Source organism: Stutzerimonas stutzeri (assembly GCF_024448955.1).
In the GTDB taxonomy this organism is placed as follows: Bacteria; Pseudomonadota; Gammaproteobacteria; order Pseudomonadales; family Pseudomonadaceae; genus Stutzerimonas; species Stutzerimonas stutzeri_AQ.
In genome coordinates this window covers 1-42,675 of sequence record NZ_JAMOIH010000024.1, presented here as the reverse complement: position 1 = coordinate 42,675, position 42,675 = coordinate 1, and the positions used below count along the sequence as shown (strand labels likewise).

Annotated in this window: 41 protein-coding genes; 19 read left to right on the top strand and 22 right to left on the bottom strand. The window is 59.5% G+C overall.

The genetic code is table 11. The features are described 5' to 3' along the window. Positions 1 to 78 precede the first annotated feature (78 nt). Both dnaG and rpsU read right to left on the bottom strand, forming a co-directional pair. Positions 79 to 2,001, bottom strand: coding sequence for a DNA primase (gene dnaG, locus NA645_RS19780; protein ID WP_256050371.1), 1,923 nt, complete (start codon positions 1,999 to 2,001; stop codon positions 79 to 81). A 138-nt stretch (positions 2,002 to 2,139) separates the two neighbouring features. Beyond that, complete coding sequence (rpsU, locus tag NA645_RS19775) at positions 2,140 to 2,355, bottom strand: 30S ribosomal protein S21 (protein ID WP_003283508.1); 216 nt, start codon at positions 2,353 to 2,355, stop codon at positions 2,140 to 2,142. Positions 2,356 to 2,551: 196 nt separating this feature from the next. Here rpsU and tsaD point away from each other — a divergent pair, with 196 nt between their 5' ends. Continuing rightward, positions 2,552 to 3,577 (top strand): tRNA (adenosine(37)-N6)-threonylcarbamoyltransferase complex transferase subunit TsaD, encoded by a 1,026-nt coding sequence (gene tsaD / locus NA645_RS19770; protein ID WP_256050370.1) that lies wholly within the window; start codon positions 2,552 to 2,554, stop codon positions 3,575 to 3,577. Positions 3,578 to 3,590: 13 nt separating this feature from the next. On the opposite strand, the gene plsY is transcribed toward tsaD, so the two are convergent. Next, a complete protein-coding gene (plsY, locus tag NA645_RS19765; protein ID WP_256050369.1) occupies positions 3,591 to 4,160 on the bottom strand; it encodes a glycerol-3-phosphate 1-O-acyltransferase PlsY in 570 nt (189 codons plus the stop codon). Positions 4,161 to 4,235: 75 nt separating this feature from the next. On the opposite strand from plsY, the gene folB reads away from it, so the two are divergent. Both folB and folK read left to right on the top strand, forming a co-directional pair. After that, positions 4,236 to 4,589, top strand: a complete 354-nt coding sequence (gene folB, locus NA645_RS19760) for a dihydroneopterin aldolase (RefSeq protein WP_256050368.1) — start codon at positions 4,236 to 4,238, stop codon at positions 4,587 to 4,589. After that, positions 4,580 to 5,104, top strand: a complete 525-nt coding sequence (folK, locus tag NA645_RS19755; RefSeq protein ID WP_256050367.1) for a 2-amino-4-hydroxy-6-hydroxymethyldihydropteridine diphosphokinase — start codon at positions 4,580 to 4,582, stop codon at positions 5,102 to 5,104. The genes folB and folK overlap by 10 nt, the downstream gene beginning before the upstream one ends. 63 nt (positions 5,105 to 5,167) lie before the next feature. Here folK and NA645_RS19750 read toward each other — a convergent pair whose 3' ends face one another. The 11 genes from NA645_RS19750 to NA645_RS19700 all read right to left on the bottom strand — a co-directional run bounded on the left by NA645_RS19750 (position 5,168) and on the right by NA645_RS19700 (position 19,583). Next, positions 5,168 to 6,391, bottom strand: coding sequence for a multifunctional CCA addition/repair protein (locus NA645_RS19750; protein ID WP_256050366.1), 1,224 nt, complete (start codon positions 6,389 to 6,391; stop codon positions 5,168 to 5,170). Between the two features lie 116 nt (positions 6,392 to 6,507). Beyond that, the gene (locus tag NA645_RS19745) at positions 6,508 to 8,043 is read right to left on the bottom strand and encodes a SpoVR family protein (protein WP_256050365.1); all 1,536 of its coding nucleotides are present in this window, start codon (positions 8,041 to 8,043) and stop codon (positions 6,508 to 6,510) included. A gap of 10 nt (positions 8,044 to 8,053) precedes the next feature. Next, positions 8,054 to 9,325 (bottom strand): YeaH/YhbH family protein, encoded by a 1,272-nt coding sequence (locus NA645_RS19740; protein WP_131651827.1) that lies wholly within the window; start codon positions 9,323 to 9,325, stop codon positions 8,054 to 8,056. Between the two features lie 84 nt (positions 9,326 to 9,409). Next, positions 9,410 to 11,332: a PrkA family serine protein kinase gene (locus tag NA645_RS19735; RefSeq protein ID WP_256050364.1), complete on the bottom strand. Its 1,923-nt coding sequence runs from the start codon at positions 11,330 to 11,332 to the stop codon at positions 9,410 to 9,412. A gap of 270 nt (positions 11,333 to 11,602) precedes the next feature. Next, a complete protein-coding gene (glpE, locus tag NA645_RS19730) occupies positions 11,603 to 11,932 on the bottom strand; it encodes a thiosulfate sulfurtransferase GlpE (RefSeq protein ID WP_256050363.1) in 330 nt (109 codons plus the stop codon). After that, complete coding sequence (locus tag NA645_RS19725; RefSeq protein ID WP_256050362.1) at positions 11,929 to 12,750, bottom strand: symmetrical bis(5'-nucleosyl)-tetraphosphatase; 822 nt, start codon at positions 12,748 to 12,750, stop codon at positions 11,929 to 11,931. Before NA645_RS19725 ends, glpE begins: the two co-directional genes overlap by 4 nt. Continuing rightward, positions 12,747 to 13,130: a Co2+/Mg2+ efflux protein ApaG gene (gene apaG, locus NA645_RS19720; protein WP_256050361.1), complete on the bottom strand. Its 384-nt coding sequence runs from the start codon at positions 13,128 to 13,130 to the stop codon at positions 12,747 to 12,749. The genes NA645_RS19725 and apaG overlap by 4 nt, the downstream gene beginning before the upstream one ends. A 27-nt stretch (positions 13,131 to 13,157) precedes the next feature. Then, positions 13,158 to 13,952, bottom strand: coding sequence for a 16S rRNA (adenine(1518)-N(6)/adenine(1519)-N(6))-dimethyltransferase RsmA (rsmA, locus tag NA645_RS19715; protein WP_256050360.1), 795 nt, complete (start codon positions 13,950 to 13,952; stop codon positions 13,158 to 13,160). A 296-nt stretch (positions 13,953 to 14,248) separates the two neighbouring features. After that, positions 14,249 to 15,232: a 4-hydroxythreonine-4-phosphate dehydrogenase PdxA gene (pdxA, locus tag NA645_RS19710; protein ID WP_256050359.1), complete on the bottom strand. Its 984-nt coding sequence runs from the start codon at positions 15,230 to 15,232 to the stop codon at positions 14,249 to 14,251. Positions 15,233 to 15,535: 303 nt separating this feature from the next. Beyond that, positions 15,536 to 16,843: a peptidylprolyl isomerase gene (locus NA645_RS19705; protein ID WP_256050374.1), complete on the bottom strand. Its 1,308-nt coding sequence runs from the start codon at positions 16,841 to 16,843 to the stop codon at positions 15,536 to 15,538. Then, entirely contained in the window at positions 16,824 to 19,583 is a 2,760-nt protein-coding gene (locus tag NA645_RS19700) for an LPS-assembly protein LptD (protein ID WP_256050358.1), read from the bottom strand. The genes NA645_RS19705 and NA645_RS19700 overlap by 20 nt, the downstream gene beginning before the upstream one ends. Before the next feature lie 130 nt (positions 19,584 to 19,713). On the opposite strand from NA645_RS19700, the gene NA645_RS19695 reads away from it, so the two are divergent. From NA645_RS19695 to NA645_RS19685, 3 genes are read left to right on the top strand one after another with little or no spacing between them, the layout of a single operon-like run. Beyond that, positions 19,714 to 20,736 carry an aminoglycoside phosphotransferase family protein gene (locus tag NA645_RS19695; RefSeq protein WP_272892150.1) on the top strand — a complete coding sequence of 341 codons (1,023 nt, stop codon included), beginning with the start codon at positions 19,714 to 19,716 and terminating at the stop codon, positions 20,734 to 20,736. After that, positions 20,733 to 21,401, top strand: a complete 669-nt coding sequence (murU, locus tag NA645_RS19690; protein WP_256050357.1) for an N-acetylmuramate alpha-1-phosphate uridylyltransferase MurU — start codon at positions 20,733 to 20,735, stop codon at positions 21,399 to 21,401. The genes NA645_RS19695 and murU overlap by 4 nt, the downstream gene beginning before the upstream one ends. Next, positions 21,402 to 22,172 (top strand): DnaJ domain-containing protein, encoded by a 771-nt coding sequence (locus NA645_RS19685; protein ID WP_256050356.1) that lies wholly within the window; start codon positions 21,402 to 21,404, stop codon positions 22,170 to 22,172. 9 nt (positions 22,173 to 22,181) lie between these two features. Here the strand turns inward: NA645_RS19685 and NA645_RS19680 are convergent, their stop codons facing one another. Further along, complete coding sequence (locus NA645_RS19680) at positions 22,182 to 23,192, bottom strand: alpha/beta hydrolase family protein (protein WP_256050355.1); 1,011 nt, start codon at positions 23,190 to 23,192, stop codon at positions 22,182 to 22,184. 248 nt (positions 23,193 to 23,440) lie between these two features. Between NA645_RS19680 and gabT the strand changes: the two genes are divergently transcribed. The 7 genes from gabT (at position 23,441) to trpC (ending at position 30,346) form a co-directional block, all read left to right on the top strand. Beyond that, positions 23,441 to 24,721 carry a 4-aminobutyrate--2-oxoglutarate transaminase gene (gene gabT, locus NA645_RS19675; protein ID WP_256050354.1) on the top strand — a complete coding sequence of 427 codons (1,281 nt, stop codon included), beginning with the start codon at positions 23,441 to 23,443 and terminating at the stop codon, positions 24,719 to 24,721. Positions 24,722 to 24,825: 104 nt separating this feature from the next. Continuing rightward, positions 24,826 to 25,500: a ribulose-phosphate 3-epimerase gene (rpe, locus tag NA645_RS19670; protein WP_256050353.1), complete on the top strand. Its 675-nt coding sequence runs from the start codon at positions 24,826 to 24,828 to the stop codon at positions 25,498 to 25,500. Continuing rightward, the gene (locus NA645_RS19665) at positions 25,497 to 26,198 is read left to right on the top strand and encodes a phosphoglycolate phosphatase (protein WP_256050352.1); all 702 of its coding nucleotides are present in this window, start codon (positions 25,497 to 25,499) and stop codon (positions 26,196 to 26,198) included. The genes rpe and NA645_RS19665 overlap by 4 nt, the downstream gene beginning before the upstream one ends. Positions 26,199 to 26,386: 188 nt before the next feature. Further along, a complete protein-coding gene (trpE, locus tag NA645_RS19660; protein ID WP_256050351.1) occupies positions 26,387 to 27,871 on the top strand; it encodes an anthranilate synthase component I in 1,485 nt (494 codons plus the stop codon). A 2-nt stretch (positions 27,872 to 27,873) separates the two neighbouring features. Then, complete coding sequence (locus NA645_RS19655) at positions 27,874 to 28,467, top strand: aminodeoxychorismate/anthranilate synthase component II (protein ID WP_256050350.1); 594 nt, start codon at positions 27,874 to 27,876, stop codon at positions 28,465 to 28,467. Then, entirely contained in the window at positions 28,467 to 29,513 is a 1,047-nt protein-coding gene (gene trpD, locus NA645_RS19650) for an anthranilate phosphoribosyltransferase (RefSeq protein WP_256050349.1), read from the top strand. Before NA645_RS19655 ends, trpD begins: the two co-directional genes overlap by 1 nt. Then, a complete protein-coding gene (gene trpC / locus NA645_RS19645) occupies positions 29,510 to 30,346 on the top strand; it encodes an indole-3-glycerol phosphate synthase TrpC (protein WP_256050348.1) in 837 nt (278 codons plus the stop codon). The genes trpD and trpC overlap by 4 nt, the downstream gene beginning before the upstream one ends. 53 nt (positions 30,347 to 30,399) lie before the next feature. Here the strand turns inward: trpC and crp are convergent, their stop codons facing one another. Then, a complete protein-coding gene (gene crp, locus NA645_RS19640; protein ID WP_045430655.1) occupies positions 30,400 to 31,044 on the bottom strand; it encodes a cAMP-activated global transcriptional regulator CRP in 645 nt (214 codons plus the stop codon). Between the two features lie 216 nt (positions 31,045 to 31,260). On the opposite strand from crp, the gene NA645_RS19635 reads away from it, so the two are divergent. After that, on the top strand, positions 31,261 to 31,683 hold the full coding sequence (locus NA645_RS19635) for an OsmC family protein (RefSeq protein WP_256050347.1): 423 nt from the start codon (positions 31,261 to 31,263) through the stop codon (positions 31,681 to 31,683). Between the two features lie 233 nt (positions 31,684 to 31,916). Next, complete coding sequence (gene speD / locus NA645_RS19630; protein WP_256050372.1) at positions 31,917 to 32,711, top strand: adenosylmethionine decarboxylase; 795 nt, start codon at positions 31,917 to 31,919, stop codon at positions 32,709 to 32,711. Positions 32,712 to 32,829: 118 nt separating this feature from the next. Here the strand turns inward: speD and coq7 are convergent, their stop codons facing one another. Both coq7 and NA645_RS19620 read right to left on the bottom strand, forming a co-directional pair. After that, complete coding sequence (coq7, locus tag NA645_RS19625) at positions 32,830 to 33,477, bottom strand: 2-polyprenyl-3-methyl-6-methoxy-1,4-benzoquinone monooxygenase (RefSeq protein WP_256050346.1); 648 nt, start codon at positions 33,475 to 33,477, stop codon at positions 32,830 to 32,832. 63 nt (positions 33,478 to 33,540) lie between these two features. Next, positions 33,541 to 33,882 (bottom strand): histidine triad nucleotide-binding protein, encoded by a 342-nt coding sequence (locus tag NA645_RS19620; RefSeq protein ID WP_256050345.1) that lies wholly within the window; start codon positions 33,880 to 33,882, stop codon positions 33,541 to 33,543. An 80-nt stretch (positions 33,883 to 33,962) separates the two neighbouring features. Between NA645_RS19620 and NA645_RS19615 the strand changes: the two genes are divergently transcribed. Beyond that, positions 33,963 to 35,438: an AAA family ATPase gene (locus NA645_RS19615; protein ID WP_256050344.1), complete on the top strand. Its 1,476-nt coding sequence runs from the start codon at positions 33,963 to 33,965 to the stop codon at positions 35,436 to 35,438. Between the two features lie 182 nt (positions 35,439 to 35,620). Here NA645_RS19615 and NA645_RS19610 read toward each other — a convergent pair whose 3' ends face one another. Beyond that, positions 35,621 to 36,589, bottom strand: coding sequence for an NAD(P)H-dependent flavin oxidoreductase (locus NA645_RS19610; RefSeq protein WP_256050343.1), 969 nt, complete (start codon positions 36,587 to 36,589; stop codon positions 35,621 to 35,623). Positions 36,590 to 36,606: 17 nt separating this feature from the next. Beyond that, positions 36,607 to 37,035 carry a protoporphyrinogen oxidase HemJ gene (hemJ, locus tag NA645_RS19605; RefSeq protein WP_256050342.1) on the bottom strand — a complete coding sequence of 143 codons (429 nt, stop codon included), beginning with the start codon at positions 37,033 to 37,035 and terminating at the stop codon, positions 36,607 to 36,609. 133 nt (positions 37,036 to 37,168) lie between these two features. On the opposite strand from hemJ, the gene argC reads away from it, so the two are divergent. Then, positions 37,169 to 38,203 carry an N-acetyl-gamma-glutamyl-phosphate reductase gene (gene argC / locus NA645_RS19600; protein ID WP_256050341.1) on the top strand — a complete coding sequence of 345 codons (1,035 nt, stop codon included), beginning with the start codon at positions 37,169 to 37,171 and terminating at the stop codon, positions 38,201 to 38,203. Positions 38,204 to 38,340: 137 nt separating this feature from the next. Beyond that, positions 38,341 to 38,691 (top strand): iron-sulfur cluster insertion protein ErpA, encoded by a 351-nt coding sequence (gene erpA, locus NA645_RS19595; RefSeq protein ID WP_122166900.1) that lies wholly within the window; start codon positions 38,341 to 38,343, stop codon positions 38,689 to 38,691. Between the two features lie 80 nt (positions 38,692 to 38,771). Here erpA and NA645_RS19590 read toward each other — a convergent pair whose 3' ends face one another. Beyond that, complete coding sequence (locus NA645_RS19590; protein ID WP_256050340.1) at positions 38,772 to 39,863, bottom strand: anhydro-N-acetylmuramic acid kinase; 1,092 nt, start codon at positions 39,861 to 39,863, stop codon at positions 38,772 to 38,774. Then, a complete protein-coding gene (locus tag NA645_RS19585) occupies positions 39,863 to 41,260 on the bottom strand; it encodes a peptidoglycan DD-metalloendopeptidase family protein (protein WP_256050339.1) in 1,398 nt (465 codons plus the stop codon). The genes NA645_RS19590 and NA645_RS19585 overlap by 1 nt, the downstream gene beginning before the upstream one ends. A 182-nt stretch (positions 41,261 to 41,442) precedes the next feature. On the opposite strand from NA645_RS19585, the gene tyrS reads away from it, so the two are divergent. Continuing rightward, positions 41,443 to 42,642, top strand: a complete 1,200-nt coding sequence (gene tyrS / locus NA645_RS19580; protein WP_256050338.1) for a tyrosine--tRNA ligase — start codon at positions 41,443 to 41,445, stop codon at positions 42,640 to 42,642. Positions 42,643 to 42,675: the final 33 nt, after the last annotated feature.

Below are 42,675 nucleotides of genomic sequence, written 5' to 3'. Positions count from 1 at the left end.
TCGGACTGCTCATTTAGACCACTAAATTCCGCGTCCTCGCCTGTTTTCAACGCAGTACTGCCTGCCTCGCCTACGTTTTTAGATGTGCCCTATAGCGGGTGCTGAGTTGCGATTTAGCAGGTTGCGCAGTTGATCTTTCTCCTCTGCGCTGAGTTCACCCTGGCGAGCTTTGCGGAGCAGCGATTCAAGGCTGCGTTCACGTTGTCTGGCGGCCAGAGTCTTAATGGTGTCGAAAAACTGTTGTTCAAGGTTATCGGCCGAGATCAGCCATTCTTTCTCCGCAAGTGCGCGTAAAAGGCGCCCTTGGTCGGTTCCATGCCAGCGAGCAATCAATTGCAGGCTGCGTAGCCTGGGATTCTTCTGCAGCGTGCCGAGAAGCGCGACGAGCAGTTGAGCGTAGGTGTCGTCTTCTGCGGCGAAATGACTCACATCTTCGACTTTCTGGGCAAGCTCCGGATGATGCAGCAGCGTGCGCAGTGTAGTCAGAGCCGGCGGCTCCACGGTGGCTGGTTTTCTTGGCACTCGGGCTTTAAAGTCTGGCTGCTGGCCGGGTTTTTTCCAGTCTTTCTTCCACTCTTTCTTGCCATTGCGTTTCGGCTGAGCCGGTTCGGACGGTACGTAATAGTCACCTTCGTCTTGCCCGGAGCCGGTGTCGTAATAGGCGCTGTCGTCGTATTCAGGGGTTGCGCCCGGTGATGCGGCACTCATCTGCTGAAGTGCGTCGCTATGCAATCCGGTGATCTCGCCGAGGCGCTGGCGCATCAGAGCGCGCAAGTTGGCGCCCGGTATTTTTTCGATGAGTGGCGCCGCCAGTGTGGCCAGGTGGGCCTTACCTTCCAGCGAGCGTGGGTCAGCTTCTTCGCTGAGTTGCTGGAAAAAGTAGTCGGCCAGTGGTTGGGCTTGTTGCTGTATTCGAGCCATGAAGGCATCGGTGCCTTCGCGGCGCACCAGGGTATCCGGATCGTCGCCTTCTGGCAGGAACAGAAAGCGTGCACGCCGGCCGTCCTGCAGATTCGGTAGCGCCGATTCCAGCGCTCGCCAGGCGGCCTTGCGGCCCGCTGCGTCGCCGTCGAAGCAGAAAAGCACGCTTGGCACGACGCGAAACAGTCGCTTGAGATGTTCGTCGCTGGTGGCGGTACCGAGTGTGGCGACGGCGTTGCGCAGCCCTTGTTGGGCCAGTGCGATCACGTCCATGTAGCCCTCAACGACCATGATCTCGTCCAGGTCGCGGTTGGCTTTGCGCGCTTCGTAAAGGCCATAGAGTTCCTGGCCCTTGTGGAAGACGGGTGTTTCCGGTGAGTTCAAATACTTAGGCTTATCGTCCCCTAGCACTCGGCCGCCGAAAGCAATGATGCGTCCTCGACTGTCGCGGATGGGAAACATCACGCGGTCGCGGAAGCGGTCGTAGCTTCTTCCGGTTTCAGCGTTCTCGATCAGCAGGCCGGCATCGATCATCGCCTTTTGCTGCAGGGCGTCGCCGCCCAGGTGCTTCATCAGGTTGTCCCAGCCGGGCGGCGCGAAACCGAGGCCGAAATCCCGGGCAATGGCGCCGGACAGGCCGCGGCCCTTGAGGTATTCCACCGCGGCCTTGCGGGCCGGGTGCCCCTTGAGCGCCTGACGGTAATACTCGGCGGCGGCATCCAGTAGCGGGTAGAGCGGCGAGTCCACCGGCTGACGCGGTTTGCGTCCGGGGCCGCTTTCTTCGCGGGGCACTTCCATGCCGGCGCGCTTGGCCAGTTCCTCGACGGCCTGGGGGAATTCCAGGCTGTCGTGATCCATGACGAAGCCGAGGGCGTTGCCGCCGGCGCCGCAGCCGAAGCAGTAATAGAACTGCTTGTCGGGGCTGACGCTGAACGACGGGGTCTTTTCCTTATGAAACGGGCAGCAGGCGGTGTAGTTCTTGCCGGTTTTTTTCAGCTGGATACGCGAACTCACCACTTCGACGATGTCGGAGCGGTTCAAGAGGTCATCGATGAACGATTGCGGTATCAGGCCGGCCATAGGGGTATGAGAATACGCTCGCAGTGTTCGGGCCGGAATGAAAAAAAACTCCGACCATTCGCCGGCTGGCGAAGCGGAGTCTCCTTCAATGCAAAGCCCGGCATAGGCCGGGCTTGATGCAGCTTCAGCTGTACTGGATCAGTACAGGCGAACGCTGCGGCGCTGTTCGCGCTGCACTTTCTTGGCGTGACGCTTGACTGCGGCAGCAGCTTTACGCTTGCGCTCGGCAGTGGGCTTCTCGTAGAACTCACGGCTGCGGACTTCGGCCAGCACGCCGGCTTTTTCGCAAGAACGCTTGAAGCGACGCAGAGCTACGTCGAATGGTTCGTTCTCTTTAACTTTAACGTTGGGCATCCAGGACGTACCTTCACTTGTTTACCGGTTACAACGCGCTTCGGCAAATGTTCGCGAGCACGCTGGTTTTAAGGGTTGCGGATGTTAACGCCTTGTCACGTGGAATGCAAAGCCCGCCGAGCGAAAAGCGCTGGTCGGTCGAAGGTCGCGGCGATTAATATGCGCGGCTTCATTCGCTTCTCTGAAGGTTGTGCCCATGCTGGTGCTGGGGCTGGAAACATCATGCGACGAGACCGGCGTCGCGCTGTACGACAGCGAACACGGCCTGCTGGCCGACGCCTTGTTCAGCCAGATCGACCTGCATCGCGTCTATGGCGGCGTGGTGCCGGAGCTGGCCTCGCGTGATCACGTCAAACGCATGTTACCGCTGATCCGTCAGGTACTCGACGAAGCCGGACGCGATTCGAGCCAGATCGATGCGGTTGCTTACACGGCTGGTCCCGGCCTTGTCGGGGCGTTGCTGGTGGGTGCGTCCTGTGCGCAGGCGATGGCCTTTGCCTGGGGCATTCCGGCAGTCGGGGTGCATCATATGGAAGGGCATCTGTTGGCGCCGATGCTCGAAGAGCATCCACCGGCGTTCCCCTTCGTCGCGTTGCTGGTATCCGGTGGCCATACGCAGCTGGTTCGTGTCGACGGTATCGGTCGTTATGAACTGCTGGGCGAGTCGGTGGACGACGCCGCCGGCGAGGCGTTCGACAAGACGGCCAAGCTCATGGGCTTGCGCTATCCAGGTGGCCCGGAAATCGCTGCGCTTGCCGAGCGCGGGACGCCGGGTCGATTCACCTTCCCGCGGCCGATGACCGATCGCCCGGGGCTGGATTTCAGCTTCAGCGGCCTCAAAACCTCGACCCTGACTACTTGGCAGCACTGCCGTAACGCCGGTGACGACGGCGAGCAGACTCGTTGCGATATCGCGCTGGCCTTTCAGCAGGCCGTCGTCGAGACGCTGACCATCAAGTGCCAGCGTGCCTTGAAGCAGACGGGCCTCAAGAGTCTGGTGATCGCCGGCGGCGTGAGTGCCAATCTGGCGCTGCGTAAGAGTCTCGAAGCCATGCTCGGTGAGTTGAACGGAAAGGTGTTCTATGCGCGGCCACGTTTCTGTACCGATAACGGCGCTATGATCGCGTACGCCGGTTGTCAGCGATTACTGGCTGGTCAGCAGGATGGCCCGGAAATCTCGGTTCAGGCGCGCTGGCCGATGGAGACGTTGCCAGCTGTATGACGTAGCAAACCGTCTAGAAATGCCGCTCCGTGCCTGCGAACAGGTCGCGCAAATTGATCCGGTGACGCCAGACGATAAGCGCGGCCAGCACGATCATGGGCAAGAGCGCGCCAGGCTGTTGCCAGGCCAGAAAGGGCAGGCAGAGCGGTAATGCAACAAGTGCGGCCAGCGAGCTGGTGCGAGTCGCTTTGAGCACCAGCAGCCAGATGATCAGCGCGAGCAGTGCGGTCGGTGGGTGAAGTCCGAGCAGGGCGCCGGCGGCGGTAGCCACGCCCTTGCCACCATGAAAGCGAAAGTACAGTGGATACAGATGACCGAGCACCGCTGCGAGCGCGATCCAGGCTTGCTGCTGGATAGAAAGGCCCAAAGCCGCAGCGAGCAAAACCGGCAGCAGGCCCTTGAGCAGATCGCCGATCAGGGTGGTGATTGCCAGACGTTTACCGGCAAGCCGCAGCATGTTGGTGGCGCCGGGATTGCCGGAGCCGCCGGCACGCGGATCGGGAGCACCCGCCAGGCGACTGAGTAGAATGGCGAATGATAGCGAGCCGGTCAGATAGGCGAGCAGTGTCAGTTGCCAGAACATGACATCCATCCGGGGCAGGGAGCTCCTGAGTCTAACGGCGCGTACTGGAATTGTCGTGCTGTGGGAGAGAGTTGCGTGGATACAGTTTTCATCGAGGGGCTGGAAGTGGACACGCTGATCGGCGCCTACGATTGGGAGCGCGGCATTCGGCAGTGCTTGCGTCTGGATCTGACGCTCGGCTGGGACATTCGCCCTGCCGCAGAGAATGACGAGCTGGACAAGGCGCTGGATTACGCCGAAGTGACCGCGACCATTGATCGCTTCGCACAGGCTTCTCGCTTCGAGCTGGTCGAAACCTTCGCCGAGCGGTTGGCTGCCAGTCTGATGAGCCAGTTCGGCATTCCTTGGCTGAGGCTGCGGGTCACCAAACCGGGCGTCAATACTCGCGCTTCGGCGTTGGGTGTGGAGATCGAACGCGGATGCCGCTGACTCGCGTACTGCTCGGGCTGGGCAGCAACAACAGGCGTGAACATAACCTGACCGCCGGTCTCGATGCGCTGGAGCAATTGCTCGGCGACATGCGCTGTTCGCCTGTCTTCGAAAGCTTGGCGGTGGGTTACAAGGGCGACAATTTCTACAACCTGGTCGTTTCCGGAATCACCGAATTGCCGCTGATGGAGCTGGATCGTCGGCTCAAGTTCATCGAGGCGGACAACGGTCGCTACGCGCCGGATCGCAAAGGCCTGCCGCTGGATATCGACGTGCTGATGTACGGCAATCTGGTGGGCAATTTTCATGGGCTGGAACTGCCGCGCCCTGAGACGCTGAAGAATGCCTTCGTGCTCTGGCCGTTGGCGCTGCTGGCGCCGGACGTACAGCATCCGATCGCGGGTTGCAATTTTGCCGAGCTTTGGCGGGATTCGGCGATCGAGCAAAAGCTCTGGCCTGTGGCTTTTCAATGGAAAGGAGCGGAGCTGACGCCGCTCGCCCTGTTGCACGACTGACGGCCACGCCAGCCACCATTTACGCCGCTGATCAATCGTGCCGTGTGGCGTTGGGGGCATGAGTCAGTCGGAGTGTGCTTTGTCGCAATACTGCCGAACCGCTTCCAGACGTTCGAGTTTGAGCGCCTCGCCCAGCTCCGCGCCCTTATAACCTCGCTCAATTAACGGCTTCACCTGTACCGATCGAGCGGACTCAGCGGCGCCACGTAGGTAATCGGCTTGGGGATAGCCGCCGATCACAAAATCAACACGGGCCCGCGCGTCCATTTCGCAGGCGGCAAGGAACAGTTCGAAGCGCTCCGGGCGGCGGTAGATGTCGAAGTGTTGTAGTACCTCGAACAGCATGAGCGCCGATAACCTCATTGCGTCATGACTGAACGCGAGAAACTCACCAGCCAGCATGGCCAGTTCCTGGCAATCTCGCGGAACCTTGTAACGGCGGTTGACGGCTTCGATTTGCTGCAGTTCCCGTTTGTGTGGCTCTGACGCCGAGTCACCCGGTGTAGCCGGCTGTCCCAGAGGCAGCAACAAACAAGTCCAGCGCACCGGCAGTGGTTGCTGATGCGCCGCGCATTCACGCATCACCCTGAGCAAATGCTCGGCGGCAGTAGTTTCGCAACCTTGCACGTCCGATTGCGGGGCGTTGAACAGCCGCTCGATTTCCGGAAACAGCTCCTTCAGCGCGCCGCAATCGTGCAATACCTGTACGAACACGTCAGGGCGAGGCTCCATCAGCGCGCGTGAAATTTCCTTCCAACTGCGTTCCGGTGTCAGCGCCTGGAGCTCACCTGATTCGGCAAGCTGGCGCATCAATGCCTGCGTTTCAGCGGCAACGCTGAAGCCGAGATCGGCATAACGCGCGGCAAAGCGGGCCACACGCAGTACCCTCAACGGATCTTCAGCGAAAGCGGAGGATACGTGGCGAAGTAGACGTGCCGACAGATCGGATTGGCCGCCGTAGGGGTCGATTAGTTGGCCATGCTCGTCCTCGGCCATGGCGTTGATGGTCAGGTCCCGCCGGTTCAGATCCTCTCCCAGCGTGACGTCGGGGCTCGTATAGAAGATGAAACCACCGTAGCCCCGGCCACTCTTGCGTTCGGTGCGGGCCAGCGCATATTCCTCGCCAGTAGCCGGATGCAGGAAAACCGGGAAATCCGCGCCCACCGGGCGAAAGCCCTTGGCCTGCATTTCTTCGGCGCTTGAGCCGACCACCACCCAATCCACCTCGGTTACCGGGCGCCCCAGTAAACGATCACGCACCGCACCACCGACTTTGTAGATCTGCATGTAGTCCTCCTGTGAGCGGAGGATAAAGGATAACGGCGGTGAGGCCGGAAAAAGTGCTGGAGGCTGATCCAAGCTTCAAGCTCGGTGCTCGTTCGGTCAGCCTCCGGGTCTTACTGTCAGTTCATGCCAGGAAATCTGCTTTCGCCCTCCGGTTCGACCCGGGGCGGCATGTGGTGCGTGGTGACGAGCTTGTCGTCCTGCATCGAGTGCAGATGAACGTCGAACCCCCAAAGCCGATGTAGGTGCTTGAGTATCTCGTCGGTGGAGCCGCCCAGTGGTTTGCGGTCGTGTTGCTGATGGCGCAGGGTCAGTGAGCGATCCCCGCGACGATCGACGCTCCATACCTGCACGTTGGGCTCGCGATTGCCAAGGTTGTACTGCGCTGCCAACAATTCGCGAATGGCGTGGTAGCCGTTTTCGTCATGAATGGCAGGGACCAGTAGTTCGTCTTTCTGATCGTCGTCGAGGATGCTGAACAACTTGAGATCGCGGATCACCTTCGGTGAGAGAAATTGCAGGATGAAGCTCTCATCCTTGAAGTTGTTCATCGCGAACTTCACCGTGGTCAGCCAGTCGCTGCCGGCAATGTCAGGGAACCAGCGCTTGTCTTCCTCGGTGGGGTTCTCGCAGATCCGGCGGATGTCCTGATACATGGCGAACCCAAGCGTGTAGGGGTTGATGCCGCTGTAATACGGACTGTCGAAGCCGGGTTGATAGATCACGCTAGTGTGCGACTGCAGAAATTCCATCATGAAACCGTCGGTCACCAAGCCCTCATCGTACAGATCGTTGAGCAGCGTGTAGTGCCAGAACGTCGCCCAACCCTCGTTCATCACCTGGGTCTGGCGCTGCGGATAGAAGTACTGCGCGATCTTGCGCACGATACGCACCACCTCGCGCTGCCACGGCTCCAGCAGAGGAGCGTGCTTCTCGATGAAATAGAGAATGTTCTCTTGCGGCTCGGCCGGGAAGCGCTGGTCACGTTGGCGCTCGTCGTCCTTTTCACCGAACTTGGGAATGGTCCGCCAGAGGTCGTTGATCTGCTTCTGCAGATGCTCCTCGCGGTCCTTCTGGCGACGCCGCTCCTCTTCGGCGGAAATGGGATAGGGGCGCTTGTAACGGTCGACGCCGTAATTCATCAGGGCATGGCAGGAATCGAGCAAGTCTTCCACCGCATCGATGCCGTGGCGTTCCTCGCACTGGGTGATGTACTGCTTGGCGAACACGAGGTAGTCGATGATCGAACTGGCATCGGTCCAGGTGCGGAACAAGTAGTTGCCCTTGAAGAAACTGTTGTGGCCGTAGCTGGCATGGGCGATTACCAACGCCTGCATGGTGATGGTGTTTTCTTCCATCAGATAGGCGATGCAGGGGTCGGAGTTGATTACGATCTCGTAGGCCAGTCCCATCTGGCCTCGCGTGTAGGATTTCTCGGTGCTGAGGAAATGCTTGCCATAGGACCAGTGGTGGTAGCCCAGCGGCATGCCCACCGAGGCGTAGGCGTCCATCATCTGCTCGGCGGTGATGACCTCGATCTGGTTCGGGTAGGTATCCAGCGCATAGCGCTCGGCGATACGTCCGATCTCGCGGTCGTAGGTACGGATCAGGTCGAAGGTCCATTCCGAGCCGGTGGATATGGGCTGTCGTTTCATGCTGCGTACCTCAGCTAGCCATGCGCCGCTGGAAGAGTTCGCGGAACACCGGATAGATGTCGCCTGCGGTCACCAGTTGCTGTTGGGCGAACGAGTCGCCGAAGGCTTCGGCCACCTGGTTGTACTCGTACCACAGCGCCTGATGTTCGCGCGGCGTGATCTCGACGTAGGTGAAATATTGGACAAACGGCATGATCTGGTTGATCAGGATGTCCCGGCAGATCGGCGAGTCATCGTTCCAGTTATCGCCGTCCGAAGCCTGCGCCGCATAGATGTTCCATTCATTGGCCGGATAACGCTCTGCCATGATCTCCTGCATCATTTTCAGAGCGCTGGAAACAATGGTTCCGCCGGTTTCTCGCGAATAGAAAAATTCCTCTTCATCGACCTCCTTGGCGCTGGTGTGGTGGCGGATGAACACCACGTCAATCTTGTCGTAGTTCCGTTTGAGGAATAGGTACAAGAGGATGAAGAAGCGTTTGGCGATGTCCTTGGTCGCCTGGGTCATGGAGCCGGAAACGTCCATCAGGCAAAACATCACGGCCTTGGAGCTGGGGTTGGGATGCTTGACCAGCAGGTTGTACTTGAGGTCGAAGGTGTCGAGGAAGGGCACACGATGGATGCGTGCGCTGAGCCGCTCGATTTCCTCTTCGGCCGCCTGGATGTCGGTGAAATTGGCGGGCTCTTCCAGTTTCAACCGCGCCAGTTCGGCTTTCACTTCACGCAATTTGGCGCGGCTGCTACCGGACAGAGCAATGCGACGCGCATGAGCCGAACGCAACGTGCGCACGATGTTGATGCGCGACGGATTGCCCTCGTTGCTGATGCCGGCGCGCACCGTCTTGAAGGTGTCGGTACCGGTCAGGTGACGCTTGACCAGATTGGGTAGCTCGAGGTCCTCGAACATGAAGTCGAGAAACTCTTCCTGAGTGATCTGAAAAACGAAGTCGTCCATGCCTTCGCCGTTATTGCTGGCCTTGCCGGCACCCTGACCCCCGCCACCGCCCTGCGGCCGTGGAATGCGCTCACCGGCGATGAACTCCTTGTTGCCGGGATGAACAATGGTCTGCCGACCGCCGCGTCCGTGATGCAGGATCGGCTCGTCGATATCGCGACCGGGAATGCTGATCTGCTCACCATGTTCCATATCGGTGATGGAGCGGCGTCCCACAGCCTCTTCGACCGCTTTCTTGATATGCCCGCGGTATCGCTGCAGGAATCGCTGGCGGTTCACCGTGCTTTTGTTCTTGCCGTTCAGGCGACGGTCGATCACGTAGCTCATACGAGCCCTCCGGGTCGAGCTGGAAGTCGTAAGCTCGAAGCTGGAAGTGCTGCTTTGGCTTCCAGCTTCAAGCTCTCAGCTGCTTTACTGTGATTTCCGTACCCGCAGATACCATTCCGAAAGCAGGCGAACCTGTTTCTCCGTGTAGCCGCGCTCGACCATGCGCACGACGAAGTCGTTGTGCTTCTTCTGATCTTCCTTGCTGGCTTTGGCGTTGAAGCTGATGACAGGTAGTAGGTCCTCGGTGTTGGAGAACATCTTCTTCTCGATCACCACGCGCAGCTTCTCGTAGCTGAGCCAGCTCGGATTTTTGCCGTTGTTGTTGGCCCGCGCGCGCAGGACGAAGTTGACGATCTCGTTGCGGAAATCCTTCGGGTTACTGATGCCGGCGGGTTTCTCGATCTTCTCCAGCTCCTCGTTCAGAGCCATGCGGTTGAGGATTTCGCCGGTTTCCGGGTCGCGGTATTCCTGATCTTGAATCCAGAAGTCCGCGTAGAGCACGTAGCGGTCGAAGATGTTCTGGCCGTACTCGCTGTAGGACTCCAGGTAAGCGGTCTGGATTTCCTTGCCAATGAAGTCGACGTAACGCGGAGCGAGGTACTCCTTGATGAAGCGCAGGTAACGCTCGCGCACCTCGGCCGGGAATTGCTCTTGCTCGATCTGCTGCTCCAGCACATAGAGCAGGTGCACCGGGTTGGCGGCGATTTCGTGCGGATCGAAGTTGAACACCTTGGACAGGATCTTGAAGGCGAAGCGGGTCGACAGGCCATTCATGCCTTCGTCAACGCCGGCGGTGTCACGGTATTCCTGGATCGACTTGGCCTTCGGATCGGTATCTTTCAGATTCTCGCCATCGTAGACGCGCATCTTCGAGTAGATATTGGAGTTTTCCGGCTCCTTCAGGCGGCTCAGCACGGAAAATTGCGCCAGCATCTTCAGCGTATCGGGGGCGCAGTGGGCCTTGGACAACGAGCTGTTGAACAGGAGTTTGTCGTAAATCTTGATCTCATCGGTGACCCGCAGGCAGTACGGCACCTTGACGATGTAGATCCGGTCGATGAAGGCTTCGTTGTTCTTGTTGTTGCGGAAGGTGTGCCACTCCGACTCGTTGGAGTGGGCCAGCAAAATGCCGTTGTAGGGAATCGCGCCGAGGCCTTCGGTGCTGTTGTAGTTGCCTTCCTGAGTGGCGGTCAGCAATGGATGCAGCACCTTGATCGGCGCCTTGAACATCTCGACGAATTCCATCATGCCTTGGTTGGCGCGGCAGAGTGCACCAGAGTAGCTATAGGCATCAGCGTCGTTCTGCGGAAACTCCTCGAGCTTACGGATATCGACTTTACCGACCAGAGCTGAAATGTCCTGGTTGTTCTCATCGCCCGGTTCGGTCTTGGCAACGGCGATCTGATTGAGGATCGAGGGATAGAGCTTGACCACGCGGAACTGACTGATGTCGCCGCCAAATTCCTGCAAACGCTTGGTGGCCCAGGGTGACATGATCGAGTTCAGATAGCGGCGTGGGATGCCATAGTCTTCTTCGAGGATCTGCGCATCCTCGGCCGGGTTGAACAAGCCCAGCGGCGACTCGAAAACCGGCGAGCCCTTGATGGCGTAAAAGGGCACCTTTTCCATCAACTGCTTGAGCTTTTCAGCGAGCGATGACTTGCCGCCGCCAACCGGACCGAGCAGATAAAGAATCTGCTTCTTCTCTTCGAGTCCCTGCGCGGCATGGCGGAAATAGGAGACGATTTGATCGATGCAGTCTTCCATGCCATGAAAGTCTTCGAAGGCGGGGTAGCGGCGGATCACCTTGTTGGAAAAGATTCGGGAAAGGCGTGAGTCGGTCGAGGTGTCGATCAGCTCGGGTTCACCGATTGCCATCAATAGACGCTCGGCTGCAGTGGCGTAGGTACCCCGGTCTTCCTTGCACAGATCGAGGTACTCCTGAAGCGAATACTCTTCCTGGCGGGTTGCTTCGAATCGTTGCTGGAAATGGCTGAAAATGCTCATGACTTCACCTCGGACGATGCTCGGAGCCGGTGTTGTCATCAGGCATTCAGGTGCGGCCGACTGATCGACCTGTGGAGTTCCCCCGAACACCTAATGGTTAAAACCTGAGGCCCGGTAGCCGGTAGATGGCTTCCACCTGTTTGGATGGCCTTAACTGAAGGATAGTTCGGATTCAGCAAATTCAAGGGAAGAGAGAGGCAATAACCGCTGCGTTTCGTCGGACGATCAGCGCAAGGCCGCGCAATATGCGGCGTAACGGGCGATATTTTTTTACAGCGGATCGCCTTGTTCGACGTCCTGCGGGAAGGTCTGCCGCCACAGCTCAAAGCCACCGTCGAGGCTGTAGACGTCGGAAAATCCTTGGTTGATGAGGTAGGCCGCGGCGCTCTGACTGGAGTGGCCGTGGTAGCAAGTGACGATGAGCGGATGATCCAAGTCCGCCGCCGCGATGAAATCGGGCAGCGATTGATTGTCGAGATGCGTCGATCCGCTGATGTGGCCGTTGGAGTAACTGTGTGGATCACGAATATCGACGATCACGCCGCCTTCGCTGCGCAGCGCCTGGGCCTGCTCTGGGGAGATGCGTTTGAAGTCGGTCATGGTTTTGCCTCGCAGTCACAGTGGTGCAGTTCGTTGCTGTCGACGTTCATCAGGGTCATGGTGTTGCCCCATACGCAGCCGGTATCCAAGGCATAGACGTTGGGCTCGTCGCAATGGCCTTCCAGTGCCGCCCAATGGCCGAAGATAATCTTGCATCCTCGGGTCTTGCGGTTGGGGTGGCTGAACCAGGGCTCGAAGCCCGGCGGCGCCGAATCCAACCCGTCCTTGGCCTGCAACTCCAGCGTGCCGTCGGCCTTGCAGAACCGCATGCGGGTGAAATAGTTAGTGATCAGGCGCAGCCGCGGCACGCCCTGCAGCTCTTTGTTCCACTTGGCCGGCTGGTTGCCATACATGCCGTCGAGAAAGGGCGGCAGCAAGGCGTCGTCGCGCAATGCCTGCTCGACTTCTGCGGCGCGCCGGAGTGCCTTAGCCAGCGTCCATTGGGGTGGAATGCCGGCGTGGACCATGGTTGTCTCTCGTTCGGCGTCGTGATGGATCAATTTCTGCTGGCGCAGCCAGTCGATCAGGTCCGCTCGATCAGGTGCGTCGAGGATGGGTTTGAGCGTGTCGGATCTTTTTAGCCGCTCGATATTGTGCGCAACGGCTACCAGATGCAGATCGTGATTGCCCAGCACCGTAACGCCCGAGGTGCCCAAGTCACGCACGAAACGCAGCGCCTCGAGCGACTGTGGGCCTCGGTTGACCAAATCTCCGGCGAGCCACAGGCGATCGCGTGAGGGGCTGAAATCGACCCGCTGCAGCAGGCATCGAAGAGGTTCGAGGCAACCTTGCAGGTCGCCGACAGCATAGGTAGTCAATGCAGAGCTCCGGGTACGGCCAGCCGGAAAGGCGCAATCGCGGCTTCGAAGCGGTGTCCATCTTCGGCCAGCATCTGATAGCTGCCCTGCATCGTGCCGACGCGGGAGGTCATCAGCGTACCGCTGGTGTAGACGTGACGTTGGCCCGGTGCGATCACCGGCTGTTCGCCGACCACGCCGGCGCCGCGTACTTCCTGCACCTGTCCGTCGCCGTCGGTGATGATCCAGTGGCGAGACAGCAGTTGTGCGGTCAGCTGGCCTTTGTTTTCGATCGTTACCCTGTAGGCAAAGGCATAACGGTTTTGTTCCGGCTGCGACTGGTCGGCCAGGTATGTCGGGCTGACACTGACGTTGAACCAGTAGCGGGGGTCTTCGGACATGGGGACTCCTGCGGGTGGGCTTTGCCTTCAGTCGCGGGCGGCAAGTTGATCTGACAATCTGACGAACGCGGCCAGATCCAGCTGTTCCGGACGCAGGCTGCCGTCGACATCGGCCGCGGCGATGGCATCCGCGTCGAGCAGCCCTTTGAGTGTATTGCGCAGCGTCTTGCGGCGCTGATTGAAAGCCTGACGGACCACGATTTCCAACTGGCGATGGTCGCGCGCCGGATGCGGCAGCACCTCGTGCGGGACTAGACGCACGATGGCCGATTCGACCTTGGGTGCCGGATTGAAGGCGCCAGGCCCCACATTGAACAGATGCTCTACACGGCAGTGATATTGCACCATGATCGACAGACGCCCCCAGTCTCCACCGCCTGGCTGCGCAGCGAGTCGCTCGACCACTTCCTTCTGCAACATGAAATGCATGTCGCGGATCAGCCCGGCATGGTCGAGCAGGTGAAAGATCAGCGGTGTGGAAATGTTGTACGGCAGGTTGCCGACGATGCGCAGGCTGCCGGGCTCTTGACTCAATTGGGCGAAGTCGAACTTCAGTGCGTCACCCTGGTTGAGCGCGAAGTTGTCTCGATCGGCGAATTTTTGCTGAAGGATTGGAATCAGGTCCAGATCGAGTTCAACCACATCCAGCTGCGCACCGCTGTCGAGCAGGCCTTCGGTCAGGGCGCCCTGACCCGGCCCGATCTCGACGATTCGCTCGCCCGGCTTGGCATGGATGGCGCGCAGGATGCGATGGATCACGCCAGCGTCGTGGAGGAAATTCTGGCCGAAACGCTTGCGCGCGCGGTGTTGGTAGTCGGACATCGAAAGCTCCAGGGAGCAGCTTGAAGCCAGAAGCTTGAAGCTGGAAGCGGATAAGGCGCGCATTTTAGCAGGCTGTAAGAAGGGAAAGACGATAACGGCGCTGGAGGCTGGAAGGCGGAACGAGACGGCCGTGTTGACGTAGGACGGGTGCAACCGCCGAACGGAGTTCGGCATCGGACAGTTAGCCGGCTGTAACTCGTCCTATGATTCGCGACGGTAAAAAGAGATACATCCTACTTACCGAGAAGCAGCGGCAGTAAAGCCAATCGCTACGCTATCCGGGTTCAGCTTCCAGCTCAGCTTGGGCTGGCCATCTGATACGCCGTTTCCAGCGCTACCTGCAGGCTACCGGTATCGATTAGCCCTGTGCCGGCGAGGTCCAGTGCGGTGCCATGGTCGACCGACGTACGTACGATCGGTAGGCCCAAGGTCACGTTGACGGCCGCGCCGAAGCCTTTGTATTTGAGTACTGGCAAACCCTGGTCGTGATACATCGCCAGCACCGCGTCGCAGGTGTCGAGGTGCTTCGGTGTGAACAGGGTGTCGGCCGGTAGCGGGCCGATCAGATTCAGGCCATCACTGCGCAGACGCTGCAGGGTCGGTTCGATGATTTCGATTTCCTCGCGGCCCAGATGCCCGCCCTCGCCAGCATGGGGGTTGAGCCCGCAGACCAGAATACGCGGCTGCGCAATGCCGAATTTGCCGACCAGATCGGCATGCAGGATGCGGGCGACACGTTCCAGCCGCTCGGTGGTGATCGCCGCCGCGACGTCTTTGAGCGGCAGATGAGTGGTGACCAGCGCCACACGCAGGCCGCGAGTGGCCAGCATCATCACCACTTGCTCGGCGCCGGTCAGTTTGGCGAGGAATTCGGTGTGACCGGAGAAAGGAATGCCCGCTTCGTTGATCACACCCTTGTGCACCGGCGCGGTGATCATGCCGGCGAAGGCGCCATCGATGCAGCCCTGACCAGCCCGCGTCAGTGTCTCCAGTACGTAGTGGCCGTTGTGCGGGTTCAGCTGACCCGCAGCTACCGGCGCCGGAAGCGGCGTATCCCAGACATATAGACTGTTGGGCGGTGCCGGTACGGCTGGCCAAGCGCCTGGACCAACATCGAGAAGGTCGATGGCTAGTCCCAACTGTTCGGCGCGTTCGGCCAGCAGCGCACGGCTGGCGATGGCAACTAGCGCCCGGGGTTGGGCTTCGCGAGCCAGCAGCAGGCAAAGATCTGGACCGATGCCGGCCGGCTCTCCGGGTGTCAGGGCGAAGGGAAGGGACATAGGGCCTCCAGCGGGTAGAGCGACAAGCGAAGGGCAGCTACAAGCTGCAAGCGACAACTCAGGAGCCGCGGGCTAACAAAGACGCTGAGGCCGAGCGAAAAGATCTCGCTGACATGGGGCGGATGCAGCCTTGTCGAGCGGAGCTGGCGTCGTACCTTGGCGGGTTACACCCGCCCTACGGTTTTTGGTGGATCGCATGATCCACTTTGCACATCGAGAGTAGCGGCAAGCTTCAAGCTAGATGCGGCAAGCTGCCAATCACCACGCTAATTTGCTTCCAGCTTCCAGCTTCCAGCTTCCAGCCTAGAGCTTGATTTCCACATAGGCTTCATCGCGTATCTGACGCAGCCAGGCTTGCAGCTCTTCTTCATATTTACGGTTGCGCAGCAAGTTGAGCGCCTGTTGCTCGCGAAACTCTTCGCTGGCGTCCGTCGCACGGCGCCCAAGGACTTCCAGGATGTGCCAGCCGTACGGGGTCTTGAAGGCTTCGGACAGCTGGCCGCTCGGGGTGTTGGCCATCACTTCGCGGAATTCCGGTACCAGCGAACTCGGGTCGATCCAGTTCAGGTCGCCTCCGTTGAGCGCGGAGCCCGGGTCTTCGGAAAAATTCTTCGCCAGTTCAGAGAAACTCTCGCCCGCGAGAATACGCTCGCGCAGGCGCTCGACGAGACGTCGGCTTTCTTCTTCGCTACGGATCTGGCTGGGCTTGATCAGGATATGGCGGACATGAATCTCGTCGCGAACCTGAGTATCTCCGCCGCGCTTGTCGAGCACCTTGAGCATGATGAAGCCCGGCGGGGTACGCACCGGCTGGGTGAAGTCACCGACCTCCATCGTGCTGACTTCAGTGTCGAACGGTGGCGGCAGCTGAGCGGCTTTACGCCACCCCATGTCGCCGCCTTCCAGCGCGTTTTCACTGGCTGAGCGCGACACCGCCAGCCTGGCGAAATCTGCGCCCTGCTGGAGTTGTTGATAGGTGTCCATCGCCATTTCTTCGGCCGCCTGGATCGTGGCCGAATCAGCCGACTCGGGAACCGGAATCAGGATGTTGGCCAGCCGGTACTCTTCGGAAAGCTGCAGTTTCCCGAGATCGGAGGCCAGGAAGTTTTCGACTTCCTGATTGGAAATCTGAATGCGTTCGGCGATACGACGCTGGCGCACTCGACTGATGACCATCTCGCGGCGAATCTGCTCGCGAGCGGTTTCCAGGCTCAAACCGTCTCGCTCCAGAGCCGCGCGGAACTGGTCCAGGGTCATGCTGTTGCGCTGGGCAATGGTCCCCATGGCCTGGTTGAGTTCTTCATCGGAGATGCGGATGCCCGAACGATCGCCAATCTGCAGCTGGAGATTTTCAGTGATCAGGCGTTCCAGCACCTGTTGCTGCATGACGTCCTGCGGTGGCATTTCGGCGCCGCGCTTCTCGATGGTCTGCTCGACTTCGCGGAGACGCTGGTCCAACTGGCTCTGCATGATCACGTCGTTGTCAACGATGGCCACGATACGGTCGAGCGGGCGCACCTCGGCTGAGGCAGTCGTGGCGATAGTCGCGCATCCCAGTAGGAGGGTGCCCGCCACCAGCGGGCGCAGGTAATCAGAAAGCTTGATCTTCACGTTCACGGTAGCCTTGTATGCCTTCGTCGAGGAATGTCTCGGTGGCGCTGCCGAACACGCCGCCGAGTCCCTTGAGGACGATTTGCAGGAAGATGCCATTGTCTGGCTCGTCGTTCTGCGATGGGTTGAGACTGGTTTCGTCGTAATCGATCCAGTAACGGTTGATCAGGCGCAGCTTCCAGCAGCAGCTGTCGTACTCGAAGCCTCCGAAAGCTTCCAGCGTACGGTTGCGGCTGTAGTCGTGCTGCCAGCGCGCGATCACACTCCACTGCGGCGCGACTGGCCAGATAGTGGAGAAGTCGTGCTGGTTGATCTTGTAGTAGTCCTTGATGTATTCGGGCGAGCCCGGCGCGCCGTAATCGCCGCCATAGGACCACTGACCGGTCGCCTGATCGAAGCGGATGGTATCGTTGCGATAGCGGTACCCGATATTGACGATTTTTCGCGGATTGTCCGCTGGTTGGTAGTGAAACATGGCGCTGCCGGAGCGCGTCCGGCTTGCGTCCGGGTCCCAGTTGAAGGTGGAGGTGAAGCGCCAATCGCGGTTGTAGCGGTACATGTATTCCAGTGCATAGGGAGATACATCTGACTGGGTGTCAGGGCGATCCGCAGCTGTCATTCCAGGTAGCTGCACTTCGCGATCACGGAAGTAGAAAGCTTGGCCGATACTAAAGCGCTGCCGCTCCAGCCCGTTCGGCTCGATCCAGCGATTGGTCACGCCGAGGGATATCTGATTAGCGTCGCCGATACGATCCTTGCCGGAGAAGCGGTTTTCGCGCCACAGCGACGAATAACTGAAGGTGCTCTCGCCGGTATCGAATATTGGAATGCCGTCCTGATCTTCTTCTGGTACGTAGAGATAGAACGCTCGGGGTTCAAGGCTCTGACGGTAATCCTTGCCAAACCATTGAGTGTCGCGATCGAAATAAAGACCGCTATCGACGCTGAAGATCGGCACGCTGCGATCCGGTGAGTCGTTGAAGTCGCTCACCTGGCCGCGCCCGGTATTGTCCAGCGTCAGGTCATACTTTGTGTATGCGTACTTTAATGAGGGTTTGATGAAGCCCCAGCTCCAATTGAGCGGCAGGCTGACACCTGGCTCCAGGTGCAGACGCTCGCCTTCGGCGCGAGTAAGACCGCTCAGGCGATCGTCATACCAGCGCTCGTCGATACCGTCTTCGTTCTGAAAGAATCCGTCACGCAGACTCCGCTGGAAGCTGACGAACTCAGTGTTATAGGCAAAACGCAGACCGCCCGGCTGGAACGGCAGGGTGCCATTGAGCGTCAGCTGCGGTAGCCGCTCGTACGGCGTGATATCAACGACGGTAGCGCGTTCGTAAGCATGCACGTTCAACCGCGCGGTATAGCTGTCGCCGCGCCAGGTCAGAGTGCCGCGCTGATCGAGATGATCCGGCTGGCTGATGCCTAATTGGGTATCCAGATCCTGGAAGTAATAAGGATCGCTGATGTCCGTATAGTCGACTTCAGCCAGCAGGCGTGAGTCCAAACCGGTCCGGTGCTGCCAGCTGTACATCCAGCGCTGGTCTTCGTATTCGGATTGCAGCTCACGATCATCGTTGCTGTCGTCCAGATAGGCTGCGCCGAACTGACCTTCGCTGCTGCGGGTCAGGTAGCGAAACTCGCCTTCCATCAACAGACCGCGATCGGACATGTAGTTCGGGTAGAGCGTGGCGTCGAAGTTCGGCGCCAGATTGAAATAGTACGGCGTGACCAGCGTAAGCCCGCTATCGCTCGAGGAGCTGATGCTTGGCGCAAGAAAGCCGGACTGGCGACGGTCATCGATCGGGAAATGGATATAGGGCGTGTAGAACACCGGAATGTCCTTGACCCGCAGCGTCACGTTGGTCGCCGAGCCGAAGCCGGTGGCGGGGTTCAACGTGACGTTATTGCCCCTCAGGTGCCAGCTGTTTTCGCCTGGTTCGCAACTGGTGTACGTCCCGTCCTTGAGGCGGATAATGGCATCGTCTGTACGTTTGGCGTACAGCGCGCTGCCGCGGATCCTGCCTTCATGGACCACGTATTCAGCATTTTCGACCTGGGCTTCGCCGGTGTCGAGGAATATCTCGGCACGATCACCGACCATCAGGGCACCCTGATCCCGCAGGCGAACATTGCCTTTCAGCTCGCCGCGGTTTTCCAGCTGATAGAGACTGGCTTCATCGGCTTCGGCCTGGATGCTGCCCTGACGCAATACCACATCACCGGCCAGCGTCGCGATTTCCTGTTGCTGCTCGTAGCGCGTGGCTTTCGCAGAAACATAGGTCGGCGCCTCGCTCATTGGCGTGTCGTCGAACCGGCCGGGGCGGCTCGGCTCAACATAGGTGCCGGCGCAGTAGGGGCCTGTTTCCGCCAGCTGGGCATCGGTCAGCTGATCACGAGGTACCCAGTCCAGGTGGCTGTAATCGGCGCTGCGCGAGGCGAGCGCGCGGCCCTTGCTTTCGGTGACCAGTTTGGTGGTGGCTGCCTGGCGCTCGGCCTTGTCGGTGCGAGGCTGGGCGGTGCTCGTGTCGCTGGCCGCGCTGCCACGATGTACGGGGCGTGGTGGGAGGTTGGAGCTGGCGGTGTCGGATGCGCAACTCCAGCCCCCGTTGGGGCCAGGCTGACAGGCAAACTGTTCGGCTGCGATAACAAGTGGAGTCGCTACAGGTTGCAATGCGAGCAGACCGCCAGTAACCAGTAGGGGGAATTTTTTACGAAAAGCGGGATATTTGACTGCCATCTTGTTTTTTGATCCGTGCTTACGGCGAGCCATCGGCCGGGCTGGGCCGCACGCCTCTCGATGGGCTGAAAAAGATGCTGGATAATAAAGCATGACCCGCCTATCGGCTAGCGCCGTGGAGAGCACTGATATGCTGCAACAAGATCAACGCCTGCAGGACCTTAGCGCATGGCTACAGCCTCGATTGACCGAGCTTTTCGCCCGTCGTGGCTGGGGCAGCGTGCCTGAGGCGCCATTGGTTCCGGCCAGCAGCGATGCCAGTTTTCGTCGCTACTTTCGCTGGGAGGCGCAAGGGCGCAGCTTTATCCTGATGGATGCCCCGCCGCCTCAGGAAAACTGCAGGCCTTTCGTCTCGGTGGCGGCTTTGCTGTCCAGCGCGGGAGTCCACGTGCCCGAAATTCTGGCACAGGATCTGGACCGGGGCTTTCTGCTGCTGAGCGACCTGGGGCGCAAGACCTACCTCGACGTCATCGACGAAGCCAATGCCGATGAACTGTTCGCCGACGCGATGCGAGCGCTGCTCGCCTTTCAAACATCTCCGATAACGACGCCCTTGCCAAACTATGACGAGGCACTGCTGCGCCGCGAGCTTCAGCTGTTCCCCGAATGGTACGTGCAGCGCCACCTGGGCCATCGTTTCAGCACAACTGAGTTAGACGTGTGGGAGCGCCTCTGTCGGTTGCTGATCGACTCGGCACTGGAGCAGCCGCGCGTGCTGGTGCATCGCGATTACATGCCGCGCAACCTGATGCTCAGCGAACCGAACCCGGGCGTGCTGGATTTTCAGGATGCGGTCGTCGGTCCAGTGACCTATGACATCACCTCGCTGTTCAAGGATGCCTTCCTCAGTTGGCCTGAGGCGCGTGTTCAAGGTTGGCTGCGCAGTTATTGGGAGGCGGCGCGTAGCGCTGGCGTCCCGGTTCAGGCTGATTTCGAGGCATTTCAGCGCGCCAGCGACCTGATGGGATTGCAGCGACATTTAAAGGTCATCGGCATCTTTGCGCGGATCTGCCACCGCGACGGCAAACCGCGCTATCTGGCCGACGTGCCGCGGTTCTTCGCGTATATCGAAACGGTAGCGGCGCGCCGGCCTGAACTGGCAGAGCTGAGCGCATTGCTGCAAGGCCTGCCGCCCTCGCAGGTGCAACCATGAAAGCGATGATACTCGCGGCGGGTAAAGGCGAGCGCTTGCGCCCGCTGACACTGCATACGCCCAAACCGTTAGTGCGCGCAGGTGGCACGCCGCTGATTGAGTACCACGTTCGGGCTCTGGCCAAGGCCGGTTTCACCGAGTTGGTGATCAATCACGCCTGGCTCGGTGAGCAGATCGAGGCGTACCTGGGCACCGGCAATCGGTTCGGCGTGTCCATTAGCTATTCGGCCGAGGGCGAGCCGCTCGAAACGGGCGGCGGCATTCATCGTGCGTTGGCGCTGCTGGGCGATCAGCCGTTTGCCGTGGTCAACGGCGATATCTGGACCGACTACGATTTCGCTGCGCTGGCGTTACCGTCGGAGCGGCTTGCGCATCTGGTACTGGTGGATAACCCAGCGCATCATCTGGCAGGTGACTTTGCGCTGGTTGGGGGAAACATCGTGGAAGGTGATGCGTCAGCCAAGCTTACCTATAGCGGCATTGCCGTGCTGCATCCGCGGTTGTTCGCCGATTGCACCGCCGGGGCGTTCAAACTGGCGCCGCTGCTGCGCCGGGCCATGGCGGCTGGCCAGGTCAGCGGAGAGCATTACGCCGGTCGCTGGGTCGATGTCGGCACCCATGAGCGCCTGGCTGAAGTCGAGCGAATCCTGGAGGCGCGACGCTGAATGTTCTGGCCCATTACGCTGTTGGGTGCGCTGGCCGGTTGGTTGATCGCGAGCATTCCGGGGGCTCTGCTTGGTGCGCTGCTTGGGCAGGTGCTCGATCGCCGGTTCGGGTTGAATTCCTGGGTCAGGCTGCGCGATCGCATGACTGGTAACAAGGCGCTGATGCACGGCGAGGAATTGCTGTTTTTCCTCCTCGGGCGCCTGGCCAAGAGCGGCGGTCGGATCAGTGAGGCGCACATTCAGGCCGCGCGCCGGGAGATGCAGCGGCTGCAGCTGAGCCCCGCGGCCCAGCGTTCAGCCATCGATGCGTTCTACCGGGGCAAGTCCAGCGGCGACGGCTTGCGCGAACCACTGCAGCGCCTGCAGGGGCAGCATGACGCGGCCAAGGCGGTGCTCCAGGCTTGCTGGCGGATGGCGCGCGCACAGGGGCCGATCGATGCGCGCGAGCATGAATTGATCATGCTCTGGGGTAAGTGGATGGGCTGGGATTCGGCGGCCATCGCGGCGCTGGACCCCAGTGGTGGTCGGCGCCAGGGCGCGCCAACTAACCTGGGCGGCGCCTATGAGCAGGCCATGCGGTTGCTGGGCGTGCGCGCCGACAGCGAACCCCAGGCGATCAAGCGCGCCTATCGCCGGTTGCTCAGCAAGCACCACCCGGACAAGCAGGCCGGAGCGGGTGCCACTGCACAGCAGGTTCGCGAGGCGACTGAGCGAACCCGCGAACTGCACAACGCCTACACCCTAATCCGCGAGCGTCGCGGTTTTCGTTAACGCCTCAATTCAAGGCTGCTTGCCCAGCCAGCCACGAACTCGCCGCAGCAGCTGCTCCTGTCCGGTTTCGAGATCGCCGTTCAACGGCTGCAACCCCACCTGTATATAAGCCGGATGGCTATTTCGACGGCTGGCGTTGAGCCGCTCGCGGGCCGCGGCGCGCTGGCTGACGCTGGTCCTGTAATAGATGTCGCCGGTCGCCAGCTTGAGCGTCGCGATCAATCGCTCGAGCGGCTCGTCCTGCCCGTCGGGTTGGCGTGGCTGGATCATCAACAGATGCCTGACATCGACCGGCGCCAGTTGCTGCAGATAACGCGCGGCCCAATAGCTGCCGGTGCCCTGACCGAGCAGCACAATGGCCGCTGGTTGCTTGCTGCGGGCGAAGGCGAGTGCCGCTTCGATACGTTCAGCAATCTGCTCGGCCTGGTTTGGTTGCGCAACTGCTGGCTCGATGGGCTCATCCGCTTCGGTGAGCTCGATCGGCTGTTTATCCGGCGTGGCTGCGGCTTCCTCGGGCAGATAACCTGCTTCGCTGGGTGGCTCGTCTTCTACGGGCGGTTCTGCGTCGGCTTCGGTCTGTTCGACCAGTGGCTCTGTCGATTCGTCCGGGACGGCGGCCGGGATAGGGTTGAGCGAATCCGGCAGGCTGAGACTCAGGGTATGCCAGCCGTAATCGGGCAGGCCGCGGCGCAGCGGGCCAATGCCGCGCGGCCAGTCTGCGCTTTCGCCTTCTCCCGGCAGCAGAACGATTACCCCTTTGGCTTCGCCGACATTGGCAGGTCGCCACAGTGCGACGAAATTATCGGAGCCTGCCGTCAGGTTGACGAACTCGGCGCTAGGCAGCTGGCGCAGCAGGTCAGCGGCTATGGTGTCACTGCGTGAGGGCAGCGGCGGACGCTCTATTGGCGCAGGAGCAGGCGCCACTTCTTGGGTGGCTGGCTCATCCGCGCTAACCGACAGTGCAGTCGCGGTCACTGACAGGAGAGCAAGCAAGCGCAGAGAGTCACGATAACGAGGCATTGATACTCCTGGTGTTGACCTGCCGAGTCTGTGATGGAGCTGGGCGGCGCCGTTTGCGGTGCCTGTGACTCCAGAGTCGCCAGTCTAACGGAAGGCAGACTGAAAATTGGTCGTGCAAAATAATGCACGGCGTTCTACTGTAATCCGAACGCTATAAAGGCTCGACAGTCGATCATCGTATGCTGCCGCGCTCGTTTCCCTGCGTTCATTTCGACCCGATCCGACGATGAGTGGCTACTGAGGAGCTTATGAGCAAGACCAACGAATCCCTGATGCAGCGCCGTGTCGCCGCCGTTCCCCGTGGCGTCGGTCAGATCCATCCGATCTTCGCCGACCATGCGAAAAACAGCAGCGTGGTCGATGTCGAAGGTCGCGAATTCATCGACTTCGCCGGCGGCATCGCTGTGCTGAATACTGGCCACCTGCACCCGAAGATCATCAAGGCGGTGGAGGAACAACTCCACAAACTGACCCATACCTGCTTCCAGGTGCTGGCGTATGAGCCCTACGTCGAGCTGTGCGAGAAGATCAACGCACGGGTGCCGGGCGATTTCGCCAAGAAGACCCTGCTGGTGACCACCGGCTCCGAAGCGGTGGAGAACGCGGTGAAGATCGCCCGTGCTGCCACCGGACGCGCCGGGGTGATCGCTTTTACCGGCGCCTATCACGGCCGCACCATGATGACCCTAGGCCTGACCGGTAAGGTCGCGCCGTACTCGGCGGGCATGGGGTTGATGCCGGGTGGGATCTTCCGCGCGCTGTATCCCTGTTCGATCCATGGTGTCGGGGTCGACGAGTCGATCGCCAGCATCGAGCGCATCTTCAAGAACGACGCCGAACCACGCGACATCGCCGCCATCATCATCGAGCCGGTGCAGGGCGAGGGCGGATTCAACGTCGCGCCGAAGGGCTTCATGATCCGCCTGCGTGCGCTGTGCGATCAGCACGGTATCTTGCTGATCGCCGATGAAGTGCAGACTGGCGCGGGCCGTACCGGCACCTTCTTCGCTATGGAGCAGATGGGTGTGGCCGCGGACCTGACCACTTTCGCCAAGTCCGTCGGCGGCGGCTTCCCGATTGCCGGTGTGTGTGGCAAGGCCGAGCTGATGGACGCCATCGCGCCGGGCGGCCTGGGCGGCACCTACGCGGGCAATCCGCTGTCCTGCGCGGCGGCGCTGGCGGTGCTGGAGATATTCGACGAAGAAAAACTGCTCGAACGCTGCAAGGTGGTGGCAGAAAAACTCACCGCTGGCCTCGAAACCATCCAGGCGCGGCATAAGGAAATCGGTGAAGTGCGTGGATTGGGCGCGATGGTAGCCGTCGAGCTGTTCGAGGACGGCGATCATACGCGCCCTGCGGCGGCGCTGACTTCGCAAATCGTCGCGCGAGCGCGGGAGAAGGGGCTGATCCTGCTGTCCTGCGGTACCTATTACAACGTGCTGCGCGTGCTGGTGCCGCTGACGGTCGAGGACGACGTGCTCGAACGCGGTCTGGCGATCATCAGTGAGTGCTTCGACGAGTTGACCTGAGCCACCCTGCGGCGCGCCGGCCCCCGCAAGGGCTGCCAGGCGCGCCGCAATGCCGGCCCCTCGGGTACAATGCGCGGCATTCCGCCGTGCTACTCGAGGTCGTCATGCAGCCGTTCGCCATCGCCCCCTCCATTCTTTCCGCCAACTTCGCCCGTCTGGGTGAGGAAGTGGACAACGTGCTCGCCGCCGGCGCGGACATCGTCCATTTCGATGTGATGGACAACCACTACGTGCCCAACCTGACCATCGGCCCGATGGTCTGCTCGGCGCTGCGCAAGCACGGCGTTACTGCGCCTATCGACGTGCATCTAATGGTCAAGCCGGTGGATCGCATGATTGGCGACTTCCTCGAAGCCGGCGCCAGCTACATCACCTTCCACCCGGAAGCCTCTGAACACATCGATCGCTCGCTGCAGCTGATCAAGGATGGCGGCGCCAAGGCCGGCCTGGTATTCAACCCGGCGACGCCGCTAGACGTGCTCAAGTACGTCATGGACAAGGTCGACATGGTTCTGCTGATGAGCGTCAACCCCGGTTTCGGGGGGCAGAAGTTCATTCCTAACACCCTCGACAAACTGCGCGAAGCACGCGCGCTGATCGATGCCAGCGGCCGAGAGATCCGGCTGGAGATCGATGGCGGCGTGAACCCAAAGAACATCCGCGAAGTCGCCGCGGCGGGCGCCGATACCTTCGTTGCCGGCTCGGCGATCTTCAATCAGCCGGACTACAAGGCGGTGATCGACCAGATGCGCGCCGAACTGGCGCTGGCCCGCCCATGACCCGCCTGGAACAGCTCTTCGAGGGGCAACTGCCGCGCCTGGTGATGTTCGATCTGGACGGCACGCTGATGGATTCAGTACCGGACCTGGCCGCCGCGGTGGACAAGATGCTCATGCTGTTGGGGCGCGAGCCCGCTGGCATGGCTCGGGTGCGCGATTGGGTCGGCAACGGCTCGCGGGTGCTGGTGCGCCGCGCTTTGGCGGGCCAGTTGGAACATGATGGCGTCGCCGATGAGCTGGCCGACGAGGCGCTGGCGCTGTTCATGCAGGCTTACGCCGGTGGGCATGAGCTGACCACTGTCTATCCTGGCGTACTTGAATGCCTGGACTGGCTGCGTGAGCGTGATGTGAAGCTGGCGATCATTACCAATAAGCCAGCGCAATTCATCGAACCGCTGTTGGAAGAGAAGGGCCTCGCTGGCTATTTTCAATGGCTGATCGGCGGCGACACGCTGCCTCAGCAGAAACCCGACCCGGCGGCGCTGTTGTGGGTCATGGACAAGGCGGATGTGAACGCCGAACAATCGCTGTTCGTTGGTGATTCGCGCAACGATGTCAGGGCTGCCAGGGCTGCGAAGGTCCGTTGCGTCGCGCTCAGCTACGGTTACAACCACGGCGAACCTATCGCCAACGAACAGCCGGCGCTGGTGCTCGACGGCCTGCGTGAGCTGGTTGCTTCGGCTTCGGGGCTGCGCTAGTGTGGCCTCTATTCCGTAGATCCCGAAAATCCCGCAGACGAGATCAGATCGTGGTGGTCACCCGCAAACAATGGATGAATGTCATCAAGGCCCTGGCCCGTTGGCGCTGGCGCGCCTGACGTTTCCTGCCGGCACGCCCGGTACGTTTGCACGATTCGACCAGTAGCTCCTCCGACCACGAGGCTGACATGACCCGCGAAGAATTCCTGCGTTTGGCCGCCGAAGGCCACAACCGCATCCCTCTGTCGTTCGAAACCATCGCCGATTTCGACACGCCGCTGACGCTCTATCTCAAGCTCGCCGACGCGCCCAATTCCTACCTGCTCGAATCCGTGCAGGGCGGGGAGAAGTGGGGGCGTTACTCGATCATCGGCCTGCCGTGCCGCACGGTGTTGCGGGTGCAGGATCATCGCATCAGCGTTACCACCGATGGCGTCGAGATCGAAAGCTGTGAAGTGGAAGACCCGCTGGCGTTCGTCGAATCCTTCCAGCAGCGTTATCGCGTGGCGCCCGTCGAGGGCTTGCCGCGATTCAATGGCGGACTGGTGGGTTATTTCGGCTATGACAGTGTGCGCTATGTGGAGCGCAAGCTGGCCAAGGGACCGAATCCCGATCCGCTAGGCACGCCGGATATCCTGCTGATGGTGTCCGACGCGGTGGTGGTGTTCGACAACCTCGCCGGCAAGCTGCATTGCATCGTGCTGGTCGATCCGGCGCAACCGCAGGCCTATGAGGCTGGGCAGGCGCAGCTGCAAGCGCTGCGCGAAAAGCTGCGTCAGCCGATCACGCCACGCCTGGGCCTGGATTTCGAAAAGAGTGGTGGCGCCGAGCCAACGTTCCGCTCCAGCTTCACCCGCGACGATTACGAGCAGGCGGTCAATCGCATCAAGGACTACATTCTCGCGGGCGACTGCATGCAGGTGGTGATCTCCCAGCGCATGTCGATTCCGTTCAAGGCCGCGCCGATCGATCTCTACCGCGCGCTGCGTTGCTTCAACCCGACGCCCTATATGTACTTCTTCAACTTTGGCGATTTCCACGTGGTGGGCTCGTCGCCGGAAGTGCTGGTGCGTGTCGAGGAAGGGCTGGTCACCGTCCGGCCGATCGCCGGTACCCGTCCGCGCGGGGCTAACGAAGAGGCTGATCTTGCGCTGGAGCAGGATCTGCTCAGCGACGCCAAGGAGCTAGCCGAACACTTAATGCTGATCGACTTGGGTCGCAACGACGTGGGCCGCGTCGCCGAGAACGGCTCGGTGCGGCTGACCGAGAAGATGGTCATCGAACGCTACTCAAATGTCATGCATATAGTCTCCAACGTCACCGGTCAGCTCAAAGCACCGCTGACGGCAATGGATGCGCTGCGGGCAATCCTGCCCGCCGGTACGCTGTCCGGTGCGCCGAAGATCCGCGCCATGGAAATTATCGACGAACTGGAGCCGGTCAAGCGCGGCGTTTACGGCGGCGCAGTCGGCTATCTTGCCTGGAACGGCAACATGGACACCGCCATCGCGATCCGCACCGCGGTGATCAAGGACGGCGAGCTGCACGTGCAGGCAGGCGCCGGCATCGTCGCCGATTCGCAGCCGGCACTGGAATGGGAAGAAACGCTCAACAAACGCCGCGCCATGTTCCGCGCGGTGGCCCTGGCCGAACGCGACCAGCAGGAGAACTGATCATGCTGTTGATGCTGGATAACTACGATTCCTTTACCTACAACGTCGTGCAATACCTCGGCGAGCTTGGCGCCGACGTCAAAGTGGTGCGCAACGATGAATTGAGCGTGGCCGAAATCGAAGCCCTGCACCCCGAGCGAATCGTCGTCTCGCCCGGCCCTTGCACACCGAACGAGGCGGGCGTTTCACTGGAATTGATTCGCCATTTCGCCGGCAAGCTGCCGATTCTCGGCGTTTGCCTCGGCCATCAGAGTATCGGTCAGGCGTTCGGTGGCGACGTGGTGCGTGCCCGCCAGGTGATGCATGGCAAGACCAGTCCGGTCTTCCATAAAAACGCTGGAGTATTCGCCGAGCTGAACAATCCGCTGACGGTCACCCGTTACCACTCGCTGGTAGTCAAGCGCGACACGCTTCCCGATTGTCTGGAAATCACGGCCTGGACCCAGAACGAGGACAGCGGTATCGATGAGATCATGGGGCTGCGGCATAAGACGCTGAACGTCGAAGGCGTGCAGTTCCATCCTGAGTCCATCCTGACCGAGCAGGGCCACGAACTGTTCGCCAATTTTCTGAAGCAGACCGGAGGCGTGCGCTGATGGATATCAAGGAAGCCCTGAGTCGCATCGTTGGCCAGCTGGATCTCAGCACTGAAGAAATGAAAGCCGTCATGCGCCAGATTATGACCGGCCAGTGCACCGATGCGCAGATCGGCGCGTTCCTCATGGGGATGCGCATGAAGAGTGAAACCATCGACGAGATCGTCGGTGCCGTGCAGGTGATGCGCGAGCTCGCCGAACCGGTGCATTTCGATACCCATCGTCTGGTGGATACCTGTGGCACCGGCGGCGACGGGATGAATATCTTCAACGTCTCGACCGCCGCAGCTTTCGTAGTTGCAGCCGCTGGCGGCAAAGTGGCCAAGCATGGAAACCGCGCGGTGTCGGGCAAGAGCGGCAGCGCCGATCTGCTCGAGGCGGCCGGCGTTTATCTGGACCTGACGCCGGAGCAAGTCTCGCGCAGTGTGGATACCGTAGGGGTTGGCTTCATGTTCGCGCCGGCGCATCACGGTGCGATGAAGTTTGCCGCCGCGCCCCGCCGCGAACTGGGGTTGCGCACGCTGTTCAATATCCTCGGGCCGATGTCCAACCCGGCTGGCGTGAAGCATCAGGTGCTCGGTGTGTTCAGCAAGGAACTCTGCCGGCCGATGGCCGAGGTGCTGGCGCGTCTGGGCAGCAAGCATGTACTGGTCGTACACGCACAGGACGGTCTGGATGAAATAAGCCTGGCGGCGCCGACTCATGTCGCCGAGCTGAAAAATGGTGAGATCACCGAATACCGCATTCAGCCGGAAGATTTCGGTATCAAGAGCCAGAGCCTGATCGGCCTGAACGTCGACGATGCTCAGGGTTCGCTGACGTTGATCCGGGATGCGCTGGGCCGGCGCAAAACCGAAAACGGACAGAAGGCCGCCGACATGATCGTGCTGAATGCCGGCGCCGCGCTTTACGCGGCCGATGTCGCAGGCACGCTGAAAGAGGGCGTCGAATTGGCGCATGACGCACTGCACACCGGTCTGGCACGGGACCGGTTGGAAGAACTGGTGTCCTTTAGCGCGATATTCAGGCAGGAGAAATCGCAATGAGCGGTGTGCCGACAGTTCTAGAAAAGATCATCACTCGCAAGCATGAGGAAGTGGCCGAGCGCCGAGCCCGTGTCGGTCTGGAGGAGCTCGAGCGGCTGGCGGCTGCGGCAGACCCCGTTCGTGGTTTCGCCCGGAGCTTGCAGGAGCAGGCTCGTAATAAGCAGCCGGCAGTCATCGCCGAAGTAAAGAAAGCCTCGCCAAGCAAAGGCGTGCTGCGCGAGGACTTCGTACCCGCAGATATTGCCAGGAGTTACGAGGCTGGCGGTGCGACCTGCCTGTCGGTGCTGACCGACATCGATTTCTTTCAGGGCGCCGATGAGTATCTCAAGCAGGCCCGCGCTGCATGCACGCTACCGGTGATCCGCAAGGACTTCATGGTCGATCCTTATCAAGTGGTCGAGGCGCGGGCGCTGGGGGCCGATTGCATTTTGCTGATCGTCGCGGCGCTGGAAGACGCGCAGATGGGTGAACTGGCTGATGCGGCAAAGGCTCAAGGGCTTGATGTGTTGGTCGAGGTGCATGACGGAGCGGAGCTGGATCGGGCCTTGCGCCTCGAGACGCCCTTGCTCGGGATCAACAACCGTAACCTACATACCTTCGAACTCAGCTTGGAAACCACCCTCGATCTGCTGCCGCGTGTCCCTCGTGACCGTCTGGTCGTGACCGAGAGCGGGATTCTGCATCGCGCCGATGTAGAGCTGATGGAGATCAATGAGGTGTACGCGTTTCTGGTGGGTGAAGCCTTCATGCGTGCCGAGGAGCCCGGCGTAGAATTGCAACGCTTGTTCTTTCCCGGGCGTTCCCGTCCGCGTCCGGTCAGCGATCCGGAGTAACGCGAGAAATTAAAAAGCCGGCTCTAAGCCGGCTTTTTAATGGTGAGCAACGCTCAGCGAGTACCAAATACCACCATGGTCTTGCCCTTGACGTGCACAAGGCCTTGGGATTCCAGGCTCTTGAGTACGCGCCCGACCATCTCCCTGGAACAGCCGACGATGCGGCCTATTTCCTGACGAGTGATCTTGATCTGCATGCCATCGGGATGCGTCATCGCATCGGGCTGTTTGCAGAGGTCGAGCAGGGTGCGGGCTACGCGGCCGGTGACGTCGAGGAAAGCCAGGTCGCCTACTTTGCGGGTGGTGTTGCGCAAACGTTCGGCCATCTGACTGCCGAGCGCGTAGAGGATGTCAGGATCCTGCTGTGTCAGTTCACGGAACTTGGCGTAGCTCAGTTCGGCGACCTCGCATTCGGTCTTTGCGCGTACCCACGCGCTACGTTCCTTCTCCGAGCCCTCCTTTTCGAATAGCCCCATCTCGCCGAAGAAGTCTCCGGAGTTGAGGTAGGCGATGATCATTTCTCGACCATCGTCATCTTCGATCAGGATGGTGACCGAGCCTTTCACAATGAAAAAGAGCGTCTCGCTTCGATCACCCGCATAGATGATGGTGCTCTTAGCGGTATAGCGACGGCGATGACAGTGTGCGAGTAGTTTGTCGATGTTCTTGATCTTGGGCGTGAGTGTAATAGCGACCATGCTGTAGTCCCGGAAGATATCCAATAGAAGGCAGATTCTTATTATGTGTGACTGAGTTCTGTTGTCAGCGCCGAGGGAGCTTAACAGACCGGTTCGTGTCGACAACAAAACTGCGACACGAATATCAACTTCAACGCATTCATTTCGTCGGATTGGTGTGCCCGGTCGCAGACGTTGGTCATGTTAAGCTTCGCTCTTTTTAATCGGAGTCTATTGATGAAAGCGCGCATTCAGTGGGCCGGCGAAGCGATGTTTCTTGGCGAGTCGGGCAGTGGTCATGTCGTGGTGATGGACGGGCCTCCGGAAAATGGCGGGCGCAATCTCGGCGTTCGTCCTATGGAAATGCTTCTGCTGGGGCTCGGTGGCTGCAGTAACTTCGATGTGGTAAGCATTCTGAAGAAGTCCCGTCAGGCAGTAGAAAGCTGCGAAGCTTTCCTCGAGGCGGAGCGTGCCGATGAGGATCCGAAGGTTTTTACCAAGATCCACCTGCGTTTTGTCGTAAAGGGCCGTGGTTTGAAAGAGGCGCAGGTTAAGCGTGCCGTGGAACTATCGGCAGAAAAATACTGCTCCGCCTCGATCATGCTCGGGCGTGCAGGTGTGGAAATCAGTCACAAGTACGAGATCGTCGAGCTCGGCTGAAGGGTCATGCAGCGATGCGCCCGCCCGCTGGCGTGTTGTCCCGAGACGCTCGCCGGCACTGGCACCGCAAGCAATCACTCTGCATAATGCGCGCCCCGTTTTTAACGGGGCCGTTTCTTAGAGCACAGCACAGTCGCAAATGCGCAGAGGTGTATACCGTCCTACGCAGATACAAGGTATCTGACGGGCATGTTCAATCACGCGGTAAGCCGCATCAATGAGAGTTACCAATGGTGAAAAGCAAACTCAAGCTCCACGGGTTCAACAACCTGACGAAGTCCTTGAGCTTCAATATTTACGACATCTGCTATGCCGAAACGCAGGAAGACCAGCAGGCGTACGTACAGTACATCGACGAACAGTATGACGCGGAGCGGTTGACGCAGATTCTGACCGATGTCGTGGACATCATTGGTGCCAATATTCTCAATATTGCGCGGCAGGATTACGAGCCGCAGGGCGCGAGCGTAACCATCCTCATCTCGGAGCAGCCCGTTACTCCGACTGATAGCCAGATTGAGGAATCCCCCGGTCCGTTGCCCGATACCATCCTTGCGCACTTGGACAAGAGCCACATTACGGTTCATACCTACCCCGAAATCCATCCTGTCGACGGTATCGCTACTTTCCGCGTGGATATCGATGTCTCCACCTGTGGCGTCATCTCGCCGCTCAAGGCGCTCAACTATCTGATTCACCAGTTCGATTCGGATATCGTCACCGTCGATTATCGCGTGCGCGGTTTCACCCGCGATGTAGAAGGCAAAAAGCACTTTATCGATCACGAGATCAACTCGATTCAGAACTACCTCTCCGAAGACACTCGCTCGGCCTATCAGATGACCGACGTCAACGTCTATCAGGAGAATCTGTTTCACACCAAGATGCTGCTGAAAGACTTCGAGCTGGAGAACTATCTGTTCGGTGACGCCACTAGCAATCTTCTGCCGGAGCAGCGCAAGCAGGTGGAAGACCGTTTGCGTCACGAGATGCTGGAAATCTTCTACGCTCGCAATATGCCGAGCTGACAGCGATAAGCTGAGCAGGCTGTGCCTGCAAGGTCGGAAAAGGTTGTCGCGAGGCGGTAAGCCTAAAGAAGAAGCCCAAGCTGGAGGACAGGCGGTCCCAGCTTGAGCCAGCTTCAGCTCAGATCCGGTAGGTGCTTTTGGTCATGGCTTTGGCCATCAGACTCATCCCGAATTTGATGGGTGCCGGGAAGCGCAAGCCACCGGCATCGAGAGCGGCGGTCGAATGCTGCGCTTCGTCCGTCCGCATTTGCTCGAGAATGGCTCGGGACTTTTCGTCGCTCGCCGGGATCTGCTCCAGATGCTCGTCGAGATGCTTGCAGACTTGATCCTCTGTCGCGGCAACGAAGCCCAGGCTGATCCGGTCGCTGATCAGGCCAGCAGACGCGCCGATGCCGAACGACAGACCATAAAACAGCGGGTTGAGCACACTGGTATGGCTGCCCAGTTGGTGGATGCGCTGTTCGCACCAGGCCAGATGGTCGATTTCCTCGTCGGCGGCTCGCTCCATCGCTTCGCGCACTCTCGGTAATCGCGCGGTCAACGCCTGTCCCTGGTACAGCGCCTGTGCACAGACTTCGCCGGTGTGATTGATTCGCATCAGACCGGCAACGTGACGTGCTTCGCTGTCGCTCAGCTCGGTCTCGTTCTTCAATACCGCAGGTGTAGGGCGGTGGGGTTGGCCGCTGAAGGGGAGCAGCGTTCGCAATGCCGCATCGGCTTGCATCAGCAAACGATCGGCAGGGGAGTATTGGCGTTGGTTGGGCATTTCGCCTCCAAGTGATTCGGAGCAGCCTTGATGTGATCGGAAGTGGTGCGGACGAGTTCGTGATCAGCCCGGCGGCCAATGCATTTGGCGCTGGCCGAGCACATGCATATGGATGTGGTAGACCGTCTGGCCCCCAAGGTCGTTGCAGTTCATCACGACACGAAAGCCTTCCTGACAGCCCTGTTCTTCGGCGAGACGCTGAGCCGTGAAAAGGATATGACCAGCGAGCGCTTTGTCGTCATCTTCGCTCAGGTCGTGGAGGGTCGCGATGTGCTTCTTCGGAATGACGAGGAAGTGCACGGGCGCCTGCGGCGCGATGTCGTTGAAGGCGACGACCTGATCATCTTCATAAAGCTTGTGCGCGGGGATATCCCCAGCCACGATCTTGCAGAACAGACAATCCATGGCGTTTCTCCAGCGTGGGAACGATTAGGCAGTGTAACAGGCGCTTTTGTGGCTGGTCAGCCGCTACACGGAGGTAACGCATGAAGAACGACATCCGCGATCTGGTGCTGGTGCTTGAATCAAGGGTCCGATTGGTTGTGATCGAATCCTGGGATGAGCGGCGGGTGCTTGAAACGCTGACTGGGCTGGCTGTCAGCCGCGGCCTTGCGCTTCACCTCTGGTCCGTCACCGAGGGGCTCAGGCATCTGGCGTTCGGCGGTGAGGCGCTGGATGCAGGCGAAAGCTGCTCGGTGGAAGTCGCATTGAAAAGCGTCAAGTATGATCCGCTCGGCAATCTCTATGTGTTCTGCGATATGCATCCCTTTCTCGATGAACCACGCGTCGTTCGACTATTGAAAGAAATTGCCATGGCGCAGGGGCCGTCAGCACCGACGCTGGTGCTGGTGTCGCATGCATTCAAACTGCCGGCGGAGGTTCAGCGATATGCAGCTCGGTTCAGTCTGAGCCTGCCCTCCGAAGAGGAGTTGTTGAGTATCGTGCGCGACGAGGCGACGCGTTGGAGCGAGCGCAATCGCGGCATGCGGGTGCGCACCGATAACCGCACGCTGCAGCAGGTCGTTAAGAATCTGCGAGGCCTTAGCCACGCTGAGGCTCGCAGTCTGGCGCATAGCTTGGTCTGTGATGACGGAGCTATTACTCAAGACGATCTGCCGGAACTCAATCGTAAGAAGTTCGAGCTGCTCGACATGGATGGCGTACTCAGTTTCGAGTACGAGACAGCACGCTTTGCCGATGTTGGCGGGTTGGAAAATTTTAAGCGCTGGCTGGGCGAGCGCAGGGCGGCCTTTTTTGCTGGCCACAGGTCCGATATGCCTCGCGGAGTGATGCTCGTCGGGGTTCAGGGCGGCGGCAAGAGTATGGCCGCTAAAGCGGTGGCGGGGCTTTGGGGCTTGCCTTTGCTGCGCCTGGACTTCGGTTGCCTGTACAACAAGTTCTTCGGAGAGACCGAGCGTAACCTGCGGGAGGCGCTGAAACTGGCCGAGCAGATGGCGCCTTGCGTGTTGTGGATGGATGAGATGGAAAAGGGTCTCGCCACTGGAGATATGGATAGCGGCGTCAGTCAGCGGGTATTGGGTACTTTGCTTACCTGGATGGCCGAGCGTGACGCACCGGTGTTCATGGTGGCGACCGCCAACGCGGTGGATCGCCTTGCGCCGGAGCTGTTGCGCAAGGGGCGCTTCGATGAGCTGTTCTTTGTCGATCTGCCCGATGAGTCTACTCGTGCCGAAATCTTCCGCATTCATCTGGCGCGGCGCGAGCTGGATGCCAGCTGTTTCGATCTGCGGAGGCTGGCCTGTGCTTGCGATGGTTTCTCCGGTGCTGAAATCGAGCAGGTGGTGGTTTCGGCCGTTTACACCGGGCAGGCGCAATCCCGCGAACCGGATCAAGCCATGATGCTGGAGTGCATCCGGGCGACGTCGCCGCTTTCGGTCGTGATGGCTGAAGCGCTGGATGATCTGCGTAGTTGGGCTTCGGGGCGCACGGTATTGGCTTAATTGGGTCGGTCTCGCAGGCACTTTGTCGCGTGGCTACGCAGCGAGGGCTCGGCGACCATCCGGTGCGGCGGCGAGCTGAGTGATTCATTTGCCGGCCCCCGCGTTACGGTATCGCTAATCCGAGGCGTTGAGCCGCGTTAATACTGTTCGCGCCCAGCCTTGCGAAACAACTGGCGTTGCTATTACCGCTGCCATTGCTGGGCGAGCCGTGCCGCATGGCGATGGGCTTCCTGATATTCGCGATCCAGGCGTGCGATCAGATCTTCGGCGCTCGGCAGGTCATTTATCTCGCCGACGCCCTGGCCTGCGGACCAGACGGTTTTCCATGCTTTGGCTTCATCGCTTACCGGTTTGAGCTTTTCGCCGTAGTCCATTTTGCCTGTCGATCGCAGACGTTCCTCATCGTAGCCGGCTTGCTGCAGGCTTTGGCGCAGAAAGCTCGCCGGCACACCTGACACTGCGGCGGTGTGAACGATATCCGCCGCGTGGGCCTGCAACAGCATCTGCTTGTATTCGTCGGAGGCCTGGCTTTCGCGGCTGGCGATAAAGCGCGTTCCCATATATGCGAGATCAGCGCCCAGCATCTGCGCTGCGAATATTTCGTGGCCATGACTGAGGCAGCCAGACAGTAACAGGGTTTTATCGAAGAACTGGCGGATCTCGGCGATCAGCGCGAAAGGACTCCAAGTGCCGGCATGACCACCGGCACCGGCCGCAACCGCAATCAGGCCATCGACACCGGCTTTGGCGGCCTTTTCCGCATGCCGGCGCGTGGTGACATCATGGAAGACCAGACCGCCATAGCTGTGTACGGCATCCACTAGTTCCTTCACGGCGCCGAGACTGGTGATGACGATCGGCACCCGCTGTTCCACGCAGATCGCAAGGTCCGCCTGCAACCGCGGGTTGCTGTGATGCACGATCAGGTTGACGGCATATGGCGCAGGCTTCTGCATGGGCGAGAGATGCTCGTCGATTTCCTGTAACCAATCACGAAATCCGCTGCTCTCCCGCTGATTGAGTGCTGGAAAACTGCCCACAACGCCGTTGCGGCAGCAGGCCGCCACGAGCGATGGGTTGGATACCAGAAACATGGGCGCGGCCACTAGAGGCAGACGCAGGCTTTCCTCAAGAAATGCTGGTAGCGACATGACGGTTCCTATCGATTTCAGAATGGTTTGACGACCACTAGAATCACAATGGCCAGCAATAGCAACACCGGAAACTCATTGAACCAACGATAGAACACGTGACTGCGCGTGTTCTCGTTGCGTGCGAAGCGCTTAAGCTGGGCGCCGCAGACGTGGTGATAGCCAATCAGCAATACAACCAGTGCGATTTTGGCATGCAGCCAGCCGCCGGTACTGAACAGCGCGGGGTTCAGCGCGATCATGCCTATTCCGAACAGGAGAGTAGCGATCATTGAGGGCATCATAATGCCCCGATAGAGCTTTCTCTCCATTACTTGGAATCGTTCGCGGCTGGTCGCGTCCTCACTCATGGCGTGATAAACGAACAGCCTTGGCAAATAAAACAGCCCGGCGAACCAGCAGACGATCGCAACGATGTGCAGGGCTTTCAGCCATAGATAGAGCATTCAGGAAGTCCTTGGTATGAAAGTCGGTCTGATAGTAGTGGCATGACTGTCGTCGCGTCACCTGAGTGGTTGGCCCTGGACGCAGGCACCTTTATCATCGTCGTTCTTTTTCATCCAGTGCGCGAGGCAGCTCATGGTCAAAGTCGGAATCGTTGGCGGTACAGGCTACACCGGAGTTGAACTGCTGCGTCTGTTGGCGCAACACCCCCAAGCCGAAGTGGCTGTGATCACCTCTCGCTCCGAGAAAGGGGTGAAGGTCACGGACATGTATCCGAACCTGCGAGGCCACTATGACGAGCTGGCCTTCAGCGTGCCTGATACCGCAACGCTCGGCTCTTGCGATGTGGTTTTTTTCGCAACTCCCCATGGCGTCGCTCATGCGTTGGCGGCTGAATTGCTGGATGCGGGGACCAGAGTCATCGATCTGTCAGCGGACTTCCGTCTACAGGATGCCGATGAGTGGACCAAGTGGTACGGCCAGCCACATGGAGCGACGGCGCTGTTACCCGAAGCCGTCTATGGTCTGCCGGAGGTCAATCGAGAGCAGATCAAGGGCGCTCGGTTGATCGCCGTCCCCGGTTGTTATCCGACCGCTACCCAGCTCGGCTATCTGCCGCTCCTCGAAAACGGCTTGGCAGACGCATCGCGCCTGATCGCCGACTGCAAATCGGGCGTCAGTGGTGCCGGGCGCGCCGCGAAAATTGGTTCTCTGTTCACCGAGGCGGGCGAAAGCATGATGGCTTACGCAGTCAAAGGTCATCGCCACCTGCCTGAAATCACCCAGGGCTTGCGCCGCGCAGCCAAAGGGCAGGTGGGGCTGACCTTCGTTCCGCACCTCACGCCGATGATCCGCGGTATTCATGCGACGCTCTACGCAACGGTGGCAGACACCACTGTGGATCTGCAGGCTCTTTACGAGCAGCGCTACGCCAATGAGCCGTTTGTCGACGTGATGCCTGCCGGTAGCCATCCTGAAACCCGTAGCGTGCGCGGCGCCAACATGTGCCGCATCGCCGTCCATCGCCCACAAGGCGGCGACTTGGTTGTCGTGTTATCGGTCATCGACAATCTGGTCAAAGGTGCTTCTGGTCAGGCGCTGCAGAACATGAACATTGCCTTCGGTCTGGATGAGCGGCTCGGCTTGAGCAACGCGGCGCTGCTGCCTTGATCAATGCCGTCAGTCGCGCTGTTCAAGCGCGGCATCTCAACGGGTTGCTTGCGGATGAATAGTTGACCATTTTTGTAGGGGAAGCCGATAATGCCGCGTCAACGCAGTAATGAGCGCTCCCGCGCTAGGAGTACCGAATGAGTGTCGAATCCTTCACGCCCACCGCGATTCAGTTCAGTCAGGGTGCCGCGAGTAAGGTGAAGAGTCTGGTCGATGAAGAGGGTAATCCGCGACTGAAGTTGCGTGTCTTCGTCACAGGTGGCGGCTGCTCTGGTTTTCAATATGGTTTCACCTTCGATGAAGACCTTGCAGAAGATGACACCATCATCGAGCGCGAGGGCGTGAGTCTTGTGGTGGATCCGATGAGCTACCAGTATCTCGCCGGGGCCGAGGTCGACTATCAGGAAGGCTTGGAAGGCTCTCGCTTCATTATCAAGAACCCGAACGCCACGACGACCTGTGGTTGCGGACAGTCCTTCTCGATCTAATGCGTGTTCTCTAAAAAGCAAAAAACACCGTGCCTGGCACGGTGTTTTTGTTTGTCCGTCGGGATGATGAACAGTGAGCGTCAGGCGGGGTAGATTGCGCCCAATATTCGCTCTCCTCGAGCGCCCGTCACGCTTGGCCGGTTGGCGGGGACGCCTTCCAGACAGCAGTGCGCTAGCCAGGCGAATGCCATGGCTTCGATCCAGTCTGGCTCTACACCGTAATCAGTGGTGCTTGTTACCAGGCATGCCGGCAACAGGTCTCGTAGCCTTTGCATCAGCGCGACGTTGTGCGCGCCCCCACCGCAAATCAGGACGTCCTGCGTTTCCGGTTGGCTGGCAAGCAGCGAATCGCGGATGCTTCGGGCCGTCAGCTCCAACAGGGTAGCTTGGACGTCGGCAGCAGCCATATCCGAATATGAAGCGAGGTGGGTATCCAGCCAGGGCAGATTGAACAATTCGCGTCCGGTGCTTTTCGGAGCCTGCGCAGCGAAGAATTTGTCATCTAGCAGTTTCGCAAGCAGCTGCGCGTGTACTTTGCCGGTGGAAGCCCAGTCGCCATTTCGATCATATGCCAGCCCTTGGTGGCGTTGGATCCAGGCATCCAATAGCACATTGCCCGGGCCGCAATCGAATCCATGAGTTGTTGTGCTGGGATTGAGCAAGCTGAGGTTGCTGAACCCGCCGATATTCAGCACTGCGCGGATTCGCGTCGTGTCGCTGAATATGGCTTCATGGAATGCGGGTACCAAGGGGGCGCCTTGGCCGCCGGCTGCCATGTCGCGTCGACGAAAATCGGCTACGACACTTATGCCGGTCAGCTCCGCCAGCAAAGGAGGATGCCCGATCTGGATGGTAAAGCCACGTTGCGGTTCGTGTCGGACCGTTTGCCCGTGACTTCCAATGGCTCGAATGGCTTTAGCATCCATCTGAGCCTTGCCGAGCAGCTTGTTTACTCCACCGCTTGCGAGCTCAGCCCACGCTTGTTCAGCCATTGCCGCCCGAGCCAGCTCATTGGGTCCGGGCGAGCAAAGATCGAGCAGGTCCTGCTTAAGCTGCTGCGGCATTGCCTCATAGTGCGTACCGAGCAAGGTTGTCCGGTCGTTCTGCTCTATCAGCGCGAAGTCCAGGCCATCCAGGCTGGTGCCTGACATGAGGCCTATGTAAAACGGCATTATTGTGTGTTCTGCATCGCCAGCATGGTTGCACGCTCTTCGTCCATGCGTGCCATTAGCGGCTTGCTCAACTGCATGAAGCGCTGTTTTTCGTTTTTTGCAATTGGATCTGCCATGGGCAGCTTCAGGCCCAATGGATCGACATGCACGCCATCGACTTGAAATTCGTAATGTAGGTGCGGGCCGGTCGATAGGCCCGTCGTCCCGATGTATCCGATGATCTGACCCTGCTTGACCGACGATCCGCTGCGTACGCCTTTGGCGAAGCCCTGCATGTGGGCATACAGAGTTCGGTAGCGGTTGCCGTGCTGAATGACTACGGTATTACCATAACCACCCTTACGGCCTGCAAGCAGTACCTTGCCGTCACCTGCGCTCTTGATTGGAGTGCCACGCGGAGCAGCGTAGTCCACGCCTTTATGGGCGCGAATCTTATTCAGAATCGGGTGTTTGCGGCCATTGGAAAAGCGCGAGCTGATGCGGGCAAAATCTACCGGTGTACGGATGAACGCCTTGCGCATGCTCTGGCCGTCGGCGGTGTAGTAACTACTGGTGCCCTGCTTGTTGGTGTAGCGGACTGCGGTATAGCTCTTGCCTCGGTTCGTGAAGCGCGCCGCGAGGATATTCCCGGTTCCTACTTTCTCGCCGGCCACTGACTTTTCTTCGTATACGACTTCGAAGGAATCGCCCTTGCGTATGTCCATCGCGAAGTCAATGTCGTAACCGAACACGTTGGCTAAATCCATCGTCAGGTTATGACTGAGGCCTGCATGCTTCGCGGCGAGAAACAGGCTGCTTTCGATACGACCATAGGCGTAAGCAGTACTGACGTCTGGCTTCAACTGTTCCTTTTTAAATACATAGCCTGCGTCGGAGCGTTCCAGCTGCACGCTTTCCAGCTTATTCAGTAGGCTGCGCAGCTGAGCCAAGTTGCCTTGCTCATCGAATTCGAACTCGAGGCGCTGGCCGACCTTGAGACGAGCGAGCTGCTTCGCCTCCTTGCTGCTCGCCAGTACATCTTGAACGGTGGACTGCGGGAGGCCTACCTTCGCAAATACGGTCGATAGCGTATCTCCATTGGCAACCACCACCTCTTTCACGCGAGGCTTGGCTTCAGCTTCGGTCTCATTGACGCTCTGCACTGGCAGAGATTCTTGGAGTTCGGCTTTTTCAATTACGGCAAAGGGCGTATCGAGCGACTCATTCAGAAAAAGCTCTTCCTCCGGAGATGCCAGCTCCGAGGTGGTTTCGAGGCGAAGGTCAAGAAAGGTCTTTTTCGCTTCGACTTCACGTGATGGAAATACAAGGAGTGCCAGGCTCAGAAGCGCAGCTACACCGCTCGCAGCCAAGAGATGACTCTTCGGATAGAGAGGAGCTTTCGATTTTGAATAGGTCATTAGATGTCTAGGTGTCTGGCGATATTTTGTACAGGGAAAATATCTGTCTAAAATATAATCAAAATGCTGTCGAGGCAACCCTTGGTTAGGGCTCGCTGATCGTTGGTCAAGATTCGAGAGCGTTGAATTTTCCCGGCGTTCTTGTAAGGTTTACCGCCTTTGTTTTCTGGATGAGGCCTCCGATGCAATCGGTTCAAGAGCAGTTGTCGATGATCAAGCGGGGCGCTGATGAAGTGCTCGTCGAGGCAGAGTTAGTCAGCAAGCTTGAGCGTGGCGTCCCGCTGCGGATCAAGGCTGGTTTCGACCCGACTGCTCCGGATTTGCATCTCGGTCATACGGTGCTTATTAATAAGTTGCGTCAATTCCAGGAGTTGGGGCATCAGGTGGTCTTCCTTATAGGGGATTTCACCGGAATGATTGGTGACCCTAGTGGCAAAAGCGCAACCCGCCCTCCTTTGACGCGCGACCAGGTTTTGGAGAATGCCGAAACCTATAAGAATCAGGTCTTCAAAATTCTTGATCCGGCCAAGACCGAGGTCGCCTTCAACTCAAGCTGGATGGATGAACTGACGCCGTCGGACTTTATCCGTCTGGCATCACAGTATACGGTCGCCCGAATGCTGGAGCGTGATGACTTCAGTAAGCGGTACTCGACCAATCAGCCAATAGCTATTCACGAGTTTCTCTACCCATTGGTTCAGGGTTACGACTCCGTTGCGCTTCGGGCGGATGTCGAGCTTGGTGGCACGGACCAGAAATTCAATCTCTTGATGGGGCGCGAGCTGCAGCGCTCGTATGGGCAAGAGTCGCAATGCATAGTCACGATGCCGCTCCTTGAGGGGCTGGATGGCGTAAAGAAAATGTCCAAGTCGCTCGGCAACTACGTTGGGATCCAGGAGGTACCAGGTGTCATGTATAGCAAGCTGGTGTCGATCCCGGATGGGCTTATGTGGCGTTACTTCGAGCTGTTGAGTTTCCGCGATATGGGTGAGATCGAAGAGTTTCAGGCGGACGTGGAGCGGGGCGCCAACCCGCGCGATATCAAGATCAAGCTGGCAGAAGAGATTGTTGCTCGATTTCACGGCGAAGAGGCTGCTGCTACAGCTTATCGTTCCGCAGGCAATAGAATGAAAGATGGCGAGCTGCCTGAGGATATCCCAGAGATCGAGTTGTGCTCCTCTGAAGATATGCCTATCGCCTCGGTGCTGAACCGTGCGGGGTTGGTTAAGAATGCGGCGGTGGCGCGTGACCTGCTTACGTCAGGAGGTGTGCGGGTGGATGGTGAGGTCGTCGATCGGGAGTTTATCTTCAGGCTCGGTCACAGCCATATCTGTCAGGCTGGCAAGAAAGCGTTCGGGCGGGTTTCGCTTCTAGCTGAGTAAAGGGTGAAAACACCGTTGACATGCATTTCTGGG

Excerpts from the sequence above, each read along its gene's own strand:
- dnaG (WP_256050371.1), bottom strand. The coding sequence starts at position 2,001 with ATGGCCGGCCTGATACCGCAATCGTTCATCGATGACCTCTTGAACCGC.
- rpsU (WP_003283508.1), bottom strand. The coding sequence starts at position 2,355 with ATGCCCAACGTTAAAGTTAAAGAGAACGAACCATTCGACGTAGCTCTG.
- tsaD (WP_256050370.1), top strand. The coding sequence starts at position 2,552 with ATGCTGGTGCTGGGGCTGGAAACATCATGCGACGAGACCGGCGTCGCG.
- plsY (WP_256050369.1), bottom strand. The coding sequence starts at position 4,160 with ATGTTCTGGCAACTGACACTGCTCGCCTATCTGACCGGCTCGCTATCA.
- folK (WP_256050367.1), top strand. The coding sequence starts at position 4,580 with ATGCCGCTGACTCGCGTACTGCTCGGGCTGGGCAGCAACAACAGGCGT.
- NA645_RS19750 (WP_256050366.1), bottom strand. The coding sequence starts at position 6,391 with ATGCAGATCTACAAAGTCGGTGGTGCGGTGCGTGATCGTTTACTGGGG.
- NA645_RS19745 (WP_256050365.1), bottom strand. The coding sequence starts at position 8,043 with ATGAAACGACAGCCCATATCCACCGGCTCGGAATGGACCTTCGACCTG.
- NA645_RS19740 (WP_131651827.1), bottom strand. The coding sequence starts at position 9,325 with ATGAGCTACGTGATCGACCGTCGCCTGAACGGCAAGAACAAAAGCACG.
- NA645_RS19735 (WP_256050364.1), bottom strand. The coding sequence starts at position 11,332 with ATGAGCATTTTCAGCCATTTCCAGCAACGATTCGAAGCAACCCGCCAG.
- glpE (WP_256050363.1), bottom strand. The coding sequence starts at position 11,932 with ATGACCGACTTCAAACGCATCTCCCCAGAGCAGGCCCAGGCGCTGCGC.
- apaG (WP_256050361.1), bottom strand. The coding sequence starts at position 13,130 with ATGTCCGAAGACCCCCGCTACTGGTTCAACGTCAGTGTCAGCCCGACA.
- rsmA (WP_256050360.1), bottom strand. The coding sequence starts at position 13,952 with ATGTCCGACTACCAACACCGCGCGCGCAAGCGTTTCGGCCAGAATTTC.
- pdxA (WP_256050359.1), bottom strand. The coding sequence starts at position 15,232 with ATGTCCCTTCCCTTCGCCCTGACACCCGGAGAGCCGGCCGGCATCGGT.
- NA645_RS19700 (WP_256050358.1), bottom strand. The coding sequence starts at position 19,583 with ATGGCAGTCAAATATCCCGCTTTTCGTAAAAAATTCCCCCTACTGGTT.
- NA645_RS19695 (WP_272892150.1), top strand. The coding sequence starts at position 19,714 with ATGCTGCAACAAGATCAACGCCTGCAGGACCTTAGCGCATGGCTACAG.
- murU (WP_256050357.1), top strand. The coding sequence starts at position 20,733 with ATGAAAGCGATGATACTCGCGGCGGGTAAAGGCGAGCGCTTGCGCCCG.
- NA645_RS19685 (WP_256050356.1), top strand. The coding sequence starts at position 21,402 with ATGTTCTGGCCCATTACGCTGTTGGGTGCGCTGGCCGGTTGGTTGATC.
- NA645_RS19680 (WP_256050355.1), bottom strand. The coding sequence starts at position 23,192 with ATGCCTCGTTATCGTGACTCTCTGCGCTTGCTTGCTCTCCTGTCAGTG.
- gabT (WP_256050354.1), top strand. The coding sequence starts at position 23,441 with ATGAGCAAGACCAACGAATCCCTGATGCAGCGCCGTGTCGCCGCCGTT.
- rpe (WP_256050353.1), top strand. The coding sequence starts at position 24,826 with ATGCAGCCGTTCGCCATCGCCCCCTCCATTCTTTCCGCCAACTTCGCC.
- NA645_RS19665 (WP_256050352.1), top strand. The coding sequence starts at position 25,497 with ATGACCCGCCTGGAACAGCTCTTCGAGGGGCAACTGCCGCGCCTGGTG.
- trpE (WP_256050351.1), top strand. The coding sequence starts at position 26,387 with ATGACCCGCGAAGAATTCCTGCGTTTGGCCGCCGAAGGCCACAACCGC.
- NA645_RS19655 (WP_256050350.1), top strand. The coding sequence starts at position 27,874 with ATGCTGTTGATGCTGGATAACTACGATTCCTTTACCTACAACGTCGTG.
- trpD (WP_256050349.1), top strand. The coding sequence starts at position 28,467 with ATGGATATCAAGGAAGCCCTGAGTCGCATCGTTGGCCAGCTGGATCTC.
- trpC (WP_256050348.1), top strand. The coding sequence starts at position 29,510 with ATGAGCGGTGTGCCGACAGTTCTAGAAAAGATCATCACTCGCAAGCAT.
- crp (WP_045430655.1), bottom strand. The coding sequence starts at position 31,044 with ATGGTCGCTATTACACTCACGCCCAAGATCAAGAACATCGACAAACTA.
- NA645_RS19635 (WP_256050347.1), top strand. The coding sequence starts at position 31,261 with ATGAAAGCGCGCATTCAGTGGGCCGGCGAAGCGATGTTTCTTGGCGAG.
- coq7 (WP_256050346.1), bottom strand. The coding sequence starts at position 33,477 with ATGCCCAACCAACGCCAATACTCCCCTGCCGATCGTTTGCTGATGCAA.
- NA645_RS19620 (WP_256050345.1), bottom strand. The coding sequence starts at position 33,882 with ATGGATTGTCTGTTCTGCAAGATCGTGGCTGGGGATATCCCCGCGCAC.
- NA645_RS19615 (WP_256050344.1), top strand. The coding sequence starts at position 33,963 with ATGAAGAACGACATCCGCGATCTGGTGCTGGTGCTTGAATCAAGGGTC.
- NA645_RS19610 (WP_256050343.1), bottom strand. The coding sequence starts at position 36,589 with ATGTCGCTACCAGCATTTCTTGAGGAAAGCCTGCGTCTGCCTCTAGTG.
- hemJ (WP_256050342.1), bottom strand. The coding sequence starts at position 37,035 with ATGCTCTATCTATGGCTGAAAGCCCTGCACATCGTTGCGATCGTCTGC.
- argC (WP_256050341.1), top strand. The coding sequence starts at position 37,169 with ATGGTCAAAGTCGGAATCGTTGGCGGTACAGGCTACACCGGAGTTGAA.
- erpA (WP_122166900.1), top strand. The coding sequence starts at position 38,341 with ATGAGTGTCGAATCCTTCACGCCCACCGCGATTCAGTTCAGTCAGGGT.
- NA645_RS19590 (WP_256050340.1), bottom strand. The coding sequence starts at position 39,863 with ATGCCGTTTTACATAGGCCTCATGTCAGGCACCAGCCTGGATGGCCTG.
- NA645_RS19585 (WP_256050339.1), bottom strand. The coding sequence starts at position 41,260 with ATGACCTATTCAAAATCGAAAGCTCCTCTCTATCCGAAGAGTCATCTC.
- tyrS (WP_256050338.1), top strand. The coding sequence starts at position 41,443 with ATGCAATCGGTTCAAGAGCAGTTGTCGATGATCAAGCGGGGCGCTGAT.